The sequence below is a fragment of the Plantactinospora sp. B24E8 genome, assembly GCF_039871735.1.
Lineage (GTDB): Bacteria > Actinomycetota > Actinomycetes > Mycobacteriales > Micromonosporaceae > Plantactinospora.
In genome coordinates, this window is the sequence record NZ_JBDPMH010000025.1 from 57672 (window position 1) to 101819 (window position 44148).

The following is a 44148-nucleotide window of genomic DNA, read 5'->3' on the forward strand; positions in this document are numbered from 1 at the left end:
CGCTTCGGTGTGCTCGCCGTCCGGATGACGGTCGAACGCGACGCCGCGCTGAACAGCTCGACCGGCCACCTGCCGTACACCCTGGACGGGCTGCTCGCCCTGCTGCCGGTGCCGGAACGCGCCACCGAACTGCTCGACTTCACCGGGAAGTGGTGCCGGGAGCGGGCTCCCCGGCGTACCCCGTTCGGCTTCGGCACCCACCTGCGGGCCACCCGGCGCGGCAAGCCCGGCCACGACTCGCCGTACCTGCTGGTCGCCGGCACCGAGTCGTTCGGCTTCGGCCACGGCGAGGTCTGGGCCACCCACCTGGCCTGGAGCGGCGAGCAGACGTACCTGGCGGAACGGCTGCCGGAGGGAGCCGGCGCCTTCGCCGCGGTCACCGGCGCGGGGGAGTCGCTGCGCTCCGGCGAGGTCATCCTCGCCGACGGCGACCGGTACGCGGCGCCGACCGTGCTGTTCGTCTGGTCGGACCAGGGCACCGACGGTGTCGCCGACCGGCTGCACCGCCGGCTGCGCGCCCGACCCGGCCACCCCGGTACGCCCCGACCCCTGGTGCTCAACACCTGGGAGGCGGTCTACTTCGACCACGACCTCGACCGACTCACCCGGCTGGTGGAACGGGCCGCCCGGGTCGGCGTCGAGCGGATCGTGCTCGACGACGGCTGGTTCCACCGGCGGCGGCAGGCGGACGCCGGCCTCGGCGACTGGTTCGTCGACCGGGACGTCTGGCCGACCGGACTCGGCCCGTTCGTCGAGGTGGTCCGCGCCCACGACATGCAGTTCGGGCTCTGGTTCGAGCCCGAGATGGTCAACCTCGACTCGGACCTGGCCAAACGGCATCCGGACTGGGTCCTCGGCCCCGCCGTCGGCCTCGGCCCGAGCTCGCGGCAGCAGTACGTGCTCGACATCGCCCGGCCCGAGGCGTACGGCTACCTGCTGGACCGGATCGACGCCCTGGTCCGCGAGTACGCGATCGACTACCTCAAGTGGGACCACAACCGGGACCTGCTCGAGGCGGTGAGCCGGACCGCGGACGGCGAACGGCCCAGCGTCCGGCGCCAGACGCTCGCCCTCTACCGGCTCCTCGACGAACTGCGTGACCGGCACCCGGGACTGGAGATCGAGACCTGCTCCGGCGGCGGCGGGCGGGTCGACCTCGGCATCCTCGACCGCACCGACCGGGTCTGGGCCTCGGACTGCAACGACCCGGTGGAGCGGGTGCGGATCGAGCGGTGGACCCGGGCCCTCGTACCGCCGGAGCTCATCGGGTCACACCTCGGCTCGGCCCGGGCGCACACCACCTCCCGGACCACCGACCTGTCGTTCCGGCTGGCCGGGTCGCTCACCGCGCACGCCGGCATCGAACAGGACCTCACCGTGGTCGACGACGGGGAACTCGCGACCATCGCCGCCTGGTCGGCCATGTACCGCGAGTTCCGGCCGCTGCTGCACTCGGGGCGGGTGGTGAACGCGGACCTCGCCGACGAGGCCACCGCGCTCTACGGCACCGTGGCCCAGGACGGTTCCCGGGCGCTGTTCACCTGGGTACGGTTCCAGACCTCGGCGGCCGGCCAGTCCGGACGGGTCCGCTTCCCCGGGCTCGACCGGACCGCCCGCTACCGGGTGACGGTCCGGGAGGAACTCGGCGCGGCCAGCCGGCACCAGGGCCGGGATCCCGAGTGGGTGGCCCGGGCCGTCGAGGCGCCGATCGAACTCTCCGGTGCCGTGCTCGCCGGGGCCGGCGTACCGATGCCGACGCTCAACCCGCAGCAGGCGATGCTCATCGAACTGGAAAGGACCGTATGAACACCCCGACCATCCTCTTCGTCGGCGACAGCGTCACCGACTGCGGCCGGCGCGACGACCCGGCCGGGCTCGGCGACGGTTACGTCCGCGAGATCGCCGACACCCTCGGCGGGGCGGCGTCCGTGGTCAACCGGGGGATCAGCGGCGACCGGAGCCGGGACCTGCGGGCCCGGTGGGACCGGGACGTGGTGGCCGCCCGGCCGGCGCTGGTGAGTGTGCTCGTCGGGATCAACGACACCTGGCGTCGCTACGACAGCGACGACCCGACGCCGGTGGCGGACTTCGCGGCGAACTACCGGGCGCTGCTGGCCCCGCTCGCCGCCGTCCGGGTCACGCTTGTCCTGGTCGAGCCCTTCCTGCTGCCGGTGTCGCCGGAGCAGGTCGCCTGGCGGGAGGACCTGGAACCGAAGATCGCCGTCGTCCGCGACCTCGCCCGGGAGTACCAGGCCGCGCTCGTACCGGCGGACGCGGCGCTGAACGCGATCGGCGACCCGGCCGGGCTGGCGCCGGACGGCGTCCATCCGGGTCACCGGGGCCACCGGGCGCTGGCGGAACTCTGGCGGGACCACGCGGCGGAGGCGGTGTCGACGGTGCTCCGCCGTTGAGCTGGACCGCCGGCCCGGTCGACGCCGTCCGGCTCCGGAGAGGCACCCTCCGGGGCCGGGCGGCGTTGCCATGACGCGGCCGGCGGCCTCGGTTCAGTCGTCGTCGACCTGGGTGAAGGTGACGGTGTCGGAGAGGTAACCCGGGAAGCTGAGGGTGAAGACGAGCACGTTGTCGACGGTGTCCGCGTCCTGGACGCTCCCCACCGCGTAGCCCTGGGGGAGGTGCCAGTTCGTCGGGGTGAAGCGGAGCATCACCGGCTGGCTTATCCAGCCGCCGCTGCCGCGCATCGACATCCCGAGGTAGGCCGCCTCGGCCGGCGGGTGGCTCAGGCGTACCCGGAAGCCGGCGCCGGTGCCCTCCGGGACGAACTCCGACTCGGGATCGGCGATCACTCTCGGAACCTCGTCGACGGTGGCCCGCGCCGGCCCGGCGGGGGCGACGATCGCGACGACGGCGAGGGAGAGCGCGCTGACGGCACCGGCCCAGCGGCGTACGGGAATGGCGGGCATGGGACTCCTTTCGGCGGGAGCGGACGTCACGGCGGCACCGCCAGAGCCCACCAGCGGTGCTGTTTCGGGTGCCCGTCCGCGCGAACGTATCGACAGTCTCCCATGGCTCGGGAACGCTTCGTATCGTTGTCCGCCGATTGACAAAGTTTAAATCCCAAACTTAATATCCGGGCGTGTGGACGGCGCCCGGCCTCCGCGCGGCCAGACCCGAAGGAGCATCATGGCCGGCTTGCGAAGCACAGTGCGGGGAGTCCGCTGGCGGCTCGGTCTGGTGGCGGCCACCGCCACGACCCTGGTGGCCGGCGTCGGCCTGGTCGCGGCGACCGGCGCCCAGGCGGCGGCCGGCTGCCGGGTGGCGTACACGATCGCCAGCCAGTGGCCCGGCGGCTTCAGCGCGACCATCGGCGTGACCAACCTCGGCGACCCGGTCCGCGGCTGGAGTCTGGTCTGGACGTATCCGGCGGGGCAGCGGGTGACCCAGGCGTGGAACGCCACCGTCACCTCCTCGGGCAGCCAGGTGACCGCGACCGACGTCGGCTACAACGCCGCCATCGGCACGAACGCGACGGTGTCGTTCGGGCTCAACGGCTCCTGGACCGGCGCGAACACCGCGCCCACCTCGTTCACGCTCAACGGCGTCGCCTGCACCGGCAACGTCGGCGGCACCACCCCGCCGGCCACCACCCGGCCGCCGACCACCCCGCCACCCACCACCCGGCCACCGACGCCACCACCGGCGACCGACCCGATGGCCGCGGTCGCCGCCATGCAACCCGGCTGGAACCTGGGCAACTCCTTCGACGCGGTCGGCGCGGACGAGACCGCCTGGGGCAACCCTCGGGTCACCGAGGCACTGCTCGACAACATCCGGGCACAGGGCTTCAACAGCATCCGGATCCCGGTCACCTGGAGCAACCACCACGGCGCCGCCCCGGACCACCAGATCGACGTGGCCTGGCTCAACCGGGTACGGGAGGTGGTCAACTGGGCCCTCGCCGACGGCTTTTACGTGATGATCAACCTGCACCACGACTCGTGGCAGTGGATCAACACGATGCCGACCGACCGGGCAGGCGTGCTCAACCGCTACACCGCGCTCTGGACCCAGCTCGCCACCGCGTTCCGGGACGCCCCGGCCCGGCTCACCTTCGAGAGCGTCAACGAGCCGCAGTTCAGCAACAGCTCCGGCGACGCCCAGAACGCGGCCCTGCTGCACGAACTCAACACCCGGTTCCACCAGGTCGTCCGGCAGTCCGGCGGCAACAACGCCACCCGGCTGCTCGTCCTGCCCACCCTGCACACCTCGGCCGACCAGGCCCGGGTGGACGAACTGGTCGCCACCTTCACCGCGCTGAACGACCGTAACCTCGTCGCGACCGTGCACTTCTACGGCTACTGGCCGTTCAGCGTCAACGTCGCCGGCGGCACCCGGTTCGACGCCACCGTGCAGCAGGACCTCACCGACCAGTTCGACCGGGTGTACAACGCTTTCGTCGCCCGGAACATCCCGGTGATCATCGGTGAGTACGGCCTGCTCGGCTTCGACCGGCACACCGGCACCATCCAGCAGGGCGAGAAGCTGAAGTTCTTCGAGTTCCTCGGCCACTACGCCCGCCAGCGACGGCTCACCACCATGCTCTGGGACAACGGCCAGCACTTCGGGCGTACCTCGTTCCAGTGGAGCGACCCCGAACTGTTCGCCCAGATCCGGTCGAGCTGGACCACCCGCTCCGGCACCGCCTCCAGCGACCAGGTGTACGTGCCGCGCACCGGCACGATCAGCAGCCGGAGCCTCACCCTCAACCTGAACGGCACCACCTTCCAGGGCCTGCGCCAGGGCGCCACCGAACTGGCCAACGGCCGCGACTACACCGTCTCCGGCAACCAGCTCACCCTCACCGCCGCCGCGCTCACCCGGCTCGTCGGCTCCCGGGCGTACGGCGTCAACGCCACCCTGCACGCCCGCTTCTCCCAGGGCGTGCCGTGGCGGATCACCATCCTCACGTACGACCCGCCGGTGCTCGCCAACACGACCGGTACGACGAGCGCCTTCGCGATCCCCACCCAGTTCCGGGGCGACCAGCTCGCCACCATGGAGGCGAAGTACGCCGACGGCAGTTACGCCGGCCCACACAACTGGACCGCGTTCAAGGAGTTCGACGTCACGTTCGCGCCGGACTACGGCGCCAACAGCATCACCCTGAAGCCCGAGTTCTTCGCCGAGGTCAACGAGGGTGCCCAGGTGACCCTCACCTTCCACTTCTGGAGCGGGACGACCGTCACCTACCACGTCACCCGGTCCGGCACCGGCGTCACCGGCACCACCGGCTGACCGCCATCGTGGACCCGGCCGGTCCGCTGCCGGCCGGGACCAGGGCACCGGCGGCCGGTCCGAGGCGGTGGCGCCGGCCGGCGGGCTACCGTACCGGCCGGTTCGGTGCGGTAGCGCCGGCGAGCAGGGACTCCGCCACACTCGTCCGGGCGTAGAGCACGTACCGGCCGCGCCGGTACGCCTCGACCAGACCGGCCGCGCGCAGCGCGGTGAGGTGCTGGGACACGCCCCCGGCGGAGAGCCCGGTCTGCCGGGCGAGTTCGGTGGTGGAACCGGGCGCGTCGAGGGCCGCCAGCAGCATGGTCCGGGTCCGGCCGAGCACGGCGGCGAGCGCTGCCGGCGGGTCGAGCCGGTCGCGGCTCCACAGCCGGGCCACCCCTCGGGGCGGATAGCGCAGGGTGGGCTGCCAGGGCTGGTCGAGCCGGGCGAACACCCGGGGCCAGACGAACACCGACGGCACCAGCAGCAGCCCCCGACCGGCCAACTCGACCGAGCGCGTGACGTGGTTGTTCACCACGTGCAGGGTGTTGTCGTGCCACCGTATCCGGGGGTTGAGGTCGGCGAAGAGGAGCCGGGTGCCGCCGTCGGTCAGTCGGTGGGCCCGGTACCGCACGTCGTCCTCGAGCAGCCGGAGCAGCCGTGGCCAGTGCGGCGCGAGCACCAGGTCCCAGTAGCCACGCACGACCTCGACGAGTCGACGCAGGCCGGCGACCGGATCCGCGTACAGCGGCTCCAGCGAGCTCGGCCGGGGACCGGGCATCTTGTCGAGAATGTCCCGCACCCGGTCCGGCTCCATGGCCGACAGTGACCTCAGTTCCAGCTCCAGGTCCGGCGACGGCACCACCGGAGGCGGGCTGATCAGGCCGGGAATGCTGCGGGTCGGCACCGGTACCAGGTCCGACAGCATCCGCCAGTCGAGGTCGGCCTGGGCGAGCCGCCGTCGGACCTGGGCACTCCACTCCGCGTGCATCGGGTGGGCGTCCGGGTCCTTGACCACCCGTACGCTCGCCACGACCTCCCACAGCGGGGAGAAACCGAACCGGATGTCGGCCAGGTCGCGTGCGGTGAAGACCAGCCGGAGCATGCCGCCCTCCCGTGGATTCGGCCCATCCTAAATCGTCGTCGACGCAGGACCCGGCTCGGCAGGGTCGACGCCGTGACCATCCGACGCCGCATCGACGTGCGGGACCGGCGCCCGCCGGCCCCCGAGCCCTCGCCCAGTTCGCTGTTCCGGGACGACGGATTCCGGAAACTCTTCTCCGCCGCCGCGGCCAGTACGGCCGGCACCCAGGTCAGTTTCGTCGCCGTACCGTTGGTCGCGGTGATCGCCCTCGACGCGACGCCCGGACAGGTCGGTCTGCTCGGGGTGCTGAAAACCGTCGCCTTCCTCCTGGTCGGCCTGCCCGCCGGGGTGTGGCTGGACCGGATGCGTCGGCGTGGCGTGATGATCGGCACGGACCTCGCCCGGGCGGTGCTGCTCGGGTCCATCCCGCTCGCCTGGTGGCTGGACCTGCTCACCCTCACCCAGCTGTACGTCGTCGTGCTGCTCACCGGCGTGCTGACGGTCTTCTTCGACGTGGCGGCCCTGAGTTACCTGCCCAGCCTGGTGGGCCGCGATCGACTGGTCGACGCCAACTCCAAGCTGGTCAGCCTGGAGGCCGCCGCCGGGGTCGCCGGGCCGAGCCTCGCCGGCTTCCTGGTGCAGGTCACTGCCGCGCCGGTGGCGCTCGCGATCGACGCCGCCACCTTCCTCTGGTCGGCGCTGGTCCTGCGCCGGATCCGCCGCCCGGAGCCGCCGCCGGTGCCGGCCGCCGGTCGACCGTTGTGGCGCGGCGTCGGCGCGGGGATCCGGTTTGTTCTCGGCCACCCGCTGCTGCGGCCGATCGCCGTCACCGGCGCGGCCACCAACCTGTTCCTCCAGATCGCCACCGTCACGCTGCCGCTGCTGGTGCACCGTGAACTCGGTTTCTCGGCCGGCATGCTGGGCCTGTTCTTCAGCTGCGGCGGAGTCGGGGTGCTCCTCGGGGCACTGACCGCCAGGCGGTTCGGGGAGCGTCTCGGCGTCGGACCGACCCTGCTGGTGTCGGGACTGCTCAGCACGCCGGCCGGGTTCCTGGTAGCCCTGGTCGACCGGGGCGGCTGGCTGTGGGTGGCGATGCTGGGCTGGCTGGCGTTGACGTACCGGATCGGACTCGACAACGTGCTGCTGGTGAGCATCCGGCAGCGGGTCACCCCGGATCCGATGCTGAATCGGATGAACGCCACGATGCGTTTCCTCTTCACCGGCGTGCTGGCGATCGGTGCCGCGGTGGCCGGCGTGCTCGGCGAGGTCGCCGGCGTACGGGTCGGCATGTGGGTGGCGGCGCTCGGCCTCGCGTTCGCCTGGCTGCCGCTGGTCGTCTCGCCGGTGCGTGCCCTACGGGCGGCAGACCGGATCCGGCCCGCCGGCCCCCGTCCCGGTACGGGACAGCGGCGGGCGGGCCGGAGTCGGCTCAGCGGAAACTGAACACGAGCGGGAAGGCGAGTACGACGAACCAGGCCCAGACGGCGTAGACCAGGATGTACCGGGTCTGCCACTGTTCGAGGCGGCCGAAGGGCATCCGGCCCCGGACGAAGCCGAGGAACAACCAGGCCGACCAGGCCAGGTTGGTGAGCAGGATGAGATTCTCGCCCAGCGCCGCCGTCTTGTTGGGGCTGAAGCCCCACTCGGTGATCCGGCCGGTGATCGCCACCAGCACCAGGACGTCGATGACCAGGGCGCTGACCACGAGCGCGAGCTGCAGCCGGTCGAACAGGCCGGGCCGGGCACCGGGGTCGCGGGCGGAGAGGGCGTACAGCAGCAGGCCCAGCACGACGACGAGCAGCAGGTCGAAGAGGATGAGTGCGTCCCGCTCGACGTTGATGCCGTTGGTGGTCCAGACCATGGCGACCAGGAAGGCGAGCAGCGCGGCCACGAACAGCGGGGTGAAGACCCGGGTCAGTACCGGAGCCATGTTCTCGATGACGCTCTGCTTGGCCTCCACCAGCCAGGCCGCCACGACCACCGCCGCTGCCGCGCCGCAGGGCAGCAGCCACGCCTGGATGAAACCCTCGGCGTCCAGGCCGATGGCGTTGAAGGTGCCCACGGTGAAGGCGGTGAGCACACCACCGCCCAGGCCGATGAGGGCGAAGTAGATCAGCCATTCGCCGGTGAACCGGATGAAGTCCATCCGGCGTCGGTCCGAGCGCCAGTCACCGCCGACGTAGGCGACGCCGACGACCAGCCAGAGCGCCAGCGGCAGGTGGATCGAGGTGAGGATGACGCTCTGCGAGTCGTCGGCCAGTGGGTACGCGTTCGCGCCGACCGCGCCGAGCACGAAGAGCGCGGCGAGCACCCCGATCACCCGGGGGCTCACCCGGCGCTGCCAGGCGAAGTACGCGGCCAGCGCCGGCAGCGCGAAGAGGCTGAGGTTCCGCGCGTAGAAACTGCCCTCGTCGTCGAAGCCGATGCCGAACAGGCCGGGCACCTTGACCGAGAGGGCCGCGAGCGCCGCGCATGCCACCATGACCGGCAGTTCCCGACGGGTACGGGCGGCGGCGGCCGCGTCCGGCTCCCCGGGGAGGACGAGCTGCTTCCACAGCCGTTCGGAGTGCTCGCGGGCGAACTCGCGGGACAGTTCGTCGAAGCTGCCCATGCGTTTGACGCTGATCAGGAACGCCTCGTCGGTGCGCAGGCCCGCCTCGGTCAGCTCGGTGATCTGGCTGCGGAGGTGGTCCTCGAGCTCCTCACCGTCGGTGTGTCGCAGTTCCCGGCGGCGGCGCAGGTACGTCCGCCACTCGGCGATCTGCCCTTCCAGGTCGTATTCGCTGGCGGCGGTCATCGTCCCAGCTCCCAGGCGGGTGCGGGGATCGGGGTGAGTGCCGACTGGGTGTTGTTCCAGACCCCACGCAGGGCGTCGACGACGGTGGCCCACTGGCGGCGCTGTTCGGCGAGCTCGGCCCGGCCCTGGTCGGTGATCCGGTAGTACTTGCGGCGCCGTCCCCCGGGTGGGGTCTCCCAGAACGACTCGACGTGTCCGAGTCGTTCCAGTCGGTGCAGCAGGGGATAGAGCAGACCGTCGGTCCACTCCAGTTCCCCGCCGGACAGGTCGTTGACCTGCTTGAGGATCGCGTAGCCGTAGCTTTCGCCCTCGGCGAGGATCCCCAGCACGAGTGGCGTCGCCGAGGCCGCCACGAGGTCCTTGGTGATGTGCATGTCTGCCCCTAACCCTAGAGCTGCAATGCATAGTAGTTCTAGGTATCAAGGACGCGCAATCCGGCCTCCGACGGAAGGGGCGGGGAGGGCGGACCAGGGCGTACGCCGTTGCGGATGGCCGGCGCACGCCCCTGACGCCTGGGAGGTGAGGCGTCGCGAGGGCACGCTTTTTCTCGGCGGCGAGACGGTGAAGATGCTCGCGCTCTCGGTGACCGTCTACGCCGGCACCGGCTCGCCCCTGCTGGCCGCGCTGGCCTACGTCGCCGGCCTCCTGCCCTACGCCCTCGGCGGCACGCTGGTGCTGGCGTACGCCGACCGGTGGCCGCCGCGAGCCGTGCTGGTCGGCTACGACCTGGTCCGCGCCGCGGTCGCCGCTGGCCTGCTGTCGCCCACCACGATGCTGGTGCTGGTGTTCGTCACCGGCATCCCCAGCGCGGTCGCCTCCGCGGCGCGCGGCGCGCTGCTGCCCGAACTGCTCGACGGCGACCGGTACGTGCTCGGCCGGGCCGTGTTCTCGATGGCCGCCGGCGGCGTGCAGGTGCTCGGTTTTGCCGTGGGCGGGATGCTGATCGCGGCGCTCGGTCCATGCGGCGCGCTCTGGATCACCGTGGCCAGCTGCCTGCTCTCCGCTGCGCTGCTGCGCCTGCGGCTGGCCGAGCAGCCGCGTCGCGGCACGGCCGCAGGGCACGCGGTACGCGAGACCTGGCGCGGCCCGGGCCGGTCACCGCGGCGCTGCTGCTCGCCGTGTCCGGGTTCGGGGTCGCGTACCAGTTGGGGCTGGCCCGGCGCTTCCGGTCGGCGGCGCCGGAGGCGAATCGAGGCCAGGCCTTCGGGCTGGCGTTGACCGGGACCATGACGTTGCAGGGGCTGTTCGCGGCCGGCGGCGGGGCGTTGGGCGAGGTGTCCGCGCCCGGCCTTGTCGTCGGCGCGGCGGGCGCGGCGTCCCTGCTGGCCGTGTTGGGTCTCTGGCGTGTGCTGACGTCGCCGAGCGCGTAGCGGCGCACGAGGAGCGGTCGATAACTCCACCAGCCCTGTCACGCTGTGGACGAGCCTACCGTTGCGGGGCAGGCCCGGGCACAGCCGCGAGCGGCCCGGGCGTCGACAGGGAACACCTCCGGGAGGATCGATGGACTTCGGGCTGGACGCCACGACGCTGGCGATGCGGGAGCGGCTGCTCGCCTTCATGGACGAGCGGGTCTGTCCGGCGGAACCGGTCTTCGAGGAGCAGATCCACGGGCGTACCGACGACTGGAGCGTGCCGCCGGTGGTGGCGGAACTCGCCGCCGAGGCCCGCCGTCGCGGGCTGTGGAACCTTTCCTGTCCGGCGAACACGGCGCCGGCCTGACCAACCTGCAGTACGCGCCGCTGGCCGAGATCACCGGGCACAGCCCACACCTGGCGCCACCGGCGCTCAACTGCGCGGCCCGGACACCGGAAACATGGAGCTGCTCGCCCAGTTCGGTACGGCCGAGCAGCGTGAACGGTGGTTGGTGCCGCTGCTGGAGGGGCGGATCCGCTCGGCGTTCGCGATGACCGAGCCCGACGTCGCCTCCTCGGACGCGACGAACATCGCGACCCGCATCGTCCGCGACGGCGACGACTACGTCATCAACGGTCGGAAGTGGTTCAGTTCCGGGGCGATGAACCCGCACTGCGAGATCCTGATCGTGATGGGCAGGACCGACCCGGACGCGCCCCGGCACCGGCAGCAGAGCCAGATCCTGGTGCCGCGGGACACCCCGGGCGTGACGGTCCGCCGCAGCCTGCGGGTCTTCGGGTACGACGACAGCGACCACGGCGGGCACGCCGAGCTCGACTTTGTCGACGTACGGGTCCCGGTGACCAACCTGATCGGCGGACCGGGTGACGGGTTCGCCATCTCCCAGGCGCGCCTCGGACCGGGCCGGATCCACCACTGCATGCGCCTGATCGGCATGGCCGAGCGGGCGTTGGCGCTGATGTGCCGCCGGGTCACCGACCGGGTCGCGTTCGGTCGGCCGCTCGCCGAGCAGGGTGTGCTCCAGGAGTGGATCGCCGAGTCGCGGGTGCGTATCGAGCAGTGCCGGTTGCTGGTGCTCAAGACCGCCTGGCTGATGGACACCGTCGGCAACCAGCACGCGCACACCGAGATCCAGGCCATCAAGATCGCCGTACCGTCGGCGGTGGAGTGGATCCTGGACCGGGCGATCCAGGCGCACTGCGCGGCCGGGGTCAGCCAGGACACCCCGCTCGCCCGGATCTGGGCCGGCGCCCGGGCACTGCGGCTGGCCGACGGGCCGGACGAGGTGCACCGCCGTTCGCTCGCCCGTCACGAACTACGTCGACACCGGCCGATCGACACCTGAACCCCGGCCCGGGTTCACCGGGCCGGGGCGTCCACCGGGGTCAGGCCGGAACGATGTTGTGGTTGACCCGGAACAGGTTCAGCGGGTCGTACGCCTTCTTCACCGCCTGCAGCCGCTGGTACGTCTCCGCCGGGTAGGCGGTCGGCACCGTGGCCGGGGTGGCGTCGGCGGTGGAGAGGAAGTTGACGAAGCGTCGGCCGGTGTCCCAGGGCCGGACGGCGCCGATCAGCGTGTCGAGGTAGCCGGTGAACGCCTCGGCCTGGTCCGGCCCGCCGATCGCGACCGCGTACAGGCTGTAGCCGGCACCCCGGGTGTCGATCGGGTTCCCCGGTTCCGGACGCCGGTCCAGCGCGCCGCCGAGGTGCCGGATCTCGAGGATGGTCAGCGGGCTCGGCGTGTCCGGGCCGGCGAGCGTGACCAGGGTGTCGACCAGTTCCGGGGTGAACTCGCGCAGCAGGGCCGAGCGGTCGACGATTGGGATCGGCATCGGCGGGTCGTTGTGGATGGTGCCGATCTGCGGATAGGGCAGCTCGGCCACCGAGTCGATCAGTGTCGGTCCGAGTGCGCGCAGCGGCGCGACCAGCCGGGCACCCTCCTCGGCCGGTCCGACGTACCCGATCCGTACGTGCACCACGAGCTGACCACGCAGCGGTTCCGGCACCTCCGGGGCCGGCGGCAGCCGCAGCAGCGCGACCGACGAGGTCAGCTCGTCCGGCGCGGTCGCCGTCCAGCGGCCCCAGGCGACCAGCACCTCGGCGGCCCGGTCGCCGGGGAAGAAGAGCCCGCCGCCGTAGATCCGGGTGATCGGGAAGAGGTCGAACTCAAGCGCGGTCACCACGCCGAAGTTGCCCTTGCCGCCGCGCAGCGCCCAGAACAGCTCCGGCTCGGTGTCGGCGGTCACCTCCCGCAACTGGCCGTCCGCGGTGACCACGTCGATCGCGCGTACGTGGTCGGCGGCGTACCCGAAGGTGCGGCCGATCGGGCCGAGCCCGCCGCCGAGGGTGTATCCGACGGCGCCGACGGTGGTGGACGAACCGTTCAGCGGCGCCAAGCCGTGCCGGGCGGCCTCGTCGATGACCCGCTGCCAGCGCACCCCGGCGCCGACCCGGGCGGTACGCCGGTCGGTGTCGATCGTCACCGTCTCCATCCGCCGCGTGGTGACCAGCACCGCGCCGGTCGAGGCGAGCGCGGAGTGGCCGGTGGCGAGGATGGCGACCGGCAGGCCGTGGGCCGCCGCGAACCGTACCGCCGCCTGGACGTCCGTCGCGCCGGCGGCACCGACCACCAACGCCGGCCGGTGCGGTACGGCGAGGTTGTAGCCGGCGCATTCGGCGGCGTACCCCTCGTCGTCAGGGAGCAGGACCGGGCCCACGGTGTCGGCGGCGAGCTGGGCGACCGCGCCCGGCGCGAAGGATCCGGCACCATCTGACGGGAGAACAGTTGAACTCACGGAGGCTTGCCTTTCACTGCAACGGCCTATTCGCCACCATTGAAGCAGGAAATGGCGTTCCCGCTGCCGAGACGAGCCTCACAAGGTTGGCTAACCAGAGGTCTTAACGGCCCGTTCAAAATTGTTGTGCGGCGGCTCCACCCGCGCTTGGCGGTGGTGCGTGGACGCCGCCCGGCGGGCGCGTAACGCGCCTGCCTTATGACGATTCCCACAGGCTTCCATGGCGCACCAGCGCCGCCGTCCCGGCCGTGACGTGTCCACGAATATCAGATAACAGTCGGGGGAGCCGCACTCCCGGATGCGCCCGGCCAGGTCGCCGGTGAAGAGCCGGATCGCGTCGCGCGCGATCGTGGAGAGCACCGCGTTGCCGTCGGCCGGGGTCAGCCAGGTCTGGTCGCCGTCCGGGGTGGCCTGCGGGACCAGTGGTGCCGGGCGGGCGATCTGGTTGATCTCGGCCAGGTCGTCGGCCTGCCGGCGTCCGGTACGGGCGCTGTCGCGGCCGAGCCGCCACAGCGCGTTCCGGAGCCGGTGCGCCGTCCGGAGCTGGTCGGCGCTGACGTGGACGGTCGCCGGGTCCAGCCGCAGGCGGGAGAGTCGGAGCCATTCGGCCAGGTCGGCCGGCTGGTGGAGGACCTCGTAGCGGGCCAGCACCCCCGGCCCGCCGGTGGTCAGGAACTCCAGGCACAACGCACCGGGGTCGAACAGGTACGCGACGCCCTCCGGGGTGCGCAGGGTCAGCCCTGCGGCGGTCGGCGTCATGTGGTTACTATAGTCGCCGTGCGTACCGGTTGAACCGGTACGCGTGGGTGGGGTGGCGGGACCCGTCCGGTCGTCAGGCTCGGAACTCCCGCGGCCGAATCCACCCGCCCCATGTCCGATCAGTTGGTGTCGGCGTGCGGAAAGGCGATCCGAACGGAATCCGGGAAAGGCGCGGACGAGATCGGAATGAAGCTCGATGTCCGCGACCATATCCAGAGGTATTTGATCCCCGCGCCATGGACACACAAGACCTGGACCGGATTCACGCCGGTTGACCGACAACGGTTGGCCGTCGGAATGACCGCCGATCTCTTTCCGGTGGACCGTCGATCCGGACAGTAGGTCCGCGTATCACCCGGAGGTGACCGAATGAGCCGGGACCACGAAGGTGAACAGGCCGTCCAACGGATGGCCGGCGAGGGCGGCCCCGGATGGGGCTCGTCCATGTTCGACGCGGACGTCGGCGCCTTCGCCGGCCTCGTCCGCCGGCAGCGCCTGGTCGCGCTCTCCGGTGCGGACGCCGAGGGGAACCTCTGGTGTACGACCCTCGCCGGCGACGAGGGGTTCGTCGACAGCCCCGACCGCCGGACCCTGGTGGTCCACGCCCTGCCGCCGGTCGGTGACCCACTGCGGGACGCCCCTTCGTCGAGCCCGGGGACTTCGGCATGGTCGTCCTCTCGCCGCAGACCCTGCGTCGGGTGAAGGTGGCCGGCACCGCCCACCGGGACGGGGACCGCCTGGTGCTGCGGACGGAACAGGTGGTCGGCAACTCGTTTTTCATGACGCTCGGGAACATCTACCTCGATCCCCGGTGCGGACTGGTCTTCCTGGACTGGGAGACCGGTCGCAGCCTGCAGTTGAGCGGGACCGGGCGGATCAACTGGGATCCGGGGCAGGTCGACCGGTTCCCGGGGGCCCGGCGGGTGGTCGAGTTCACCGTCGACCACGTGGTCGACATCGAGTCGGCCAGCCCGCTGCGGTGGCGACTCGAGGCGTACTCGCGGCTCAACCCGCCGGCACCGGCCGGCGCGTTCCCCGGGGAGCCGCACCCGGCGGGAGCGTCCGGCCCGACGTCGCGCTGAACGGCGTCCCGTGGTCCGCCGCCGGCCCGGGCGGCCCCCGCGCTCCTTCCACGCGGGTGGCCGCCCGGGCCGGCACTCAGGCGGTCACCTCGAACGTGTCGTTGTGGATCACGCGGTTGCTCTCGTAGAAGCGGTTCAGTTCGTTGCCTCCGCTGCTGTTCTCGAAGGCCGGGATGTAGCAGGCGTTCCACCCGCCGCTGTCACCGGGCTGCCGGATGTCCAACCAGCCGACCTGGCAGCCGCTGAAGGTCCGCCCGTACGTGTGTCCGCCGGTGAAGGCGCCCTGCCGGGTCGACCGGAACGGGTACTCGTCGCAGCTGTATCCGTCCGGCGCCCGGTACTGGCCGGGGCAGGCCCGGTTGTGGTTCTGGGTCTGGTCGAACGAGTCGGTGGTCCGGGTCAGGATCCGGGGCAGGTTGTGCTCGAGTGCCATCCGGATGTGCTGCCGGTAACTGCCGTTGGCCGGGCTCGGGGTGTAGACCGGCCGGACCGACGGATAGACGCAGCCCGGCTGGTTCCATCCGGGTATCGCGTTGTCGCAGCGGAACTCCGGACTCGACGCGCCGACCGCGTTGGAGAACTGCGGATTCCAGGTGGCGTTGAGGAAGTAGTAGTAGAGCATCATCGAGGCCTGGTGGACGGCGCCGGGCGCGGTGGCGGTCGTGCCCGCGTTCAGGATGAAGTTCGCCTGCGCCCCGACGTAGTCGAAGCGCTGGGTGCCGCCGCCGGTGAACCCGCTGCAGCCGTACTCGCAGTAGCCCTCGTGGGTGATGTAGGTGCCGGCGACCTGGCCCAGCAGACCGGTGGCCCGCACCGTGACGTTGTACCGGGGCCGGCCGTCGATCGACCCCAGGTCCGCCATGAACGTGGTGGTCATGTCGATGATGCCGACCAGCGCCCCGGACGGGACGAGGAAGACGTAGAGCGTGACGGGTGCGGTGGCGCAGGCGCCGAACCGGGCGAACTCCCAGGCACCGTTGCCGCAGTTGACCGCGGTGGTGCCGGCGCCGGACGGCGCGGTCTTGGTGGGCGCCGCCTCGCGGGTCAGCTCACCCATCTCGACACAGATCGCGGTGCCGCCCCCGGCCGTGGCCCGGGTGGCGGCCTTCGCGAGTTCCGGCGCGCAGCTGTCGGGCAGCGACCGGTGCGACAGGGCGGGGTCGGCGGGCGCTGCCGAGGCCGGTCGCCCCGGCAGCAGGGCCACGGCGCACGCCACGGCCGCGGCCAGCGCGAGCAGGCGCCGTCGTACGGTGGGATCGAGCATTCGTCCTCCTCAGGCTCGGTGGCGCCGCCGGCCGGAGGAGTCCCGACGGGCGGCTGGCCCGCAACCTACTGAGGCGGATTGGACGGCCACTGGAGCCGGACTGGACGCCATCGCCCCCGTACCCGGTCATTTCTCTCCATGTCGCGCCACGGCCACAATCCTGCGGTATCACCCCGAAAGTCGGGCATACTACGCGGGTGACGCCGGTATGTCGGAACGGTTTCTCCCCGGTCGACGGAGCCGAGGTCATCCACCGGGGCGTTTGCCCCGAATCTGTCGGGGCACAGCAACCGGTTGACAGAACAAGCAAGCGACGGACAGGAGAAGGATCGACGTGCCCGAGCACGGCAGCGAGAGCGAGAACCCGGCAATCCCCTCCCCGACTCCGAAGCGGAGCCGACCGAGGGCCAACCAGGACTGGTGGCCCAACCAGCTGAACCTCCAGGTGCTCCACCAGCACTCACCCCGGGCCAACCCGTTGGGCGAGTCCTTCGACTACCGGGAGGAGTTCAAGAAGCTCGACGTCGAGGCCCTGAAGCGGGATGTCATCGAGGTGATGACCACCTCGCAGGACTGGTGGCCGGCGGACTACGGCCACTACGGACCGTTGTTCATCCGGATGAGCTGGCACTCCGCCGGAACGTACCGCATCGAGGACGGTCGGGGTGGCGGCGGTGACGGCGCCCAACGCTTCGCCCCGCTCAACAGCTGGCCCGACAACGCCAACCTGGACAAGGCCCGCAGACTGCTCTGGCCGGTCAAGCAGAAGTACGGCCGGAAGATCTCCTGGGCGGATCTGCTGGTCTTCGCCGGCAACTGCGCCCTCGAGTCGATGGGCTTCAGGACCTTCGGGTTCGGCTTCGGGCGCGAGGACGTCTGGGAACCCGAGGAGATCTTCTGGGGACCCGAGGACACCTGGCTCGGCGACGAACGCTACAGCGGAGACCGGGAACTCGCCGCTCCGCTCGGCGCCGTGCAGATGGGACTGATCTACGTCAACCCGGAGGGACCGAACGGCACCCCCGACCCGCTGGCCGCCGCCCGGGACATCCGCGAGACGTTCCGCCGGATGGCGATGAACGACGAGGAGACGGTCGCCCTGATCGCCGGCGGACACACCTTCGGCAAGACCCACGGCGCCGCCCGCGCCGACGAGTACGTCGGACCCGAGCCCGAGGGCGCCCCGCTCGAGGAGCAGGGTCTGGGCTGGCGGAACAGCTACGGCACCGGCAAGGGCGCCGACACCATCACCAGCGGACTCGAGGGCGCCTGGACCCCCACCCCGACCACCTGGGACAACAGCTTCTTCGAAACCCTCTTCGGGTACGAGTGGGAGGTCTGCGAGAGTCCGGCCGGCGCGAAACAGTGGAAGCCGAAGAGCGGTGCCGGGGCGGACGCCGTACCCGCCGCCCACGACCCCTCGGTCCGGTACGCCCCGATGATGGCGACCACCGACCTCGCGTTGCGGGTCGACCCGGTCTACGAACCGATCTCCCGACGGTTCATGGCCAACCCGGACCAGTTCGCGGACGCCTTCGCCCGCGCCTGGTACAAGCTGCTGCACCGGGACATGGGCCCGGTCACCCGCTACCTCGGTCCCTGGGTGCCGGAACCGCAACTGTGGCAGGACCCGGTCCCGCCGGTCGACCACGAACTGGTCACCGACGCGGAGATCGCCGCCCTGACCGATGCCGTGCTCGGGTCCGGGCTCTCCGTCCCGCAACTGGTCTTCACCGCCTGGGCGTCGGCGGCGAGCTTCCGCGGCACCGACCTGCGCGGCGGGGCCAACGGGGCGCGGATCCGCCTGCAACCGCAGCGCGACTGGGAGGTCAACGAACCGGCCGTGCTCGCCACCGTGCTGCCGGCCCTGGAACGGATCCAGCGGGAGTTCAACACCTCGCGATCCGACGGCCGACGGATCTCGCTCGCCGACCTGATCGTCCTGGCCGGATCCGCCGCGGTCGAGCAGGCGGCCCGCAACGCCGGCTACGAGGTCACCGTCCCGTTCGCGCCGGGGCGTACCGACGCCACCCAGGAACAGACCGACGTGGCGTCGTTCGCCGTCCTCGAACCGCGGGCGGACGGGTTCCGCAACTATCTGCGGGCCGGACAGAAACTCTCCCCGGAGACCCTGCTGCTGGACCGGGCCAACCTGTTGACGCTGACGGCGCCCGAGATGACCGTCCTGGTCGGCGGTCTGCGGACGTTGAACGCGAACCTGGGGCAGCTGCCCCACGGCGTGCTCACCGACCGGCCCGGCGCGTTGACGAACGACTTCTTCGTGCACCTGCTCGACCCGGACATCGAGTGGAAGGCCAGCGCCTCGACCGAGAACGTGTACGAGGGTCGCCGCCGTACCACCGGCGAACCGCGCTGGACCGCCACCGCCGTCGACCTCGTCTTCGGTGCGAACTCCCAGCTCCGGGCCATCGCCGAGGTCTACGCCAGTGCCGACGGGCAGGAGAAGTTCGTCCAGGACTTCGTCGCCGCCTGGGTCAAGGTGATGAACCTGGACCGTTTCGACCTCCGCTGACCCACGGCCGCCCCGGGCAGTCACCACTGTCCGGGGCGGCCTCCGACCCGACCGGCGGTGCGGGCCACCGAGCCGTGGCGCCCGCACCGCCGGCTTCGCTCTCAGCCGGAGAGGGCGAACGGAATGGTGACCGTCGACTGGGCGCCCTGGGCGGCGGTCGCGTCGACCCGCAGCGTGGTCGGTGCCGAGCCGATCGCGTTCCAGACCTCCAGACGGACGCAGCCGCGGTTCAACGCGGCGAAGCCACCCGAGACGCTGCGTATCCCGGCTGCCTGGGTGTAGAGCTCGGTGCCGGGCAACGGGTCGGTGGCGAAGTAGGCGTACGTCTCGGTCCGGCCGTAACTGCCGGAGCCGGTGAAGTCGTACGAGATCCGGGCCTGCACCCCGGCCCCGACGGCGGTGCCCGCGTCGACGTGCAGCGCGAAGCCCGTCGCCCCACCGGCCTGGTACGTCCCGGTCAACCCGCACAGCCGGTGGGTGACCGGGTTGCTCGGGGTGCCGTCGTGGTTGCCGTTCGCGGCGGGCAGGGTGACCGTGCCGGCCCCGGCGCCCGGACTGCCGGACAGCGCCCCGCCGGAGCGGACGAAGAGCCGGTTGCTGGTGGTCGGCGGTCCGGTCGGCGTCGGCGTGGGGGTGGGGGTTGGCGTGGGGGTGGGGGTCGGCGTCGGGTTCGACGGGCCGCCGCCGGCGTTCCCGCCGCTCCAGGTGTGCGCCCCGGTGGTGGCGGTACGGCCGGCCGGCACGGTCAGGGTCCGACCGTCGGAGAAGGTCACCGTGATCGGGTTACCCGTGATGTTCGAGGCCACGTAGGTCCGCGCCCCGCCCCGGGTGAAGACCGCGTAGAGCGGGGTGTTCGCGGTGACCGTGGTGTCGACCTGGCCGAGCGCCGCCAGGTTGCGCAGCCAGTGGAAGGTGTGGGCGCGGCTCTCGCCCTCCTCCGGCGGATATCCCGGGTTGGCGCGGAAGGCGGCCAACGCCGCGTCCGGGTCGCCCAGCGCCCGGAACGACCACAGGATGTCCTGCCACACCGTCGGCGGCCCGCCGTTGTTGGTGACCAGCTCGGACCAGTTGGTGTTGACGTAGGCCGGCCGGTAGCCGAGATAGAGCGAACCACCGGTGATCGGCAGCATGTTGATGCCCTGGATCATCTCCGGTTCGGCGCTGAACCAGGTCGCGTACGCCCCGCCGTCGCCCCAGACCATGCCGACCGTGCGGTGCCCGAACGCGGCCGGGAAGTTCTGGTCGGCCGAGTCGAACCAGTACTCCTGGATCGCCTGCGCCTGGGTGGTGTAGATGAACAGGCCGGCGTCCCGGACGGCGGTGTTGCCGGTGGCCAGTCCCCACTGGATCAGCGCGCTGGCGAAGTTCATCCCCTCCGAGGACGACTCCTGGTTGTTGCCGGCACCGAACGAGCCGTGCCCGGAGGCCCAGTCGTGTCCCGCGTAGATGTCGAAGTCCCGCAGGAACGGGAACATCGGATCGGCCCGGTTGATCCCGTTGGCGTCCCGGATCAGCAGGTCCACCATGCCGCCGTACCGGTCGGCGGCGGCCCAGCCCGGGTCGAACCTGGCCAGCGTGGCGGCGGCCGCGATGTAGTAGCCGTAGTGGAAGTGGTGGTCGTTCAGCTCCTGGTCCGAGCCGTACGACGCCGGGTAGCCGACAAGCGTTCCCCAGGCCCGGTCGTAGTGGAACAGCCGTCCGGTCTCGCCCGGGGAGGCGGTGAACCAGTCGGTCAGCCGGGTCCGGATCGCGTTCAGCAGCAGGTCCCGTTGGGCGGTCCGGCCGAGCAGGTCGGCGATCTCGGCGAGCCGGGCGGCCCGGCCCAGCCCCTTGCCGGTCCAGTAGGTGTCGTTGCCGAATCCGGCCAGCGGGTCACCGGTGGCGGCCTGGTCCAGGTAGCCGCCGAGGGTGGCCAGGTCGGCGCCGCCGGAGGTGGCCACGGCGGGCAGTTCGGGCAGGATCCCGTGGTAGCGGATCGCGGTGCCGAACGAGCCGATCCCGACCAGGGTGCGCAGCGGACCGCGCGGCGAGACGTACGTCTGGGGGATCGGCGAGCCGCCGGAGAGGTTCTTCCACTGGTGCGGGTAGAGCGCGGCGACGGTGTTCCGTTCGGTGCCCTCCCGGGCGGTGGTGGTCAGCGTGTACGTGCTGTGTACCGTGCTGGTCGCCGGGTCGAACCGCCAGTCGACCCGGGTGCCGGTGACGTGCGCGTGGGCGTACCGGCCGTAGCTGTCGGCCAGGGCGGCCCGGTCGGCGGCCGGGGTGCCGGTGGTGGTGGGGAGCAGGGCGACGGAGAGGTAACCCCGGCCGGCCAGGGTGGAGGTGACGGTGTTCCCACTGACCGTCCACGTCGCGCCGCTCGGGGCGTACGCCATGTAGTCGTGGCCCCGGACGGTGAACCCGATCCGGTTGCCGCTGTTGCTCCAGACCGTCGGTGTCGCACCGAAGCCGAGCTGGGCGTTGCCGCCGGTGACCTGGGCGTAGACGAACGGCAGGCCGTGTCCGATGGTGGCCCGCAGGCTGCGGCTGCCGTCGGACCACCAGGGCGAGACGGTCCAGTCGGTCCAGCCGTCCACCAGGACGTCGGGGGCGTTCAGGCCGGTCATCCCGAGGGTGAACTCGGTGCTGTACGGGTAGTGGTACTCGCCGACCGTGGTGGGGGTGCCGGAGACGGTGGCGGTGGTGGGGTAGCCGACGCCGAGCCCGCCGGCCGCCGGCTGGAAGGACATCGGGTGGGCGTGCAGCGGCGGGGACCAGGCGCAGTCGGTGCGCTTGAACAGCAGCGCCGACCACCAGTCGTTGGTCGGCACGGCGCTGGCGGGGGCGTTGGCGGTGACGTACCGCCGGGGGTTGGTGGCGAGGTCGGCGCAGCCGGACGGGCCGGCGGCGCCGGCGGGGCGGGCGGTGGTGTAGCTGCCGGCGCCGAGCGGGTCGGCGCCGGCGCCACCGGGCGCGGCGAGGGTGACGGCGACGACGGTGAGGGCGACGGTGACGGCTGCGGCGGCGAGCGCGACCAGGCGGCGGCCTGGCCGGTGGGGACGGATCATGATGCCTCCGGGCGGGGCGGCACGGTCGGGAGGACTTCCCGGCTATTGCTGGATTGTTGCGGAAAGGTCAGCAAAGACACAGAGATCCGTCGATTCGGTGCCCTGATTTTCACATCCGGACAACCGCCCCGAATTTCGGTAATTCCGCCACCCGGACCCCGTCCAGGCCCGCCCGCCGCCCCGTAGGCGGCGATGTTGCCGCTACCGGCAGTCGCCTATGCTGGTGCGGTGGGTGAGCCGGCGGAGGATCTGGGCCGCCTCGAGGCCTTCACCTACCTGACCGTGCCCGAGCGCGCGGTCTACCTCGCCATCATGCGCCGGTTCACCTCCTCCCTGATGACGGATCTCTCCGCTCAGCAGGTAGTCGAGGAACTCGCGGCCCAGGGCGTCGACCTTTCCCTCGACACCGCGGTCAGCCGGTTGAACCAACTTGTCGGCTGGGGCAATCTACTTCCGAGCTCGCACACCGTTCGGGTGAAGAGCATCGAGGAGTACCGGCGGGCCCGGTCCCGCTACCAACTGTCGCCGCTCGGGGAACGGGTACAGCGGCAGGCGGACGAGGTGCTGTCGAGCGTCGACGCCGCCCGGGAGATCAGCCGGGAGTTGCTCGGGCTGATCGCCAACGGTCTGGGCGACCTGGCGGACCGTCTCGAACAGCCGGGCGGCCTCGATGCCGCCACCGCCCGGGAGACGGTCGCCACGATCTTCGCCCAGTTCTGGACGTTCCGTGACTCGGTGCGCGACTTCTACGCGTTTCTCGGCCAGGTGCTGGCCCGGTACGACCTGGACAGCGCGGAGTACCTCGGGTTCAAGGACCTTCTGCTCGACTACGTCGAGTCGATCACGGAGGAGATCGTCCTTCTCGCGCCGCGGATCGAACGTCACCTGCAGCGCCTCTGGCCATACCTGCCAGGGCTGTTGGCGGGCCTGAACGACGGCGGACTGGCCGGCGCCGCCGCCGACCTCGGTGTCGCAGTACACCGCAGCCGAGGACACGACGTTGCCGACTGGACCGCTTTGCGTGCCTGGTTCAGCGACCTCGACGGTCGCAGAAGCGAGGTGACCCAGCTCCGGGAGGCCACCATGCGGGCCCTGCAGTCCCTGCTCGCCAACGCGAAACGGATGGTCCGCTCCACCGGGCACGGCGCGTCCCGGCGTCGGGAGCTGCTGCGCCTGGCGAACTGGCTGGACAGCGCCGACGAGGAGACAGCGAACGACCTCTACACGTCGGCGTTCGGGCTCTACTCCGCCCGGCATCTTGGCATCGCCGCCGATCCGCAGCGGGTAGTACCCGCGACGGCCAGCTGGTGGTCGAGCCCTTCGGTGCACGTTCCCGTCGCACTACGGGACCGTGGAGTCCGGGCGCCGCGCGGCCGTGCCGCCCGGATCGCCGACCACCGCGCGCAGCAGCAGGCACTGGTCGCAAAGGCCGCGGCCATCCACGAACTGCGGGTCGCGGCGGCGGCGGAACTGCTGTCCGCCGCGCCGGACCTGGGTGCCGTGTACCTGTCCAGTCCGGCCGTGCATCTTCTGCTCGAACTGATGGCGCAGGCCCTCGGTGCCGGCGATCCTCTGCTGGGCAACGCCGTCACCGTGGTCGTCGACCTGAGTCTGCGTTGCGAGCTCCTCAGCAAACCGCGGAACGTGCTGACCCTGCGCTCGCCCGCCGGGAACTTCACCGCCCAGGACGTCGACATCTCGATCAGTCGCTTGGTGGACGCCGGTGGCTGACGAATCCGACATCGCGTTGGCGACCGAGCGACGCCGGGCGGTACGAGCCCTGCTGGCCTCGCCGCTGCTGCTGACCGACAACGACGATTTTGCACTGGTCCGTCGGCATGCCGAGTGGTTGAAGAGCTGGTTCGGCAACTTCCTCGGTTACCGGCTCGTCGTGGAGGCGGGTTTCGCTCGGCTCTTCAAGCCGGGTCTGGGCCCGGGGCGGGGGAGACCGTTGCTGCGGGCGACGGGACCTTTCACCCCACGCATGTACGCCTACCTCACGCTCGCCGTAGCGGTACTGCTCACCGGACCGGAGCAGGTGCTGCTGTCACAGCTCATCGCCGACGTGCGGTCGGCGGCGGTCGAGGCCGGCATCGGACTCGGCGACGCGCAGCGTCCCACCGAACGCCGTGCGCTCAGCGCCGCGCTTCGGCAGCTGGTGTCGTGGCAGGCACTGCGCGAGGAACAGGGCACGGTCGCCAGCTTCGCCGACACCGACGACGCCGAGGCACTGCTCACCGTGAACCGCGACATCGTCGCCCATCTGATGGCCACACCTCCGGGACGGGCCGCCACACCGGCGGACTTCCTCCGGAGCGCGGCCGAGCCGGGTCCGGGCGGGCCACGACACAGCGTGCGGCGGCGGCTGGTCGAGGAACCGGTGACGTACCTCGACGAGCTGACCGCCACGGAGCGCGCCTGGCTGCGCCGTGAGCAGCGGCGTGACGAGCGGTCCTTCCTGGAATACGCCGGTCTGCAGGCCGAGCTGCGCACCGAGGGGGCGGCCCTCGTGGACCCCGACGAGGAACTCAGCGATGTGCAGTTTCCCGGAGTCGGCACCGTGGCCCAGGCCGCATTGCTGACGATCGGGATGCTGGTCGAGCAGGTACGCCCTGCCACAGGACAGCTGACGATCGGGGCACCCGTACCGGCCGACACCCTGGACCGGATACTTGCCGATCTGACCGACCGGCACGGCCGACGGTGGGCGGGCCGGTACGTCGACGATCCACTGCTGCTGCGAGAGGCGGTCATCGCGTTGCTGACCAGCATGGGACTCTTGGCGCGTTCGGCGCCCACCGTCGCCGACACCGACTCAGACGAGACAGTAGCCGCCGAACGTGCGGTCGACGCCCGTGCGGCCCGGGGCGAGGCACCCGCTGGCACCCTGGTGCTACTCGCGGCGGCGGCCCGCTACGCCCCGAACGAGGCGGTACGGTCATGAGCCCGGCGGCGGTGGCGGCCAGCCGGGCGGAGACCACGCCGGAACATCCGTACCGGTATCGGCTGTACCGGGCCGGGATCTGCAACGTCTGGCAGTACGACGACCAGGTGTTCCAGTTCGAGGGCGGCCGGCTGCTGCTGCGTGGTAAGAACGGCGCCGGCAAGTCGAAGGCCCTCGAACTGCTCCTGCCGTTCCTGTTGGACGGCGACGCCAAGCGTCTGGACGCCACAGGCGCCGGCCGTACCACCTTCCGCTGGTTGATGGGTGAGGGTGCCAGCGGGGTGAACCGGCAGGGGTACGTCTGGCTGGAGCTCCGGCGAGTCGACGAGCACGGTTCGGCACAGTTTCTGACGCTGGGGGCGATTGTTCGATGGTCGTCCTCGACCAGCGAGGCGCGACTCACCTACTTCATCACCCCGCTGCGTGTCGGTGTCGACGTCGACCTGGTGGTGGACCGGCAACCCGTGCCCATCGAGCGGCTACGGGAGATGCTGGGCGAGTCGGCCCTGCTGGGTAGCGCCCGGGACTACCGTGCCCGGGTGGGTCGTGAACTCTTCGGAATCGGCGACCCCGGCCGGTACCGCAACCTCGTCCACCTGCTGTACCGGCTACGCCGCCCCACCATCGGCGACCGGATCGAAGCCGGACAGCTCACCACCGAACTGGGCGAAGCACTGCCGCCGGTCGACGATGACGTGCTCGACCCGGTCGCGCACAACCTCGACGACCTGGAAACCGTCCGCTCCGATCTGGGCAGGCTGGAAGCCACGCATTCGGCGCTGGCCGACCTGATGACGGCGTACCGCGGATATCTTCGCGGCGAGCTGCGTCGTCGGGTGGCGGCGGTCGACGAGGCCCTGTCCCAGCTCCGCGCCCAACGCCGCCAGGCGGGCCAGGCGGAGCGGGAGGTCGCGACGGCGTTCGAGGCGGAGCAGGCTGCCGCGGCCGAGGTCGAGCGCTGGGAGCACGAGGGGCGGCAGGCTCGTACCGAACTCGAGGCGCTCCGTGACAGCGCGGCGTACCGGGCCGTTCAGGAGCTGGGGCAGCGCCGCATCGCGGTACGGGCACTCGAGTCGGCGGCCCGATCCGCCGCGCACGCGGTGGACGCCGACCGGCAGACGTACACCGATGTCGCGGCGCGGCTTGTCGCGGAGACCGAACGGCTGGCGGCCACCGTCACCGAGTTGCGTGAGGACCACCGACGCATCCGTGGGCTCGCCGCCGAGTCGGGCCTGGACACCGCGCATCTCGGCGCGGTACCGGAACTACGTCGTACCGGTGTGCCGGCGGCCCCCTCGACCCAGGTTGTCGACCACCGCCTGGCGGCGCAGGAGTTCGGCGAGCATCGGGTGCGGGTCACCGCGGCAGAAGAAGCGGTGCGCGCCCGACGGACGGCGGTCGCCGACGTACGCCAGCGACTGGACGAGGCGGACGCGGCCGCCGTCGTCGCCGCGCGGGCGGAAGCCGACCGCGACCTGCTCGACGGGCAGCAGGGCGAGACCCAGGACCGGTTGACCGAGGTGACGAACAACCTCGTCGCGGCCGGCGGTGTCTTCGCGCGCGCCGTGCAGGAATGGATGGCACTGCCGGTTCTGGCCGACGCGGATCTCGTGGCGGTACGGGAGGTACTGCTCGGCGACGATCCGCTGCGGGCGGAGACGCCGGCCGAGGTCCGCGCGGCCGCCGAGGCCGCCCTGGCACCGCTGCGCGCGGCGGCTGAGCACCGGCGCGACAGCCTCCGGTCCCGGCGGGCAGAGCTCCAGGCCAGCATCGACGAGGTACGGGAGGAGCATGGTCGGTGGAGTGCGATGAGCGATCCGGAACCACCCCGGTCCCGGTTCCGGACCGACGTCCCGGCGCGTCCGGGCATCCCGCTGTACCGGCTGATCGATTTCGCCGATCACCTTGACGATCGGCAACGGGCTGGGATCGAGGCGGCGCTTGAGTCGAGCGGCCTGCTCGACGGAGTGTTCACCGAGGGCGCCGCGCTGCGGGACGCGGTCAGCGGCGAGGTGTTGCTGCGCCCCGGCCAGCCCGTCGCCGCACCCACCCTGCAGGAGGTGCTGGTGGTGGTGCCCGGAGCGGAACACGTGACGGCTCTGCTTCGCAGCATCGGCCTCGGACCGGCCACGAGCGCCGGCAGCTGGATCGCCGACGACGGCCGGTGGCAGCTCCATGTGGCCCACGGCGCCTGGACCAAACCGGCGGCGGAGTACGTCGGCGCGGCCAACCGCCAAGCCCTGCGCCGGCGGCGCCTCGCCGACCTGCGGGAACGCCTCGAGACCCTGGCATCCCGCCTCGCCGATGTCGACCGACAGCTCATCGGCAACGATCGTGAGCGCGACGCACTGGCCGCGGCAATGCGCGTCCTGCCTGACGGTGCCGAGCTGGTTCGGGCCTGGGCACGTCGGGACGAGGCGGAGTCCGCCGTGCACCGGCTCGCCCGCCAGGCGGCGGACGCGAGGCGTCGGGCCCGGGAGCTCCGCCGTGTCGCCGACGACCGCCGGGCCGCCGCACGCTCCGCGGCCGAGGCCCACCTGCTTCCCAGCGAGCGGGACGGGCTGAACGACATCGACCAGCGTCTGCGACAGCTCTCGGCAGAGCTACCCCGGCACGCCAGGTCGATCGGACAGTTCGCCGGCCAACTCGTGCCGTACGAGTCTCTGATCCAGCGGCGCGTCGAGGCGGCCGATCGGGTCACCAGCACCGCTGACGAGGCTCAGCGGGCGGCCGAGGCCCACGCTGCCGCGCAACAGGCGTTCGCCGTGCTCGAACGGTCACTCGAAGCCGAGCCTGCGGAGATTCACCGGCAGGAGTCCGCTGCCGAGGAGCGTCTCCACGGGGCCGACAACCAGTTGCCGGCTGCCCGCCGCGTCCACGAGCACGCCCGGGACCGTCGGGTCCGGGCCGAGGAGGCGCGAGACCAGGCCCGCAGACTGCTGACCGACCAGGAGCAGGTCGCCCTGGCCGCCGGCACCGCTCTGCCTCGGGTGCTGACCCTGCCCGGCGTTGGTCCCGCGCTGGCGCTGAACCGCGACGTGCCGGTGGAGTTGGGCACGGGCACGCCACCGGAGCGGATCCGGCAGCTGGATCAACTGGCCAGCCTGCTCCGCGACCTACTCGGCCGGCCTCAACGGGACCTCAGCGAGAACGCCCTGCACCAGCGCTACAACGATGTGCGCAGCAGACTGCCCGGCGGCTTCGACCTCATTTGGGAGGACCGGGACGGGGTCAAGGTCATAGAACTCGCCGACGACATTGGGCAACACCCGGCCGCGGTGGCGACCGGGCGTCTCGGCGCGGAGCTGGAGCAGAAGCGTTCTGCGGTCGCCGAGCGGGAGCGGCACGCGTTCGAGCGTTTCCTTCTCGGTGAGTTGGGGGACGCGCTGGCGCGGCAGATCCGTTCCGCCGAGAGCCTGGTGTCAGCCATGAACGCCACCCTCGCTGGGGTCCGTACCTCCCACGGGCTCGGCGCCCGGCTGGTCTGGACGTTGAGAGACGACGCGGACGCGGACGTCCGTACCGCCGTGGCCCTGCTCAGGACTCCGCTCGAGCTGCGGAGCCGGGACAACAACGATCGCCTGCGGGAGGCGCTCTCCCGCCGGGTCGAGGACGCGCGACGTGCGGACCCGTCCGCCGGTTACGCCGTGCACCTGCGTACGGCACTCGACTACCGCAGCTGGTTCGGCTTCACGGTCAGGGTCACCGACCAGGCCAACCCGGACCGCGAACGCACTCTGTCCGCGCGTACCGCTATGTCGCAAGGCGAGCAGCGGGTGGTGTCGTACCTGGTTCTGTTCGCCGCTGCCGCCGCGCATTTCACCTCCGTCGGAGACGCGTATCCGCAGGCTCCACGGCTGATCCTGCTCGACGACGCGTTCGCCAAGGTCGACGAGCCGACCCACGGTCGTCTGCTGGGCCTGTTGGTGGACCTCGACCTGGACGCCGTGCTGACGAGTGAACGGCTCTGGGGCTGCTTTCCGGAGGTGCCGTCGCTGGGTATCTACGAATGCCTCCGCGATCCCACCCAGCCCGGCGTCGCCACCCTGCACTTCCGCTGGGACGGCCGCCGCCGCACAGTGCTCACCTCATGATCCCGGTTGGTGCGCTCCAGTACCTGCGGTCGCCCGGGCTGCGACCGCTGTGGACGGCAGTACACGCTCGGCTGGTACGCAACGGTCGAAGAGTCGGCGGACGGGTGACCCTGAACGGGCTCGGCGACGAGGAACGCGAAGCCCTCGGCCGGCTTCTTGGCCAGCCGGTCGGTGCAGCGCACACGGTCACCCTTGCCGACCTCGATCAGCGGCTCTGGACGAGCGCCGCAGGAACCGGGCTGCTCGGAGTGGTGGAAGCGGTCGTCGGTCCCATTCCCGACCTACGCGTCGACGCCGCGACGGAGCGGGCACGGCGGGCGCTGCTGCGGGACCACGCCGACGCCGCCCTGATCGCCGCCGGCCTGGGTGACCGTCCCTGGACGTCCGAGTGGCTGGATCGGCTGTGGCGGCAGGGACTACCGGCCCGGCTACCAGCGGCGGAGGTACGCCGGGTAGTCAGCCAGGCAGCCACGACACTCGGGCTGACCGTGGGCGAGCACGCGCGTACCTGGTCTCGCGGCGAGTTGGCTCAGCTGGTTACCGGTAGCGCGCACGGGCTCGACGATGACAGCCCACTGACCCGCCTCGTCCTGCGAGGGCTCGCCCTCGCCCTCACCGGTACCCCCGACTACCCGTCGGGCGCGGTGGAACGCCGGGCCCTCTGGGATGCCGCCGGGGTGGCCAGCGACACCGTCGCCACGACGGTGCTCACCTACGGACTGCGTCCCCCGGGCGACGGTTGGCTTCGGAGCCGTGCCGACGCCGGCGCCGAGACACACCTGACACTGCGGGAGATCCGCCGTCTCACACCCCTGCGGCTGGCCCCACAGACCGTCTACGTGTGTGAGAATCCACGGGTCCTTGAGGCTGCGGCGGAGGCCGGTTCCAGTACGGCGATCATCTGCACGTTGGGAAATCCCAACACCGTGACGTTCGCTCTGCTCGACACCGTCATGGCATCGCCGGACGTGCATCTGCGCTACCACGGAGACTTCGACTGGCCCGGCATCGCTATCGCCGACCGCGTCATCCGGCGCTACCGCGCCCAGCCCTGGCAGTTCACGGCGGTCGATTATCAGCGGGCCGTGGCACAGGCCGTCGAGCGGGGAACGCCGAGGCAACCACTTGCCGGCCGCCCGCTGCCGACCCCGTGGGATCCGGTCCTCTCCCAGGTTATGGCGGAGACCGCCACGGCGATCCACGAGGAGGCGGTGATCGAGAGTCTGCTCGCCGACCTCGGGTGCACCGCGCGGTAACCGTGCCGGGCCGGCCGGGGCGGGGACGGGTGGCCAGGACGTCAGCGGCGCGTCATGCGGCCGCCGGTACAGCTTCTCCAAGGAAGTGCTACCGGCGGCCGCAGTGGCCAACGACCTCAGTCGGCGGTTACCGGCGGGCTCACCAGTTGGCGCAGTAGCCGACGCTGACCGTGCTGGCGCCCGGCTTCAGGGTCCGGTTCCAGCCCACCCCACTGATCCGGTACGTGCCGTCTGCCTGGACCTGCCGCTGGAAGTTCCAGGCGTCGTAGATCTCGCCGTCGAGTTCGAGGTAGCCGTACCAGTCCACGGGCTGCCCGGTGGGGTTGGTGGCGACGACTGTCGCACAGTAGCCGCCGCCGCTGTCGGAGTCCCACCGGGTCATGTTCCGCAGCACGATGTCGACGTTGCCGGTGGTCGGGCCGACCAGCCGGCCCACGCCCCAACGGGCCGTGGCCTGGTAGCCGGTGCCGACCGGGTCGGCCCAGTTGCGGATCGCGGCACGGGCGCCGTCCGAGGCGTCGTTGACCTGGAAGTCCAGGCCGTGGAAGGTGTCCGGGCCGCCGTACTCCAGCAGGCTGATCGCCGCCTCGACGGTGTAACCCGTCCCGGTACGGACCGCCGCGCTGGTCAGCCGGCCCGCCTGGAACGCCTCGTCACCGGTGCCGAACGAGACGACGTTGTCGGCGTTGATCCGGATCTGGGTGTCGTCGTAGCGGTAGGGACCGTTCTTGGCGTTGCCCGCGTCGACGTAGATCTCCACCGAGTCCTGGACCCACGGGTCGGACCCGGAGACGTCCACCACCGGGTCGGCGACCTCGGCGAGCACGTAGAGCGTCCGGTCCCGCCACAGGGTACGGACCGTGGCGATCGCACCGTCCGTGCCGGAGACCTGCTTGGTGGTGGTGACCGCCCGGGCGTCGGCCCAGGCGTCCTCGACCGCACCGTCCACCTCCGGCGCCGTCCGGGCCTGGGTGACCTCCAGGTACGACAGCGGCTCGACCAGGGTCAGCGTGCCCACCGCCCCCGGGGAGTTCCAGCCGGCCGTCTCCCCGTTGTCGGCGACCCGGACGTCCAGGGTGCGGGTGTCGCCCTGGGCCGCCCCGGTCAGCGGCAGGTGGGCGACGACCGCGTAGCCGCCGTCCCGGTCGGCCGCCACCGCGGGTACGTCGCCGGTGCCGTCCCGCGCCACCGTGTACGTCCGGTCGGCCAGCACGAAACTGACCTCGTCACCGGCGGAGGCCGCGGGGTCGTCGACCGACACGTAGGCGGTCAGGTGGTCCGGGGCCCAACGCAGCTGGAACCGCGCCACCTCCTCGATCGGGTGCAACGGCAGCTGACGCCAGGTCAGGTCGGCGGTGGCCGCCCCGGTGAGGGCGACACTGCCGGCGAAGACGTTCGCGGTCCGCAGTCGCGCCGGCAGTTCCCCGTCGACCGCCCCGTGGTACGCGGGCTTGGCCCGGAGGCTGTCGTCGAAGACCAGCGGGGCGCCGTTGCCGGACCGCCAGGACCGGCCGTCGGTGAGGCCCCAGACGGTGACCACGGAGAGGTGGTCGGCGTACGCCCGGAAGATCCGGAACGCGTCCCGGAAGAAGTACCCCTGCTCGATCAGGTTCGCCTGGGTGACCGGGGTGCCGGTGGTGACGTCGAGTTCGGTGACCGCCTGGGTCACCGGCAGGTCCTCGAACGCGGCCAGCGCGGACTCGAGGCTGCTGACCGGGGTGGCCAGCGACACGTGGAACTGGTGGCCGACCCCGTCGACCGGCACGCCACGGGCGATCAGCCGCTCCACCAGCGCCCTGTACCGCGCCTGCTTGCCGCTCTGCTCGGTGTTGTAGTCGTTGATGAACAGCTTCACCGGGTCGGCGCCGGCGACCGCGTGGACGTCGTTGAACGCCTGGTCCGCGTACTGGAACGCGAGGTCGATGAAGTTCTCGCCGAGGATGCGGTACCACTCGCTGCGGCGCAGCCCGTCGGCGAACTCGCCGCTGTCGTTGACCACCTCGTTGACCACGTCGAAGGCGTTCACCGGGTTGGTGTCGGAGCCGAACGCCCCGTACCGCTCACTGAGCGACTCGGCGACCGCGAAGACGTGCGTGCGCAGCCGGTCGCGCAGGATCTGCTGGTCGGCGGCGGAGGTGCTGAGCGGGGCGCCGGCGGAGTCCTGGAAGAACCACGGCGGGGTCTGGCTGTGCCAGACCAGCACGTGCCCGTAGAGGCCGAGGTTGTTGTCCCGGGCGAAGTCCGTCAGCGCGATCGCCTGCTCGTGCGGGCGGAAGGTGCGCTCCGCGTCGTACCACGCCTCCGGCTTCATGTGGTTCTCCGGCGTGATGTTGGTGAAGTGCCGGGTCAGTAGCTGGGCGGCGGCGCCGACCGTCTCGCGGCTGTCGATCGCGACCCCGACCGGGAAGTCGGTGGTCTCGTGGATCGGGGTGAGGGTCTCGATGACCGGCGGCTGCGGCACCCGTACGACGATGTCGTCGACGAGGAGGTCACTGGTGTTCCCGGTCTCGCCGTCCTGCCAGCGGGTCTCGAGGTAGAGCAGCGCGCTGTCGGCGGCCGGCATCGTGAAACTCGCGGTCACCTCGGTCCAGCCGGTGTTGGTGATCCCGTCGAACTGGGCGAGGGTGCTGAACGACTGGCTGTCGCCGGCGGTGCTGGCCAGGCTGAGCCAGACCTGGTCGGTCGGCTGGCCCTCGGCGAACCGGAGCCAGGCGCTGAACTCGTAGGTCGCGCCGGTCTCGAACAGGCCGCCCACCTCCCGGCCGAGGCCGGCGCCCTGGTTGACCCGGTCGCTGACCAGGGCCGCGGCCGCGCCGCCGTGCGCGACGTCGGTGCGGGCGACGGTCGGGGCACCGGGGCCGCCGTCACGCGGACCCCAGCCGTCGAGCCCGTCCTCGAAGTCCGTGTTGATCACGACCGTGCCCGGCTCCGGGCCGCCGGTGCCGTCCGGTGTGGTGATGCTGACGTCGTCGAGCAGGTACGGCGTGGTGCCGTCGGCCTCGACGTAGAGGGTGGCCGAGGTCAGGCCGGCGGGCATCGTGTAGCTGCCGCCGATCCGTACCCAGGTGTCCGCGGTGGTGGTGACGTTGTCACCGACCCAGGTGTAGGTGTTGTCACCGCCGGCGGCCGGGGTGGCCTCCACGGTGAAGTGGACGCCCGCCGAGCCTTCGGTACCCGCCGGAAGTTTCGCCCACGCGCCGATAACGTACGTCGCGCCGGGTTCGAACAATGTGGTCACACTGGTCGCCGTCCCCTGCCAGTTCGCGGTGCGGTCGGTGACCGAGAGGCTGCTGCCGCTCTCCCGCCCCTCGGGCGCTGTGGCGAGCGTGACGGGTCCACGTGGAAGCCACGGGGCGTACGAGTCGGATTCGAAGTCGTTGCTCAGCACGACCCGGTCCGCCGCCTGGGCGGGCGTCGCCACGGCAACCGACCCGACCAGGCTGAGCAGGCAGGATGCCAGGAGTGCGGGCAATTTTCGGGATGGTGGACTCGAGCGGTCTTTGCGGCGCATGAAGGGGCTCCCTACCCGGGCGGGACGGCGCGTGGGTGGTGCCGGGAAACGTTCCGGCAGATCCAGACGCGCGAATGCTAACCGGGCGACGGTGGCTGGTCGAGACGCGCCGTCCGATCGGCTGACGGAGATCCGTCGGGTCGGGTACGACCCCGAAAGTTTCGGGGTCTCTGTCGTCGGGTGTTTCGGGGCCGGGCGTGCTGTCGGTGCGGGAACCGGGCGCCTGGCTCAAGTAATCCTCAAGATCCGCTTCACCTGGTCCGTCGCCGCGAGAAATGCACATACGCTCACCTGCACCCCGCCCGGCCGCGGCCGGGCCGGCCACGGTACCAACCACAGGCCGCAAGAGAAGGAGGGGAGAATGCGACGTACGCGATCGCGTATCGCGCTTCTCACGCTGTCCGCCCTGGTAGGAAGCGTTCTCATGGCAACCCCGCCGGCAGGTGCGGAGCCCGGCACCGCCACGGCGGGTCCGGCACGGTCCGACCTGGAGGGTCAGGATCCGGTACGCCTGGTACGCGTCCAACTGACCGGCGCCGACATGCTGGACAAGGTGGCCGCCGCCGGCTTCGACCTCGAGCACGGGCTCCGGCGGGTGCCGGCCGGCATCGAGGGCCGGGCGGTGGTGACCGCCGCCCAGATCGCCGAACTGACCGCGATGGGCGTCGAGATCCTCGGCGACGACGAGGGCTTCGTCTGGAGCGACGAGGCCGACGGCGGTCTCCGGAACTCCGGGGCGCGGTACGCCCAGCCGGCCGCCGCCGCCCAGGCGACGGTACGGGTCGTCCGCGCCGACTGGTTCACCACCAAGGGCCAGGGCTTCCTGTACGTCGAGGCGCGGACCACCGAGGGGCAGCAGGCGGACCCGGTCGTCGGGATGCAGGTGGAGAACAACTCGGGCCGGGGGACGCCGTTCGACTTCGCCCGGACGATGAGCCGGTTCGTCGACTCCGGGCAGTACATGTTCCACCGGGACCTGTTCAAGCTCGACAAGCGACCGAGCCAGATCCGGGTCACCAGCTCGACCGGTGGGGTCGCGGTCGGCGACGTCTCCGACTGGCTCGAGGACGCCCCGCCGCCGCTGACCGAGAACCAGGGCTACCGGTACGACTTCGTCGACGGCTACCGGACCCCGCAGCAGCTCTACGCCCGCGCCCACGAGATCGCCCGGCAGTACCCGCAGATCGCCGAGATCATCTACCTGCCGAACCGGACGAACGGCTACCAGCGCAAGGCGCAGGCCACCATCGGCGGCACGGGCGAGTCCGCGGTCGTGGTCAGCTCGGCGGCCTGGGGACACGAGGGCGGCAACGACGTCACCGTCGAGTTCGTGGACCGGTCGGAGGCGGATCTCCCGCTCGGCGTCGAGGTGAACGGCACGGCGGTCCGGGTGCTGCTGGCCACGGACGCCGCCGGTGCGCCCGCGAGCACCGCCACCGAGGTGGCGGCGGCGCTGGAGAGCGGCTCCCGGGGGCTGGTCGACCGGGCGCACCCCTACCGCACCAACGCGGGCACCGGGATCGTCGCGCCGACGTCCGGTCCGGTCGCGCTGACCGACTTCCTGGACCAGAAGCGGGTCGGGGCGCCCGAGGGTGAGGTGCCGCGCGGTCCGGCCACCATCCCGGTGCTGCGGATCGGCAAGCACCGCGACGGCCGCAAGCCCGGCGTGCTGATCCAGGCGCAGGACCACGCCCGGGAGTGGGTGCCGGCGACGACGTCGCTGGAGTCGGCGGAGCGGCTGGTGCACAACTACAAGACCGACCGGGAGACGAAGAAGATCGTCGACAACACCGACGTCTTCTTCATCCTCTCCAACAACCCGGACGGGGCGAACTACAGCTTCTACAACTTCGCCTCGCAGCGCCGGAACATGACCAACCACTGTCCGGACGCGAACGCCGACCCGGCCCGGCGCAACTCCTGGGGTGTCGACCTGAACCGGAACTACCGGGTCGGGTCGGGCCACGACGGCTACTCGGGCGCGTCGACCAGCTGTGTCAGCGACACCTTCCAGGGGCCGGAGAAGCTCTCCGAGCCGGAGGCGAAGAACATCATCTGGCTGGTCGAGCGGTACTCCAACATCAAGTTCATGATGTCGGTGCACTCCAACGGCGGCCAGCTGTTCTGGCAGCCCGGGGCGTACATCGCCGACGGTCGGATCACCACGCCCCGCCCGCCGCTCGGCGACGAGGCGTTCTACTGGCAGTCGGCGGCCCGGATCCTGTCGCAGGTCAAGGCGCACCGGGAGACCGTGGTGACGCCGGAGAACGTCGGCGGCTCGTCGGACGTCCTCTACTCCTCGGCCGGCAACGTCCGCGAGGACCTGTACCACACGTACGGGATCTACGCCTTCGGCTGGGAGGTCGGCGGTTCGGTGTACAACCCGACGACCGGCAACTGGCAGGGCGGCTCGTTCCAGCCGCCGTGGGACGGGGATCCGGCACTGGTCAGCGGCCACGCCGAGACGATGGAGTACGCCAACGGGATCATGGAGATGTTCCGGGTCGCGGCGGAGTGGGGCAAGGACAAGAAGGACCCCACGTCCCGGCTGCTGCCCGGCGGCGGAAAGTACTCCGGTCCGGTCGACGTCCGGTTCGAGACGAACGAGCCGGCGACGATCTACTACACCACCGACGGCAGCCGGCCGACCCTGCAGTCGCCGCGCTACGAGGCGACCGAGTTCCGGGAGCCGGGCCAGGTGTTCCACGTGACCGAGACGACGACCTTCAAGTGGTTCTCGGTCGACGCGGCCGGCAACGTCGAGCAGAACTACGACCCGACGAAGAAGCACGGGCGCGACCGGTACCGGACGGCGACGGTCACGATCCGCTGACGCCAGCCTGCTGACCACTGCCCCGTCGGTGCGGTTCCACCCGTACCAGCGGGGCAGTGTCGTGTCCGCCGACGGGCCGCGCCGAAGAGCTCAACGCGGCTCGGGGCTCACCAGACCGGTCTCGTACGCGGTGATGACCAGCTGTGCCCGGTCCCGGGCGGCGAGCTTGCTGAGCAGACGTCCGATGTGGGTCTTCACGGTGCCGAGCGTGACGTACAGCTGTTGAGCGATCTCCGAGTTGGACAGCCCTCGGGCGACCAGGGACAGCACCTCACGTTCGCGTTCGGTGAGCACGCCCAGGCTGGGCGACGGGCCGGCGACCGGTCGGCCCTGGCGGGCGAACGTCGAGATCAGTCGCCGGGTGACCCGGGGGGCGAGTAGCGCCTCACCGGCGGCGACCACCCGGATGCCGGCCAGCAGTTCGGCCGCCGTGCCGTCCTTGACCAGGAATCCGCTGGCCCCCGCCCGCAGCGCGGCGTAGACGTACTCGTCCAGGTCGAAGGTGGTCAGGATGAGCACCCGTACCGAGGAGGTGTGGGGATCCGCGCAGATCCGTCGGGTCGCCTCGATCCCGTCCATCTCCGGCATCCGGACGTCCATCAGCACCACGTCCGGCTGGTGGTGCCGGGCCAGCCGGACCGCCTCGGTGCCGGTGCCGGCCTCACCCACCGCGACGTAGCCCGGTGACACCTCGAGCAACGCCCGGAAACTCTCCCGCAGGAGGCTGTGGTCGTCGGCGAGAAGCACGCCGATGTCGCGGACGGACTGTCCGTCCGGGTCGGACGACGGATCCGTCATGCGGGCTCCTCCACGGGGTCGTACGGGATCTCGGCGACGACCTGGAACCCGCCCTCCGGCCGCGGACCCGTGCTCAGGGTGCCGCCGTACATCGTCACCCGCTCGCGCATCCCGATGAGGCCCTGCCCGCCGGTCGGCCGGCCGGCCGACCGGGACGGGCGTCCGTCGTCCAGGACCTCGATGTGTACGCCGCCGTCCCGGCCCCGAACCGTCACCTGGCAGTGTCCGGCGTTCGCGTGCTTGACCACGTTCGTGAGCGACTCCTGGACGATCCGGAAGACGGTGAGGTCGACCGCCGGGGGCAGCGTGTCGGCGCCGTCCAGCCGCAGGTCCAGCCGGAGCCCGGCGGAGCGTAGCCGGTCGGCGAGGTCGGACAGGTCGGCGGTCCCGGGGGACGGGCTGAGGTCGACGGCCGGGTCGTCTTCGGAGCGCAGCACGTCGAGCACCCGGCGGATCTCGGTGAGCGCGGACCGGCTGGTCCGCTCGATGGTCACCAGGGCGGCCCGCGTCTCGGCCGGCCGCTCGTCGGCGATGTGGTTGGCGACGGTGGCCTTCACCGCGATCAGGCTCATGCTGTGCCCGACGATGTCGTGCAGCTCCCGGGCGATCCGTAGCCGCTCGGCGGCGACCGCGTCCCGGGCGAGTCGGCGGGCCAGGCCGGCCTGGACCGTCCGGCGCCACCGGAGCAGCCGGCCGACCACCCAGGCCGTGGTGAGCAGCACGGCGACCGTGCCGACCTCGACCTGCCACCACAACGGCACCTCACTACCGGGCGCGTCGGCGGTGCCGATCCCGGTCCGGTGGTAGAACCACGTTATGGTGACCGCCGGCGCGACCAGGCCGCCGGCGAGCGCGACGGTCGCGACGACCGGGCCGGCCGAGGTCGCCACCGTGTAGAGCGCCAGCACCACCGGGGCGTACGTCACCCAGATGACCCCGGGTCCCACCACACCGAACGCGGTCGCGGTCGCGGCGACCACCGTCACGCCGCCGAGCACCGCCACCGGCCAGCGGCGGCGGACCGCCAGGGGCAGCGCCACGGCGGCACCGGTCAGCCAGACCACCCAGGCCGGGCCGGTGAAGGAGGGGCCCGGCGGATCGAGGGTGGCGTGGATCGCCAGGTACGCCAGGACGCCGGCGACCGCGGTGTCGACCACGGTGCGGTGTACCTCGGATCCGGCAGCCGGCGCCGGGACGGGACCCCGTCTGGAACCCATGTGCCCACCGTATAGCGGCGACGGCCGCAGGGGATCCGACCGTGGTCGGACACGGGTTTCCGACCGTGGTCAGACGCGGCTGGACCCGCACCGCTGGAACCATTTCCGCCATGATCCTGGTGAGGGAACTGTCCAAGCGGTACGGACCCACGCCGGCGCTCGACCGGTTGTCGTTCGAGGTCCGTCCGGGTGTGGTGACCGGCTTTCTCGGCCCGAACGGGGCGGGCAAGTCGACCACCCTGCGCATCCTGCTCGGCCTGCACCGTCCGACCTCGGGGCAGGCGTTGATCGGCCATCGCCGGTACGACCAGATCCGCCACCCGATGCGTGAGGTGGGTGCGGTGCTCGACGCCGACGGCGCCCACCCCGGCCGTACCGCCGTCGGGCATCTCGCCTGCCTGGCCCGCAGCAACGGGATCGGCCGGGCCCGGGTGTCCGAGGTGCTGGAGCAGGTCGGCCTGGCGGGCGTGGCGGACAAGCGGGTCGCCGGGTTCTCGCTCGGCATGCGGCAGCGTCTCGGGATCGCCGGCGCGCTGCTCGGCGACCCGGGCGTGATCGTGCTCGACGAACCGGTCAACGGCCTGGACGCGGCGGGCATCCGGTGGATCCGTTCCACCCTGCGGTCGCTGGCCGCACAGGGCCGTACGGTGTTGCTCTCCAGCCACCTGATGAGCGAGATGGCGCTCACCGTCGACCGGGTGCTGGTCATCGGTCGGGGGCGACTGCTGGCCGAGACCTCGGTGGCGGAGCTGCGTGGCCGGTTCGCACGTGACGTGCTCGTCCGGTCGCCCCGGACGGCCGAACTCGGTCGCCTCCTGACCGGTCTCGGCGCGACCGTCACCGGCACCGACGACGGCGGTCTGGTCGCGGTCGGCGTGGACGCGCCCACGATCGGCGACGCGGCGGCGTCGGCGTCGATTCCCCTGCACGAACTGACGCCACGCGGCGCCACGCTCGAGGACGTCTACCTGGAGTTGACCAGCGAGGCGGTCGAGTACCCGGCTACCACGGAGAGGACGGCACGATCATGACCATGGTCTGCGGCGGCCCGACGACGGGGGAGACCGGCGGCGGGTCGCCACCGGTCGTGTCCCGTGCGCGGGTGTTCCGGGCCGCGTTGGCCGCCGAGTGGTGGAAGCTGCGGACCGTCCGGTCGACGTACGGGTTCCTCGCCGCCGCGATGCTGACCACGCTGCTCGGGCTGCTCGTCCTGTTCCTCCTGATCCGGTCCTTCGACCAGGCGACAGCGGCGGAGCAGGCGGACTTCGAGACGGCCGACCCGACCGTGGCGGTCATGCCGTTCGTCGGGTTTTTCGTCGGGGCGATCGGCGCCATGGTGGTCACCGCCGAGTTCCGGACCGGCGCCATCCGTCCGGGCCTGCTGGCCGTGCCGCAGCGGCGGATCCTGTTGGCCGCGAAGGCCACGCTGGCCGGCGCGGTGAGCCTGCTCAGCGGACTGCTGTTCGGACTGTTCGCCTTCGCCTGCGCGATCCTGCTGCTGGGTGACCGGCCCGCACCGCTCGACCCCTGGCCGACCTGGACGGACGCGCTGCCGACGGTGTTCTGCGCCGCGCTTGTCGTGATGGTCACCAGCATCGTGGCCCTGGGCCTGGGTTTCGTGCTGCGCTCGACCGCGTCGACACTGGTGACCCTTGGCGCGCTTGTTCTGGTGGCGCCGGCATTCGCGCACTTCCTGCCGACGACGTGGCACCTGAGGCTCAGTTCGGTCCTGCTGCCGAACCTGGTCCCGCAGCTCACCGGCGCCGACCACCCGTACCTGTTGTCGCCCGCCGGCGCGGTCGCCGTCCTGGTCGGGTACGTGGTCGTGGCGCTCGGCGCGGCGACGCTGCACTTCGGCCGGCATGACGTGTCCTGATCCCACCCGCCGACAGCCCGGCCGGGTGGCTGGTTCCTGGCCGACCGCCGCGCCGAAGACCTCGGCGCGGCGGTGCACGCGGCGGCCCGACCCGGCCGTCGGACCGCCGCGCCCCCGTGTCTCAGCGGGATTCGACCCGACCCAGCGGATGGGTGCCGGTCCGCAGTTGGGCGCTCGCCGCCGTCCAGGCGGTGTCCCCGGGGTAGAGCACGCTGCGCAGGTAGGCCGAGCTGAGTCGCTGGATCAGCGCGACGCGTTCGGGACTCTCGTCGGTGGTCTCCGCGGCGTGGGGGCCGACGATTCCGCCCAGGGAGTGTTCGGCGCCGAAGAGGGTGAGCAGGCTCTTGGGACCGGGGCTCCGGCGTGGATGCCCCGGTACGGGACATCGCCGCCCGGGCCGGCGTCGGGGTCGGGGTCGGGGTCGGGGTCGGTACCATCTGCCGCCACTTCCCGACCCGGGCCGACCTTGTCGTGGCCGTTTACCGGCACCAGGTCGAGGCCTGTGCCGAGGCCGGTTCGGTCCTGCTGGCGACCAGCGACACCCCGTACGCCGCGCTGGTGCGGTGGATCGACCTCTTCGTCGACTTCCTGGTCACCAAGCACGGCCTCGCCGAGGCGATGCAGTCCGACGAGGCCACCTTCGGGAGCCTGCACGCCTACTTCCTCGACCGCCTCGTCCCGGTCTGCACCCGGCTGCTCGACGCCGCCGCCGTGGCCGGCGAGATCCACGCCGACCCGGCGTCCAAATATGGAAGATCGTGAATGATTTGGCCCGGGCTGTGGCGCCGCCGGGGCGCGGTCGTCTACCAATGGGACCACCCGAACAACCGTCGCCTGCCGGCAGCGCGCCACCACCACACCGGGCCGTCCCCCGTCCGACGCCGCGACGGTTCCGTCCGTTTTCGGAAAGGACCCCGCAGTGAGACGCGACAGGCGACTCCACACCCTGGTGGCGGCGCTCACCACGACCGCGGTCGCGGTCGTGCTGACCACCACGGTGACCACCACCCCGGCCGGGGCGGCACCGGTCACCGTCACCAACGGCACCCAGTTCACCGACACCAACGGCAACGTGCTGCACGCCCACGGCGGCGGTGTGCTCAAGGTCGGCGCCTACCACTACTGGTTCGGTGAGAACCGCAACCCGGACAACACCTTCCGGGCCGTCTCCGTCTACCGCTCGACCGACCTGCGCACCTGGGAGTTCCGCAACAACGTCCTGACCCAGTCGTCCGCCGCCGAGTTGCAGGTCGCCAACATCGAACGACCGAAGGTCATCTACAACGCCAGCACCGGCCGGTACGTGATGTGGATGCACAAGGAGAACGGGTCGAACTACAGCGAGGCGCGGGCGGCGGTCGCCTCCTCGGCCACCGTCGACGGCGCCTACACCTACCACGGCAGCTTCCGGCCGCTCGGCCAGCACATGTCGCGGGACATCACGCTCTACAACGACAACGGCACCGCATACATGATCTCGGCCGCCGACGAGAACTACGACCTGCACATCTACCGGCTCACCCCCGACTACCTCGGGGTGGCGGGCCTGGTCGGCAACTTCTGGAACGACGCCCACCGCGAGGCACCCGCGATGTTCAAACGCGGCAGCACCTACTTTCTGCTGACCTCGGGGGCGACCGGCTGGAACCCGAACCAGGCCCGGTACGCCACCGCGTCGAGCATCTCCGGCCCGTGGACCGGCTGGACCAACGTCGGCAACTCGACCACCTTCAACTCCCAGCCGACGTTCGTGCTGCCGATCCAGGGCACCTCCACCACCAGCTACCTGTACATGGGCGACCGGTGGGCCGGCGCCTGGGGCGGCCCGGTCGGCGACTCGCAGTACGTCTGGCTGCCGATCAGCTTCCCGTCGGCGACCAGCATGAGCCTGAACTGGTATCCGTCGATCACCATCGACGTGGCGGCCGGCACCGTCGTCGGCAACGCGCCCACGTACCACCGGATCACCAACCGCAACAGCGGACGGGTGATGGACGTGGTGAGCAGCTCCACCGCCAACAACGCCGAGGTCAAGCAGTACGCCTGGAACGGCGGCGGAAACCAGCGCTGGGAGTTCCAGGACGCCGGCGGCGGCTACCTCCGCCTGGTCAACCAGAACAGCGGCAAGTGCCTCGACGTCGCCTCCGCCTCGACGGCCGACGGGGCCAACATCATCCAGTACACCTGCGGCAGCGGTACCAACCAGCAGTGGCAGTGGGTCGCCGTCGACGGCCACCACCAGCTGCGGGCCCGGCACAGCGGCAAGTGCCTGGACGTGGTCAACCGGGGCACCGCCGACGGCGCGGACATTCAGCAGTACGCCTGCACCGGCGGTACCAACCAGCAGTGGACCCGTACCCAGTCCTGACCACGCAGTCCCGACCGGGGGCCCGCGCCCTGGCGCACCGTGGGTGTGGCGCCCGCGGTGCACCGGGCATCGGCCGTCGCCCGGCTCAGGAGGTCAGCCGGAAGGTGGCGTCGTCGCGCCCCCGCGCGTCGCTGATCAGGTCCAGCCGGAGCAGGAAGTTGTTGTGCCGGATGTGCCGGTCGGGATAGTTGACGGACCGGAACGACACCCAGGAGGAGTTGGCGAGCCCGGCGACCTGACGGAACGAGGCGTCCTCGGCGAACGTGGTCGTGCCGTCGTGGGCGTCCAGCCGGAAGTCGAAGCCGTAGTGGCGCAGGTAGTGGTTCGGGAAGTTGACGGACTGGAAGGAGATCGTGCCGGCGCCGCCGGTCAGCCCGGGTACGAGCCGGAACTGGGCGTCCTGCTCCGGGCTGACGTTCGCATCGAGGCGTACGTCGTAGTCGGCGTGTCGGACGTAGCGGTCCTGGTGGCTGTAGGCCTGGATCCGGTTGACCGCGGTGCCGCGCCACCGGGCGAGCACCCGGTTCTGCTCGGCGGCGGTCAGGTTGAGGATGGAGCCGTGGCGTTTACGGGTGCCGCCCAGGTGGTAGGACCCCGACGCCGGGATCCGGTAGCTGCCCGGACTGGACGGGTTGACCGTCAGGACGGGCAGGTAGCCGCGACCGGAGGCGTACTGGTCCAGATAGAGCGTCCACTCGTCGCGGTTGTTGAACCGCAGCCACATCGGGCCCTCGACCTGGGCACCGGTCAGTCCGATGGCGGCGAGGTCGCCGAGCCTCGTCCACGGTCCGAGGACCGAGTCGCTGCCCTCGATGGTGATCTGGTCGTCCCGGGAGGCGCGGACGTAGCGGTGGTTGCCGACGCCCGCCGGGACCTCGACGATCTGGGTGTCGATGGTCTCCTGGCTGCCGCCCCGGTCGATGTACACCTGCGGCGTCGTGATGCTGCGGAAGTTCGTCGTCCGCGCGTGGTAGACGCGGTGCTTGAACACCCCGTTCAGGGTGGCCTTGGTGGCCCAGTAGAGGACGTAGTCCCCGGTGGCCGGGTTCCAGATCGCCTCGGGCGCCCACGCGTTGCGTCCGTCCGGGATCGTGCCGGCGACGTTGAGCAGCCACGGCGCCGACCAGGTGACCAGGTCGGCGGACTCCCACACCACGAGACGAGTTGTTCCGAATCCCGGTCAGTGGTCGTAGGCGATCAGTGACCGGGTGACGGGTGCACCGGTCTTGTTGTTGTGCCAGATCGCGGCGGTCATCGCGAGGAGGCGTTGGGCCACCCGTACGG

27 protein-coding genes and 5 pseudogenes (1 of these 32 cut by a window edge) are annotated in these 44148 nt (G+C 71.4%); 18 read left to right on the plus strand and 14 right to left on the minus strand.

All coding sequences use genetic code 11. From position 1 onward, the window contains the following. Both ABGB21_RS27050 and ABGB21_RS27055 read left to right on the plus strand, forming a co-directional pair. Nucleotides 1-1806, plus strand: the 3' portion of a protein-coding gene (locus ABGB21_RS27050) for an alpha-galactosidase (protein ID WP_347655610.1). The gene continues 399 nt to the left of window position 1, outside the view; only the last 1806 of its 2205 coding nucleotides appear in the window; its start codon lies beyond the left edge, outside the window; it ends in the stop codon at nucleotides 1804-1806. Then, on the plus strand, nucleotides 1803-2411 hold the full coding sequence (locus ABGB21_RS27055) for an SGNH/GDSL hydrolase family protein (RefSeq protein WP_347655611.1): 609 nt from the start codon (nucleotides 1803-1805) through the stop codon (nucleotides 2409-2411). The genes ABGB21_RS27050 and ABGB21_RS27055 overlap by 4 nt, the downstream gene beginning before the upstream one ends. Nucleotides 2412-2504: 93 nt before the next feature. Here ABGB21_RS27055 and ABGB21_RS27060 read toward each other — a convergent pair whose 3' ends face one another. Continuing rightward, nucleotides 2505-2921, minus strand: a complete 417-nt coding sequence (locus ABGB21_RS27060; RefSeq protein WP_347655612.1) for a hypothetical protein — start codon at nucleotides 2919-2921, stop codon at nucleotides 2505-2507. Nucleotides 2922-3141: 220 nt separating this feature from the next. Between ABGB21_RS27060 and ABGB21_RS27065 the strand changes: the two genes are divergently transcribed. After that, nucleotides 3142-5253, plus strand: coding sequence for a cellulase family glycosylhydrolase (locus ABGB21_RS27065; protein WP_347680143.1), 2112 nt, complete (start codon nucleotides 3142-3144; stop codon nucleotides 5251-5253). 85 nt (nucleotides 5254-5338) lie between these two features. Here the strand turns inward: ABGB21_RS27065 and ABGB21_RS27070 are convergent, their stop codons facing one another. Next, a complete protein-coding gene (locus ABGB21_RS27070) occupies nucleotides 5339-6337 on the minus strand; it encodes a DUF5937 family protein (protein ID WP_347680145.1) in 999 nt (332 codons plus the stop codon). 72 nt (nucleotides 6338-6409) lie between these two features. Between ABGB21_RS27070 and ABGB21_RS27075 the strand changes: the two genes are divergently transcribed. Continuing rightward, the gene (locus tag ABGB21_RS27075; protein WP_347680147.1) at nucleotides 6410-7759 is read left to right on the plus strand and encodes an MFS transporter; all 1350 of its coding nucleotides are present in this window, start codon (nucleotides 6410-6412) and stop codon (nucleotides 7757-7759) included. On the opposite strand, the gene ABGB21_RS27080 is transcribed toward ABGB21_RS27075, so the two are convergent. Next, nucleotides 7746-9113 carry a permease prefix domain 1-containing protein gene (locus ABGB21_RS27080; RefSeq protein ID WP_347655616.1) on the minus strand — a complete coding sequence of 456 codons (1368 nt, stop codon included), beginning with the start codon at nucleotides 9111-9113 and terminating at the stop codon, nucleotides 7746-7748. The two genes, ABGB21_RS27075 and ABGB21_RS27080, sit on opposite strands and share 14 nt — an antisense overlap. Next, on the minus strand, nucleotides 9110-9487 hold the full coding sequence (locus tag ABGB21_RS27085; protein WP_347655617.1) for a PadR family transcriptional regulator: 378 nt from the start codon (nucleotides 9485-9487) through the stop codon (nucleotides 9110-9112). Before ABGB21_RS27085 ends, ABGB21_RS27080 begins: the two co-directional genes overlap by 4 nt. 163 nt (nucleotides 9488-9650) lie before the next feature. Between ABGB21_RS27085 and ABGB21_RS27090 the strand changes: the two are divergent. Both ABGB21_RS27090 and ABGB21_RS27095 read left to right on the plus strand, forming a co-directional pair. Next, nucleotides 9651-10483, plus strand: a pseudogene (locus tag ABGB21_RS27090) (MFS transporter); the annotation flags it as partial. Between the two features lie 130 nt (nucleotides 10484-10613). Next, nucleotides 10614-11832: pseudogene (locus tag ABGB21_RS27095) on the plus strand (acyl-CoA dehydrogenase family protein). A gap of 40 nt (nucleotides 11833-11872) precedes the next feature. Here ABGB21_RS27095 and ABGB21_RS27100 read toward each other — a convergent pair. Both ABGB21_RS27100 and ABGB21_RS27105 read right to left on the minus strand, forming a co-directional pair. Beyond that, nucleotides 11873-13282 carry an FAD-binding oxidoreductase gene (locus ABGB21_RS27100; protein ID WP_347655618.1) on the minus strand — a complete coding sequence of 470 codons (1410 nt, stop codon included), beginning with the start codon at nucleotides 13280-13282 and terminating at the stop codon, nucleotides 11873-11875. A 90-nt stretch (nucleotides 13283-13372) separates the two neighbouring features. Beyond that, entirely contained in the window at nucleotides 13373-14041 is a 669-nt protein-coding gene (locus tag ABGB21_RS27105; RefSeq protein WP_347655619.1) for a CGNR zinc finger domain-containing protein, read from the minus strand. A 369-nt stretch (nucleotides 14042-14410) separates the two neighbouring features. On the opposite strand from ABGB21_RS27105, the gene ABGB21_RS27110 reads away from it, so the two are divergent. Together ABGB21_RS27110 and ABGB21_RS27115 are read left to right on the plus strand one after the other, a co-directional pair. Further along, nucleotides 14411-14743: a hypothetical protein gene (locus tag ABGB21_RS27110; protein ID WP_347680149.1), complete on the plus strand. Its 333-nt coding sequence runs from the start codon at nucleotides 14411-14413 to the stop codon at nucleotides 14741-14743. After that, nucleotides 14707-15123, plus strand: coding sequence for a pyridoxamine 5'-phosphate oxidase family protein (locus tag ABGB21_RS27115; protein WP_347680151.1), 417 nt, complete (start codon nucleotides 14707-14709; stop codon nucleotides 15121-15123). The genes ABGB21_RS27110 and ABGB21_RS27115 overlap by 37 nt, the downstream gene beginning before the upstream one ends. A gap of 76 nt (nucleotides 15124-15199) precedes the next feature. On the opposite strand, the gene ABGB21_RS27120 is transcribed toward ABGB21_RS27115, so the two are convergent. Further along, nucleotides 15200-16387 carry a hypothetical protein gene (locus tag ABGB21_RS27120; protein ID WP_347655622.1) on the minus strand — a complete coding sequence of 396 codons (1188 nt, stop codon included), beginning with the start codon at nucleotides 16385-16387 and terminating at the stop codon, nucleotides 15200-15202. 334 nt (nucleotides 16388-16721) lie between these two features. Here ABGB21_RS27120 and katG point away from each other — a divergent pair, with 334 nt between their 5' ends. Next, nucleotides 16722-18920 carry a catalase/peroxidase HPI gene (gene katG / locus ABGB21_RS27125; protein ID WP_347655623.1) on the plus strand — a complete coding sequence of 733 codons (2199 nt, stop codon included), beginning with the start codon at nucleotides 16722-16724 and terminating at the stop codon, nucleotides 18918-18920. Nucleotides 18921-19021: 101 nt separating this feature from the next. Here the strand turns inward: katG and ABGB21_RS27130 are convergent, their stop codons facing one another. Continuing rightward, entirely contained in the window at nucleotides 19022-21967 is a 2946-nt protein-coding gene (locus ABGB21_RS27130) for a glycosyl hydrolase (protein WP_347680153.1), read from the minus strand. A 228-nt stretch (nucleotides 21968-22195) separates the two neighbouring features. Here ABGB21_RS27130 and ABGB21_RS27135 point away from each other — a divergent pair, with 228 nt between their 5' ends. The 4 genes from ABGB21_RS27135 to ABGB21_RS27150 are packed head-to-tail and all read left to right on the plus strand — an operon-like array spanning nucleotide 22196 to nucleotide 30261. Further along, nucleotides 22196-23698 (plus strand): TIGR02677 family protein, encoded by a 1503-nt coding sequence (locus tag ABGB21_RS27135; RefSeq protein WP_347655625.1) that lies wholly within the window; start codon nucleotides 22196-22198, stop codon nucleotides 23696-23698. Next, complete coding sequence (locus ABGB21_RS27140) at nucleotides 23691-24911, plus strand: TIGR02678 family protein (RefSeq protein ID WP_347655626.1); 1221 nt, start codon at nucleotides 23691-23693, stop codon at nucleotides 24909-24911. Before ABGB21_RS27135 ends, ABGB21_RS27140 begins: the two co-directional genes overlap by 8 nt. Next, complete coding sequence (locus ABGB21_RS27145; RefSeq protein ID WP_347655627.1) at nucleotides 24908-29005, plus strand: TIGR02680 family protein; 4098 nt, start codon at nucleotides 24908-24910, stop codon at nucleotides 29003-29005. Before ABGB21_RS27140 ends, ABGB21_RS27145 begins: the two co-directional genes overlap by 4 nt. Continuing rightward, the gene (locus ABGB21_RS27150) at nucleotides 29002-30261 is read left to right on the plus strand and encodes a TIGR02679 family protein (RefSeq protein WP_347655628.1); all 1260 of its coding nucleotides are present in this window, start codon (nucleotides 29002-29004) and stop codon (nucleotides 30259-30261) included. The genes ABGB21_RS27145 and ABGB21_RS27150 overlap by 4 nt, the downstream gene beginning before the upstream one ends. Before the next feature lie 139 nt (nucleotides 30262-30400). On the opposite strand, the gene ABGB21_RS27155 is transcribed toward ABGB21_RS27150, so the two are convergent. Then, nucleotides 30401-33733, minus strand: a complete 3333-nt coding sequence (locus tag ABGB21_RS27155; protein ID WP_347680155.1) for an endo-1,4-beta-xylanase — start codon at nucleotides 33731-33733, stop codon at nucleotides 30401-30403. Nucleotides 33734-34196: 463 nt separating this feature from the next. Between ABGB21_RS27155 and ABGB21_RS27160 the strand changes: the two genes are divergently transcribed. Further along, complete coding sequence (locus ABGB21_RS27160; protein ID WP_347680157.1) at nucleotides 34197-36605, plus strand: M14 family metallopeptidase; 2409 nt, start codon at nucleotides 34197-34199, stop codon at nucleotides 36603-36605. A gap of 90 nt (nucleotides 36606-36695) precedes the next feature. Here ABGB21_RS27160 and ABGB21_RS27165 read toward each other — a convergent pair whose 3' ends face one another. After that, a complete protein-coding gene (locus ABGB21_RS27165) occupies nucleotides 36696-37403 on the minus strand; it encodes a response regulator transcription factor (protein WP_347680159.1) in 708 nt (235 codons plus the stop codon). Next, nucleotides 37400-38620, minus strand: a complete 1221-nt coding sequence (locus ABGB21_RS27170; protein ID WP_347655632.1) for a sensor histidine kinase — start codon at nucleotides 38618-38620, stop codon at nucleotides 37400-37402. The genes ABGB21_RS27165 and ABGB21_RS27170 overlap by 4 nt, the downstream gene beginning before the upstream one ends. Nucleotides 38621-38730: 110 nt before the next feature. On the opposite strand from ABGB21_RS27170, the gene ABGB21_RS27175 reads away from it, so the two are divergent. After that, entirely contained in the window at nucleotides 38731-39651 is a 921-nt protein-coding gene (locus tag ABGB21_RS27175) for an ATP-binding cassette domain-containing protein (RefSeq protein WP_347655633.1), read from the plus strand. Then, on the plus strand, nucleotides 39648-40496 hold the full coding sequence (locus ABGB21_RS27180; protein WP_347655634.1) for an ABC transporter permease: 849 nt from the start codon (nucleotides 39648-39650) through the stop codon (nucleotides 40494-40496). The genes ABGB21_RS27175 and ABGB21_RS27180 overlap by 4 nt, the downstream gene beginning before the upstream one ends. Before the next feature lie 121 nt (nucleotides 40497-40617). Here ABGB21_RS27180 and ABGB21_RS27185 read toward each other — a convergent pair. Continuing rightward, nucleotides 40618-40854 (minus strand): annotated as a pseudogene (locus ABGB21_RS27185) (chlorophyllase); the annotation flags it as partial. On the opposite strand from ABGB21_RS27185, the pseudogene ABGB21_RS27190 reads away from it, so the two are divergent. Next, a pseudogene (locus tag ABGB21_RS27190) lies at nucleotides 40854-41257 on the plus strand (TetR family transcriptional regulator); the annotation flags it as partial. The pseudogenes ABGB21_RS27185 and ABGB21_RS27190 overlap by 1 nt on opposite strands. 158 nt (nucleotides 41258-41415) lie before the next feature. Next, nucleotides 41416-42864: an RICIN domain-containing protein gene (locus ABGB21_RS27195; protein WP_347680161.1), complete on the plus strand. Its 1449-nt coding sequence runs from the start codon at nucleotides 41416-41418 to the stop codon at nucleotides 42862-42864. Between the two features lie 85 nt (nucleotides 42865-42949). On the opposite strand, the gene ABGB21_RS27200 is transcribed toward ABGB21_RS27195, so the two are convergent. Both ABGB21_RS27200 and ABGB21_RS27205 read right to left on the minus strand, forming a co-directional pair. Then, a complete protein-coding gene (locus ABGB21_RS27200) occupies nucleotides 42950-44020 on the minus strand; it encodes a glycoside hydrolase family 43 protein (protein ID WP_347680163.1) in 1071 nt (356 codons plus the stop codon). Nucleotides 44021-44044: 24 nt separating this feature from the next. Beyond that, nucleotides 44045-44148: pseudogene (locus ABGB21_RS27205) on the minus strand (IS982 family transposase); the annotation flags it as partial.

What these genes read in the sequence shown, in the direction of transcription:
- ABGB21_RS27055 (WP_347655611.1), top strand. Translation starts at nt 1,803, where the DNA reads ATGAACACCCCGACCATCCTCTTCGTCGGCGACAGCGTCACCGACTGC.
- ABGB21_RS27060 (WP_347655612.1), bottom strand. Translation starts at nt 2,921, where the DNA reads ATGCCCGCCATTCCCGTACGCCGCTGGGCCGGTGCCGTCAGCGCGCTC.
- ABGB21_RS27065 (WP_347680143.1), top strand. Translation starts at nt 3,142, where the DNA reads ATGGCCGGCTTGCGAAGCACAGTGCGGGGAGTCCGCTGGCGGCTCGGT.
- ABGB21_RS27070 (WP_347680145.1), bottom strand. Translation starts at nt 6,337, where the DNA reads ATGCTCCGGCTGGTCTTCACCGCACGCGACCTGGCCGACATCCGGTTC.
- ABGB21_RS27080 (WP_347655616.1), bottom strand. Translation starts at nt 9,113, where the DNA reads ATGACCGCCGCCAGCGAATACGACCTGGAAGGGCAGATCGCCGAGTGG.
- ABGB21_RS27085 (WP_347655617.1), bottom strand. Translation starts at nt 9,487, where the DNA reads ATGCACATCACCAAGGACCTCGTGGCGGCCTCGGCGACGCCACTCGTG.
- ABGB21_RS27105 (WP_347655619.1), bottom strand. Translation starts at nt 14,041, where the DNA reads ATGACGCCGACCGCCGCAGGGCTGACCCTGCGCACCCCGGAGGGCGTC.
- ABGB21_RS27110 (WP_347680149.1), top strand. Translation starts at nt 14,411, where the DNA reads ATGAGCCGGGACCACGAAGGTGAACAGGCCGTCCAACGGATGGCCGGC.
- ABGB21_RS27115 (WP_347680151.1), top strand. Translation starts at nt 14,707, where the DNA reads ATGGTCGTCCTCTCGCCGCAGACCCTGCGTCGGGTGAAGGTGGCCGGC.
- ABGB21_RS27120 (WP_347655622.1), bottom strand. Translation starts at nt 16,387, where the DNA reads ATGCTCGATCCCACCGTACGACGGCGCCTGCTCGCGCTGGCCGCGGCC.
- ABGB21_RS27130 (WP_347680153.1), bottom strand. Translation starts at nt 21,967, where the DNA reads ATGATCCGTCCCCACCGGCCAGGCCGCCGCCTGGTCGCGCTCGCCGCC.
- ABGB21_RS27145 (WP_347655627.1), top strand. Translation starts at nt 24,908, where the DNA reads ATGAGCCCGGCGGCGGTGGCGGCCAGCCGGGCGGAGACCACGCCGGAA.
- ABGB21_RS27150 (WP_347655628.1), top strand. Translation starts at nt 29,002, where the DNA reads ATGATCCCGGTTGGTGCGCTCCAGTACCTGCGGTCGCCCGGGCTGCGA.
- ABGB21_RS27160 (WP_347680157.1), top strand. Translation starts at nt 34,197, where the DNA reads ATGGCAACCCCGCCGGCAGGTGCGGAGCCCGGCACCGCCACGGCGGGT.
- ABGB21_RS27165 (WP_347680159.1), bottom strand. Translation starts at nt 37,403, where the DNA reads ATGACGGATCCGTCGTCCGACCCGGACGGACAGTCCGTCCGCGACATC.
- ABGB21_RS27170 (WP_347655632.1), bottom strand. Translation starts at nt 38,620, where the DNA reads ATGGGTTCCAGACGGGGTCCCGTCCCGGCGCCGGCTGCCGGATCCGAG.
- ABGB21_RS27175 (WP_347655633.1), top strand. Translation starts at nt 38,731, where the DNA reads ATGATCCTGGTGAGGGAACTGTCCAAGCGGTACGGACCCACGCCGGCG.
- ABGB21_RS27180 (WP_347655634.1), top strand. Translation starts at nt 39,648, where the DNA reads ATGACCATGGTCTGCGGCGGCCCGACGACGGGGGAGACCGGCGGCGGG.